General features: G+C 71.3%; 22 protein-coding genes (1 of these 22 only partly in view). 11 read left to right on the top strand and 11 right to left on the bottom strand.

Annotated features, from left to right (window positions below; genetic code table 11):
• On the top strand, window positions 1-166 hold the 3' portion of the coding sequence (locus tag B0I31_RS26195) for a hypothetical protein (protein ID WP_106618049.1). The gene continues 143 nt to the left of window position 1, outside the view; only the last 166 of its 309 coding nucleotides appear in the window; the start codon falls outside the window, past its left edge; its stop codon occupies window positions 164-166.
• 115 nt (window positions 167-281) lie between these two features.
• On the opposite strand, the gene B0I31_RS26190 is transcribed toward B0I31_RS26195, so the two are convergent.
• Window positions 282-575: a hypothetical protein gene (locus B0I31_RS26190; protein ID WP_106618048.1), complete on the bottom strand. Its 294-nt coding sequence runs from the start codon at window positions 573-575 to the stop codon at window positions 282-284.
• Window positions 576-994: 419 nt separating this feature from the next.
• Here B0I31_RS26190 and B0I31_RS26185 point away from each other — a divergent pair, with 419 nt between their 5' ends.
• The 3 genes from B0I31_RS26185 (at window position 995) to B0I31_RS26175 (ending at window position 4384) form a co-directional block, all read left to right on the top strand.
• Window positions 995-1255, top strand: a complete 261-nt coding sequence (locus B0I31_RS26185) for a hypothetical protein (RefSeq protein ID WP_146173949.1) — start codon at window positions 995-997, stop codon at window positions 1253-1255.
• A 150-nt stretch (window positions 1256-1405) separates the two neighbouring features.
• Window positions 1406-1864 (top strand): integrase core domain-containing protein, encoded by a 459-nt coding sequence (locus tag B0I31_RS26180; RefSeq protein WP_245950423.1) that lies wholly within the window; start codon window positions 1406-1408, stop codon window positions 1862-1864.
• 120 nt (window positions 1865-1984) lie between these two features.
• Complete coding sequence (locus B0I31_RS26175; protein ID WP_106618046.1) at window positions 1985-4384, top strand: tetratricopeptide repeat protein; 2400 nt, start codon at window positions 1985-1987, stop codon at window positions 4382-4384.
• 296 nt (window positions 4385-4680) lie between these two features.
• Here the strand turns inward: B0I31_RS26175 and B0I31_RS26165 are convergent, their stop codons facing one another.
• Complete coding sequence (locus tag B0I31_RS26165) at window positions 4681-5943, bottom strand: ATP-binding protein (protein ID WP_106618045.1); 1263 nt, start codon at window positions 5941-5943, stop codon at window positions 4681-4683.
• A gap of 332 nt (window positions 5944-6275) precedes the next feature.
• Between B0I31_RS26165 and B0I31_RS26160 the strand changes: the two genes are divergently transcribed.
• Entirely contained in the window at window positions 6276-7412 is a 1137-nt protein-coding gene (locus B0I31_RS26160) for an epoxide hydrolase family protein (RefSeq protein ID WP_106618044.1), read from the top strand.
• Between the two features lie 38 nt (window positions 7413-7450).
• Here the strand turns inward: B0I31_RS26160 and B0I31_RS26155 are convergent, their stop codons facing one another.
• The 4 genes from B0I31_RS26155 to B0I31_RS26140 form a co-directional block, all read right to left on the bottom strand.
• The gene (locus B0I31_RS26155; protein ID WP_106618043.1) at window positions 7451-8704 is read right to left on the bottom strand and encodes an MFS transporter; all 1254 of its coding nucleotides are present in this window, start codon (window positions 8702-8704) and stop codon (window positions 7451-7453) included.
• Complete coding sequence (locus tag B0I31_RS26150; RefSeq protein ID WP_106618241.1) at window positions 8701-28437, bottom strand: non-ribosomal peptide synthetase; 19737 nt, start codon at window positions 28435-28437, stop codon at window positions 8701-8703. The genes B0I31_RS26155 and B0I31_RS26150 overlap by 4 nt, the downstream gene beginning before the upstream one ends.
• Window positions 28438-28450: 13 nt before the next feature.
• Window positions 28451-42370, bottom strand: coding sequence for an amino acid adenylation domain-containing protein (locus B0I31_RS26145; protein ID WP_425444405.1), 13920 nt, complete (start codon window positions 42368-42370; stop codon window positions 28451-28453).
• A gap of 160 nt (window positions 42371-42530) precedes the next feature.
• On the bottom strand, window positions 42531-43871 hold the full coding sequence (locus B0I31_RS26140) for a serine hydrolase domain-containing protein (RefSeq protein WP_106618041.1): 1341 nt from the start codon (window positions 43869-43871) through the stop codon (window positions 42531-42533).
• A gap of 507 nt (window positions 43872-44378) precedes the next feature.
• Between B0I31_RS26140 and B0I31_RS26135 the strand changes: the two genes are divergently transcribed.
• Complete coding sequence (locus B0I31_RS26135) at window positions 44379-45215, top strand: universal stress protein (RefSeq protein WP_106618040.1); 837 nt, start codon at window positions 44379-44381, stop codon at window positions 45213-45215.
• 271 nt (window positions 45216-45486) lie between these two features.
• Here the strand turns inward: B0I31_RS26135 and B0I31_RS26130 are convergent, their stop codons facing one another.
• The 3 genes from B0I31_RS26130 to B0I31_RS26120 all read right to left on the bottom strand — a co-directional run bounded on the left by B0I31_RS26130 (window position 45487) and on the right by B0I31_RS26120 (window position 49594).
• Entirely contained in the window at window positions 45487-46815 is a 1329-nt protein-coding gene (locus B0I31_RS26130) for an amidohydrolase family protein (protein ID WP_106618039.1), read from the bottom strand.
• Between the two features lie 333 nt (window positions 46816-47148).
• Window positions 47149-48153: a TIGR02679 domain-containing protein gene (locus B0I31_RS26125; RefSeq protein WP_106618038.1), complete on the bottom strand. Its 1005-nt coding sequence runs from the start codon at window positions 48151-48153 to the stop codon at window positions 47149-47151.
• 280 nt (window positions 48154-48433) lie between these two features.
• Window positions 48434-49594: a S1 family peptidase gene (locus tag B0I31_RS26120; RefSeq protein ID WP_106618037.1), complete on the bottom strand. Its 1161-nt coding sequence runs from the start codon at window positions 49592-49594 to the stop codon at window positions 48434-48436.
• Between the two features lie 925 nt (window positions 49595-50519).
• Between B0I31_RS26120 and B0I31_RS26115 the strand changes: the two genes are divergently transcribed.
• Window positions 50520-52232 carry a choice-of-anchor P family protein gene (locus tag B0I31_RS26115; RefSeq protein WP_106618036.1) on the top strand — a complete coding sequence of 571 codons (1713 nt, stop codon included), beginning with the start codon at window positions 50520-50522 and terminating at the stop codon, window positions 52230-52232.
• Between the two features lie 126 nt (window positions 52233-52358).
• Here the strand turns inward: B0I31_RS26115 and B0I31_RS26110 are convergent, their stop codons facing one another.
• Window positions 52359-53093 carry an SDR family NAD(P)-dependent oxidoreductase gene (locus B0I31_RS26110; protein ID WP_106618035.1) on the bottom strand — a complete coding sequence of 245 codons (735 nt, stop codon included), beginning with the start codon at window positions 53091-53093 and terminating at the stop codon, window positions 52359-52361.
• A gap of 324 nt (window positions 53094-53417) precedes the next feature.
• Here B0I31_RS26110 and B0I31_RS26105 point away from each other — a divergent pair, with 324 nt between their 5' ends.
• The 4 genes from B0I31_RS26105 to B0I31_RS26095 all read left to right on the top strand — a co-directional run bounded on the left by B0I31_RS26105 (window position 53418) and on the right by B0I31_RS26095 (window position 55827).
• Entirely contained in the window at window positions 53418-53921 is a 504-nt protein-coding gene (locus B0I31_RS26105; protein WP_106618034.1) for a hypothetical protein, read from the top strand.
• 237 nt (window positions 53922-54158) lie between these two features.
• Window positions 54159-54506, top strand: a complete 348-nt coding sequence (locus tag B0I31_RS41995; protein WP_245950421.1) for a transposase family protein — start codon at window positions 54159-54161, stop codon at window positions 54504-54506.
• 27 nt (window positions 54507-54533) lie between these two features.
• Window positions 54534-54773, top strand: coding sequence for a hypothetical protein (locus tag B0I31_RS41990; protein ID WP_245950419.1), 240 nt, complete (start codon window positions 54534-54536; stop codon window positions 54771-54773).
• 91 nt (window positions 54774-54864) lie between these two features.
• Window positions 54865-55827, top strand: a complete 963-nt coding sequence (locus B0I31_RS26095) for a shikimate dehydrogenase (protein WP_106618033.1) — start codon at window positions 54865-54867, stop codon at window positions 55825-55827.
• On the opposite strand, the gene B0I31_RS26090 is transcribed toward B0I31_RS26095, so the two are convergent.
• Window positions 55742-57604, bottom strand: coding sequence for a sugar phosphate isomerase/epimerase and 4-hydroxyphenylpyruvate domain-containing protein (locus B0I31_RS26090; RefSeq protein ID WP_106618032.1), 1863 nt, complete (start codon window positions 57602-57604; stop codon window positions 55742-55744). The two genes, B0I31_RS26095 and B0I31_RS26090, sit on opposite strands and share 86 nt — an antisense overlap.
• Window positions 57605-57671 lie beyond the last annotated feature (67 nt).

Genomic DNA, 57671 nt, shown 5'->3' with positions numbered 1-57671 from the left:
AAACGACCAGATGGAGGCCGTCGAATCGCTCGGCTGGATACTGGACAAGATGTCCGCCTGCGAAAGCAACGTCGTTGGCGCGCTGGGCAAAAGCGAGCGTGTCGCCATCATATGCCTCTACCGACGGACACCTGCGGGATCCCAGAACTCTGGACCTGAGGGCTAGTCCGCAGAGACCGGGTGCTTGGCAAGCACAGGAGCTGTCAGGTGGCGCGCACGTTCCCAGCCTGTCAGAGCCAGGAATTCATCCACCATGGTGATTAGCGTGGACTTGCACCCGACTATGTTGGGTCCGCATCACTCTCAGTCTCTCCTTCTAGCAACTCACCTATATGTCGCCGGAAAGCTCGGTTTTGCGGCAACTCGTCCTTCCAGGTCTCCGAGAAGACGACGGCGACCTTGGCCTCCGACAGCGACATTACCCCTGCTGCGTCCAGGACCGCGATACAACCCGGCACGTCACAACCCATGTCACGCAGCCGGGTGAGTATCCCCTCCAGGTCATCACCGTTGCGGACCCAACGCGCGACCTCGTCCAGATCGACGTTGACTCCGAGAAAGTCCTCAAGCCTCACCTGCGTCCGCCTCCGATTCTATTGACATGAATATCGTAAGTGAGTCGCTGCGCGTTATCTCGGCGGTTGACACGAGTTCCTTCGAAAGTTACGTACTGCACGTTGCGCAGGGCTCCAGCCTCTGCGATGACCGCCTTCACCTTTCCAGCCAGGGCACTCAATCCCGACCTGGCTCCCCCTCTACCGAACACCGACAGGTCCCGAATGACCATTGTACGGACTCCCGCGAGTCGACCTTCACTTCGACGTTGCCAACCAGACCTCCGGAACGCGCCGCAAAACTACTCATGCCGAAATCAGCCCCACCGGAGGCGGCGAACCCTCGATGAGCGCATCCATTTCGGCAACACCGAAGATCACCTCGTCTTCCCGCAAACGGTGATATTTACTCAAGTCGCAGTCGGGGGACTGTAAAACGAGTGGCGTATCTCCTGATCAAGGATGCGCACGTGATGACCGAGATGATGTCCGGCGTGGAGAACCCCGAGGATGCCAAGGCCAAGGCCGCCCTCAAGGGCCTGGACGAGCAGTTGGTCGGCCGGACCCGCGCCGGTGGACTGAAGCTCCGCTCCAGGATCGAATACCCCACCGGACACGAACCGGTGAACGACATCGCCGGCAACCTCGGACCCTCTGCCAATACCCCTAAGCCACCGCGACCCGCGCCCGCCGTGCCCTGACCGTGCACGCCGTCGAGGGCGCCCCTCCCGCGCGCGTGCTGTCGCTGTCCGGCCCGCATGGCCTGGCCACCGACGCTCGCGTCCTGAGCATTACGGGCACAACCGCCGGCGCGGGTTCGTCCACGATCAACGGATCACCACAGTTCCGCCTTGTCGCCGAGCAACCTGCTCATGGACATCGGAGACCGGGCAGACGACTTCCGGTTCCTCGTCCGCGACCGGGCAGGCCAGTTCACCACTTCGTTCGACGCGGCCTTCTCCGGCGCCGGCATCCAGGTCGTGAAAAGCCCACCACGGTGTCCGCGAGCCAACGCCCACCACGGTGTCCGCGAGCCAACGCCCACGCCGAGAGCCAACGCCCACGCCGAGCGGTTCGTCGGGACCGTCAGACGCGAAGTCACCGACCGACTGCTCATCATCAACGAACACCACCTGCGGGTCGTGCTGGGCCGCTATGCGGCCCACTACAACCACCGTCGACCCCACCGAGCACTGCAACTCGCACCACCACGATCGGACCGGCCGATCGCAGAGCCGGGCTGTACCTCGATACGCAGCCAGCCGGTTCTCGGTGGCCTTATCAACGAGTACGAACCCACAGCCGCCTAACCGCAGATCAGACCACGTGGCCGACTATTGGCACCCCACAGGGTCTGCTGCAATAGTAGGCGACAGTGGCAGTCACGCAGCACGGCAGGATGTCACGTCCAGGGAGCGCCTGCTGGCAGGATGGACGACCGCAATATTGCGTTGCCATTGGGGCGGGTGTGGGGTCTGGTGTGTTTGATCGGCTGGCTCTTGTGGCTGTTCGTGGCGATGGTTGGGCGGTGGACAGTGAGCAGTGGCGGCGAGGGTGCAGTGCAACAAACTGTCCAGTCGGTTGAGGCCCACGAACAGGCAGCGGTGCTACAGGCTGGCGGGAATCTCACGATTCAGGGTGACGTGGTGGCTGGCGTACCCCGTATGCCGGCAATGGAGTCGATCTCTGCGTCTGCCGAGTTGAGCCGATTCCCTCGAGGGTCGGATCTGTTCATCGGTCGGTCGAACGAGTTGGATCGTCTGGACGCGGCTGTCCGGGGTTCAGGGCGGACGGTGGTGGTCGCGGTTCACGGGCTGGGCGGGGTAGGCAAAAGCACCCTTTCCGCTCGCTTCATCCATCTCCACGCCGACCGGTACACGATGGTGTGGTGGATCACCGCGGACTCCGCGTCCACGATCGACAGCGGTCTGGCCGACCTGGCCACAGCACTGGCACCACAGACGGCGAACCTGCTGTCGGAGCAGCGCACGGAGTTGGCCGTGCGATGGCTTGCCACTCACGCCGGGTGGCTGTTGGTGCTGGACAATCTCACCACGCCCGCCGACGCAGAGCAGCTGTTGGAGCGGGTACGGACCGGCACAATCGTGATTACCAGTCGCCAGGCCAGTGGATGGCGGGACGTCAAGGCGATCCATCTCGACGTTCTACCTCCCAGCGAGGCCGTAGAGCTGCTGGACCGCGTTGTGCGGACCGAGTGGCCAGACGCTGATCTATTCGACGCCGACCGGCTGTGCGAAGAGTTGGGCTGGCTGCCGCTGGCGGTCGAGCAGGCAGGCGCCTACCTCGCTCAGAGCCGCGTCACGCCCACCGCCTACCTGGACCTGCTTCGGCGATATCCGGCACGGATGTTCACCTCAACCGCAGAAGGCGGCGACGCCCAACGCACCATGGCCCGCGTCTGGCGCGTCACCCTCGACCGCCTCGCCGACACCCCTTCCGCCGGACGACTGCTACGCAGGCTTGCCTGGCACGCCCCCGAGGGCATCCCTCGCGGACTGATCATCACCACTGCCGGCGAACCAGAGCCTGACGTCCTCGAAGCGTTGGGCAGGCTAGCCGCCTACAACATGATCACCCTCGGAACCCACACCATCGCCGTGCACCGCTTGGTCCAAGCCGTCACTCGCACACCCGACCCGACCGACCACCACCGTCAGCCGGCGGACATCAACCACGCCCGCGACACCACCGCTGCCGTTCTCTCCCACGTCCTGTCCACGGTCGACCCGGATCAGCCTGGCGACTGGTTCATCATCCGCATGACTCTCCTTCACGCAGCGGTGCTGCTCAACCACACCCCTGCCCACAGCGATACCGAAACACTCTGCGACCTCGCGACACACCTCGGCCTCTATCTCAGGGGGCAGAGCGGCTTCAACGCCGCTATCGCACTGCTCACCCGCGCCTCTCACAGCCTCGAACGCCTCCACGGCCCTGACCACCCGGATACACTCACTTCCCGCAGCAATCTTGCCCGCGCCTATCACTCGGCAGGCGATCTGCAACGAGCGATCGCACTGTCTGAAGCCACGCTCGCTGATCGACAACGGGTGCTGGGACCCAATCACCGGTCCACACCGATGTCGCGCAACAATCTCGCCGGTGTCTACCTTTCGGCAGGTGACCTGGAACGAGCGATACCACTGTTGGAGGCGAGCCTGTCCGATGCCGAGCGAATCTTAGGACCCGACCACCCGGACACACTGAACGCCCGCAATAATCTCGCTGGCGCCTATCTCTCGGCAACTGATCTGGAACGAGCGACGTCGTTGTTCGAGGTAGCCCGAGCGGACTACGAACGAGCGCTGGGACCCGACAATCTGCTCACTTTTGCCGCCCGCAGTAGCCTGGCACGCGCATACGGGTCGGCAAGCCGTTGGGAGAGAGCGATTCCGCTGTACGAAGCCGCTTTGGTCGACTGTGAGCGGATATGGGGATCAGGTCATCTGCACACGCTGACCGCCCGCCACGCTCTCGCCAATGCCTACCTCTCGACAGGTTATCTGGAACGAGCGATACCACTGTACCAAACGTCCTCCGCTGACGCCGAGCGCCTACTGGGGCTTGACGATCTCAACACGTTGACGGCGCGCACCAACCTCGCCAGCGCTTACCGATCGGCAGGTGACTTGGAGAAGGCGATTCCGCTGTACGAGGCAACCCTGGCTCAGGCCAAACAGGTGCTAGGCCCTGACCACGCGTTGACGAGAGCGATTCGCATGAACGTGTCGAGCGCTGTGCCTGCCGACAACCCCATCCATGCGGAATGGGAGGGCGTAAGCAAGACAGGGCCCAGGGGTAGCCCTTGAGCTCCCCCGGTGGCCCGGCGGCTTTCCAGGCATGGTCCGATAGGGCCTGAAGGAGTCGTCCGTGGCACCACCGAAGAAGTACCCCGACGAGTTGAGGGCTCGCGCTGTCCGGTTGTACCGGGAGTCGGATTCCAAGCCGGTAATCCGGCGTCCACGGTTCTCCCCCGACGACCGGGCGTTCCTCACGGCACTGCTGCACCGACTTCCGGTCGATACGCTTCGTCGGCTCCGACTGCTGGTGCGTCCGGAGACAGTGCCTCGGTGGCACCAGGACTTCATGAAACGCCGCCACGCGCTCAGATCCCGTCCCAGGCGGCCTGGTCGTCCACGGACCGTCCACTCGATCCGGCTCCTGGTACTGCGCCTGGCACAGGAGAACCCAACATGGGGCTACCACGCCACCTGTCGACCGTGTCGGTGGTGATCAGGTGAACCTGTCTTAGCACGCGCAGCAGAGTTCGGACCCGGTCGGGCGACGCGGCGGCCAAGGCCGCAGCCGCGACGGTGTCGATGTCTACGCCTGGCGCCAGGGCGAGCATCCTCAGCAACTGCGCCGCGTCGGGGTCGCGGTCGCGCAGCCGGTAGTAGGACGCGTTGAAGACGGTGGCCAGCCGGGTCTCGCCGTGGGTAAACCCTGCCGTGCTCGTCCCGGCGAGCTGCTCGGCCAGGGTGCCGGAGGTGAGGTGGGGTTCGTCCGCGAGCAGACCGGCGACGATCAGCACTGCCAGTGGAAGCCCGCCGCATACCTCTGCCAGGCGTGTGGCTCCCGTCGGGTCGGTGGTGACACGGTCGTCGTCGCCGTCCTGTCGCCGTAGCGCCCGGTCCAGGACCGTGACCGCGTCACCGATGGGCAGGACGTCCAGCAGCAAGCGACGGGCGCCGGGCAGGGCGAGGGTGTCGCGAGTGGTGATCAGTGCCCGGTGGTCCCCGAGAGCGGGCAGCAGGCCGTGCAACTGGTCGACGGTGGAGGCGTTGTCCAGCACCAGCAGCACCGCCCGACCGGCCTCCGCCAGGTCGCGCAGCGTCTGGTCGTAGACGGCCGCCTGGTCGGCGGTCCGGTCGGGGACGTGGTCGGCTTCGACGCCGAGCTGGCGTAGCAGCGGAGAGAGCACCGCACCCGCGGTGACCATGCCTTCGCCGCTGTAGCCCTGCAGGTCGACCCAGAACACGCCACCCGGAAACCAGCCCCGCGCTGCCGCCCGCACCGCGCAGTGTCGGGCCAAGGCGGTCTTCCCGACTCCGCCCATCCCCGCGATCGCCGACACCACCACCGGCCCCGTCCCATCGGTGAGGTCACCGCTGTCGGGAGCCAGTGCGGTCAATATCCGCTCGGCCTCTGCGCCGCGCCCGGAGAACATCCCGCCTGCCTGGGCTGAGCCAGGGACGAGTCTGGTCACCACTGCGACCTGCGCCGCAGGATCAGGGCTTTCCCGGTGAAGGTGCTGATGGTGATTCAAGGTGACGTCGCCGTGCACCTCACGGGCCTGCACCACCGGCCCGGAGACCGAACCCGCCACGGTGTTCCGGACCGAGTCCGGACGTCCCTCCAGCTCCCCCATCCGGACCCCTCCTGCGTCCGATCCGATAGCTCATCGAACCACTCATACCGCCGTTGCCCGGACGTGACTCCCGCCCTCACCTGGACGCGCCGAGCGTCGATGCGGTCTGCGAATCAAGGAGTGGTCGGCAGCGGGAACGACCGAAGGTGACGCGGCCTCGATTCATCGAACCCACAACGACACGCGTCACCTCGACTCGTTGTACCAGTCGTAGCCGTTGACCGGCCAGGCAGCCGGCTTGATCCACGCTGCGAGGTCGGACCACACCAAGGCATCGACAACGCCCGACCACTACAACCACCGCCACAGCCGGCCACGAGAGGACGCTCCCTGTGATTCCGTTCCGCATCGAGATCCCGGACGACGAGCTGATCGACCTGCGAGCCCGGCTGTCGCGCACCCGGTGGCCGGACGCCGAGCCGGTGTCCGACTGGACGCAGGGCGTGCCGTTGGCGTACCTGGAGGAATTGTGCCACTACTGGGCCACCGAGTACGACTGGCGGGCCACCGAACGGCGACTCAACGCACTGCCCCAGTTCCGCACGGACATCGACGGCGTCGGCATCCACTTCCTGCACGTCCGCTCCCCGCACCGGTCGGCGGTGCCGCTCATCCTCACCCACGGCTGGCCCGGCTCGGTGCTGGAGTTCGAGAAGGTCGTCCCCCTGCTGACCGAGCCCGACGACCCGGACGACGCCTTCCACCTGGTGATCCCTTCACTTCCCGGCTACGGCTTCAGCGGACGCCCCACCGAACCCGGCTGGACGGTGCAACGGATCGCCGCCGCGTGGCGGGAGCTGATGGCGCGGCTCGGCTACCAGCGCTACGGCGCGCAGGGCAGTGACTGGGGCACCAGCGTCACCACCAGCATGGGGCAGCAGGACACCGGCGAACTGGTCGGCATCCACGTCATGCCGCCGATCGCCGCGCCGGACCCCGGCACCTTCGACGACCTGACCCCGGCGGAGGAGGCCGCGCTCGTCGACCTGCGTCGTGCCGCGGCCCAGGAATCCGGCTATGCCGAGCAGATGACGACGAAACCCCAGACGGTGGGTTACGCCCTCACCGACTCGCCGGCCGGCCTGTGCGCGTGGATCGTGGAGAAGTTCGCCTCCTGGACCGACAGCGGCGGGGTCCCGGAAACCGTCCTGACCCGCGACGCGATGCTGGACGACATCACCCTGTACTGGTTGACCCGCACCGCTGCTTCCTCGGCCCGGCTGTACTGGGAGAGCTTCCGCCAGGTCGGCGAGTGGTTCGCCAAGAGCACCGACGACACCGTCCCGGTACCCACCGGGTGCACCGTCTTCCCCAAAGAGGTACCACGCCCGTCGCGCCGCTGGGCGGCCAAGCGCTACACCGACATCCGCTACTGGAACGAACCGGACCGCGGCGGGCACTTCGGTGCGTGGGAGCAACCCGAACTGTTCGCCGAAGAGGTGCGCGACTTCTTCCGACTGGTGCGATGACGCAACCGTCCCGACCTCCGACCGGGCGGTGGGCGGGCTCACCGCCCGCCCTGATCGGTCGTCGTGCCTTGATCGGCGGGATCGTGCGCGGAGAACTGGCGCAGTGTCGGGTTGAAAGTCGCGAACAGGCTGAGAAGCGCGATCCCCGCCGCGCACGTGAGGATCGCCTGGTCGCCGGGGAGGACTTCGACGAGCAGGCCGCCCAGCGCCGGTCCGGCGATGGCGGCCGTGCCGAGGGCCACGCTCATGACGCTGCTCAACCTGCCGCGCAACTCGTCGGGGGTCAGCAGCAGCTGGTAGGTGGTGATGGTGGTGTTGGCGGTCGGCGCGACGAACGCCATGGCGGCGAACAAGGCGCCCATCAGGTAGCCGTTGTCGGCGAAGATCGCCGGCGGGATCAGGCAGGTGATCACCCAGAAGACCCCGACGACGGACACGTACGGCCTGACCAGCCGGTGCAGCCTCGGCGCGGCGAGGGCGCCCAGGATTCCCCCCGCGCCGAACATCGCGGCCATGACGCCGATCTGCCCGGTCGGGACACCCCGCTGCTGCGCCAGCGCGATCACGAGCAGGTAGAACGCCTGGAAGAACAGGTTGAGGCCGATGGCACACACCGCGATCACCCGGATCAGGGGTCGTCCCCCGATCCAGCGCAGGCCGTCCAGCACCTCGCGGTGGAGGTTGCCCTTCGGCACGGGCTCGCGCTGCCGCGCCGGCAGTCGGACGAAGAACAGCGCGACGAACGCCGCAACGTGCGCCGCGGCCTCCGCCGCGAACGGCAGCCAGCGGCGTGCCGCGAACAGGAAGCCTCCGAGCGCGGTGCCCAGCAGCTGTCCCAGGTAGCCGCGGGCCGAGTTCATCGCCACCGCGCCGGCCAACTGGTCGGCGGGCACGATCGCGGGCAGGCTCGCCTCCTCGGCTGGTTCGCACAGCGACCGGCAGACGCCGAGGACGACCACGACGGCGATGATGTAGGGCACGCTCGCGAAGCCCCACCACAGGGCCGGGACGACACTGCCCACCGCGAGAGCTTGTACCGCTTCGCAGATCAGCATCACCTTCTTGCGGTCCCACCGGTCGACCAGGGCTCCCGCGGGCAGCCCGGCGAGCAGTTGCGCCGCGGCGCCGGCGGACAGCACGAGCCCGGACAGCACGGGAGATCCGGTCAGCACCAGCACCAGCAGCGGGAACGCGATGGCGGACGCGCTGGAGCCCGCCTCCGACAGGGCCTGGCCGATCCACACGAGCCGGTAGTCGCGGTTGCGCGACAGCGGGACCGTCGAAGCGGTCACGACGAGTCCCGGCAGTCCTGCGCGATGAGCCGGAGGGCGTCGAGGAAATCACCCGCGACCCGCTCCACCGTGGACCGCTCGTGCCGGTCCGGCTGGTAGTCCCAGGAGAAGCGGAGTTGCCCGGCGGCGACACCTCCCGTGACCTCCAGCAGGTGCGAGCCCCGGTCTGCGGGATCGCCCTCCTGCCCGATGGATTCGCGCGCCGCCCGGTACAGGCCGCCGTCTGCCTGCCCGGTGGCGCTGTCCCACTGCCCGAGGTAGTTGAACACGACTTCCGGGCGGCCGCGCTCGGCGTCCAGCCGCGCCCGCGTCTGCGGTGAGCCGAGGTAGCGCAGCGCGCCGAACCCGAGGCCGTTGCCGGGGATCGTGCGCGACTGCCTGCGCACCGCCTTCACCAGATCGCGCCACGGGGGCTCGCCGTCTGGCACGGTGAGCGCGACGGGGTACATGGTGGTGAACCAGCCGACCGTGCGGGACAGGTCGACGCCGAGGATCTCCTCCCGGCCGTGGCCCTCCATGTCCAGCGATACGGTCCGCTGTCCGGTGAACCGGGACAACGCCCAGGCCAGCGCGGCCAGCAGGACGTCGTTGACCCTGGTGCGGTAGGCGGTCGGAGCGTCGTGCACCAACGCGTCGGTGTCCTCCGGGCTCAACACGACCTGGACCGTCCGCGGCGCGGTCCCCGGCCGCGGTTCGTCGTGGTCCACCGGCAGCGCCGCCCCTTCCAGCGCGGCGGTCCAGTGGTCCAGCTCGTGGTCGAGGCCGCCGTCTGCGACGTACCGGCTCAGGCGTCCCGCCCAGTCCTGGAACGAGGTGGTCTTCGCGCCCAGGTCGACGGCCTCACCGCGCACCGCCTGGCGGTACGCGCTGTCCAGGTCGTCCAGCAGGATGCGCCAGGACACTCCGTCGATCACCAGGTGGTGGGCGGCGAGGAACAGCAGAGGCGGCCGCCCGTCGCGGGACCGGAACAGCACGGCCTTGAACAGCAGCCCGCTGTCGAGGTCGAAGCCGGCCTGCACCTCGTCGGCGACCTTCTCCATCTCCGACTGCCGGTCCCGCTCGTCCCTCTGGGGCAGGTCGTGCCGGTCGAGCACGACGGTCCGGCCGACCGGCGCGTTCTCCTGGTGCCACCGGCCGTCGATCCGGTGGTACCGCATCCGCAGCGCGTCGTGGTGCACCGGCAACGCGCCCAGGGCCCGTTCCAGCGCGCCCTCGTCCAGGTCACCGGTCAGCTCCAGCAGCATGGACTGGTTGAAGTGGTGCGGCTTGGCGGTGTGCGTCTCGAAGAACCACTGCTGGATGGGCGTGAGCGGCACCGGGCCGACGACCGCGCCGGCGTCGACCGTTCCGACGTCCACCGACGTGACGACCGGGGCGAGGGTCTCGATCGTCTGGTGCAGGAAGATGTCCTTGGTGATCAGGCCGATCCCCGCCTTCCTCGCCCTGGAGACCACCTGGATGATGAGGATGGAGTCGCCGCCCAGCTCGAAGAAGTTGTCCCGCACGCCGATCCCGCCGACGCCGAGCACGTCCGTCCAGATCTCGGCGAGCGCGGTCTCCACCGGTGTGCGCGGTGGCACGTGGCGGGGCCGGTCGTCCTGGACCACCTCGGGGTCGGGCAGCGCCTCGCGGTCGAGCTTGCCGTTCACGGTGGTCGGCAGGGCCCGCAGGGCCACGAAGGCCGACGGCACCAGGTAGGCGGGCAGCACCCCGTTCAGCGACTCCCGCAGGGACTCGGCGCTCGGCGTTGCGCCGGGGGCCGGGACGAAGTAGCCGACCAGCCGGGTGCGCCCCTGCTCCCCGTCCTTGGCCACGACCGCGGCCTCGGCCACGTCCGGGTGGCGGCGCAGCGCCGACTCCACCTCGCCGGGTTCGACCCGGAAGCCGCGGATCTTGACCTGGTCGTCGGCGCGGCCCACGAACTCGACGGTCCCGTCGACCCGCCACCGCGCCACGTCGCCGGTGCGGTACATCCTTTCGCCGGAACCGGTGAACGGGTCGGGCAGGAACCGCTGCGCGGTCGGGCCCGGTCGGTTCAGGTAGCCGCGTGCGACGCCGGCGCCGGCGATGAACAACTCGCCGGCGACGCCGACCGGCACCGGCCGGAGGTCACCGTCCAGCACGTAGACCCGCGTGCCGTCCAACGGCCGGCCGATCGGCACCACGTCCGGCACGGCCGCCGCGTCCGACATCGCGAACGACGTCGCGAACGTGGTGGTCTCGGTGGGTCCGTAACCGTCCACCGCCGTCAGGCCCGGTGACGCTTCGAGGACCCGCCGGACGGCCGCGGCCGGGACGACGTCGCCGCCGGTCCACACCTCGCGCAGGCCCGCCAGGCAGCCGGGGTCCTCCTGGGCGATCGCCCGGAACAACCCCGCCGTCAGCCACAACGCCGTCACGCCGTGCTCGGCGATCACGCGTCGCAACACCTCGGCGTCCACATCGCCCGGTGGGGCGACGACCACACGGCCGCCGTTGAGGAGCGGCGCCCACAGCTCGTAGGTAGAGGCGTCGAACGCCTGCGCCGAGTGCACCAGCACCCGTTCGTGTGCGCCGCCGCGGAAACGCACGTCCGCGGCCAGTGCGACCACGTCCCGGTGACGCACCGCCACGCCCTTGGGCATCCCGGTCGACCCCGACGTGTACATGACGTACGCGAGGTTGTCCGGGTGTAGCGCCACGTCGGGACGGGTGTCAGGCTCGTCGGACAGCTCCGCGGCGTCCAGCACGAGCACGTGCCCGTCGTGGACGTCCGCGGCCGTGGCCTGCCACGCCCGGTCGGTCAGCACGACCCGTGCTCCGGTGTCGGCCAACAGCACCCGCAACCGCTCGGCGGGCGCCCTCGCGTCCAGCGGCACGTACGCGCCACCGGCCTTGACCACGGCCAGCTCGGCGACCACCAGGTCGACCGAGCGCTCCACCAGCAACGCCACCGGGTCCTCGACCCGCGTGCCGAGCCGGATGAGCCGGTGTGCGATCCGGTTGGCCCTGGCGTCCAGCTCGGCGTAGGTCAGCACCACCTCGCCGGCCACCGCCGCGGTCTCCCCCGGTGTCCGCTCCACCCACTCGGCGAACGCGTCCGCGATCGTGGCCGCCGGCGCCTCGCCGGTGTCGTTCCACTCCTGGAGCACCAACCGGCGCTCGGCCGGTCCCATCAGCGGCAACTCGCCCAGCAGCCGGTCCGGCGACGTCACCGCCGCCTCCAGCAGCACCCGCAGGTGTCCCGTCATCCGCTCCACCGTCGCCGCGTCGAACAGGTCGGCGCTGTACTCGACCGCGCCGTGCAGGGCGTCGTCGGCCTCCCGGAAGTGCAGGGTGAGGTCGAAGTTCGCGGCGGTGGTCGGCAGCTCCAGGCCCTCCACCCGCAGGCCGGGCAGGTCCGGCTCCCGGTCGACGTTGTTCTGCAAGACCACCATCGCCTGGAACAGCGGTGTGCGGCTGGTGTCCCGGACGGGCCGCAGTTCGTCCACCACGCGCTCGAACGGCACGTCCTGGTGCGCGAACGCGTCGAGCACGGTGGTGCGCACCTCGCCCAGGAAGCCGCGGAACGTGCCCGATCCGTCCACTGCGGAGCGCAGCACCAGGGTGTTCACGAAGAACCCGACCAGCGACTCGAGTTCCGGCCGGTCGCGGCCGGAGGTGGCGGTGCCCACCGCCACGTCCCGCTCGCCCGACCAGCGGGAGAGCAGCAGCTGGCAGGCGGTGACGAGAGCGGTGAACAACGTGCCGTCCTGCTGCCGGGCCAGTGCCTTCAACCGGTCGGCCACGTCCGCGGGCACCGTGAAGGCGTGCACCGCGCCGCGGTTCGTGCGGACCGCGGGCCTCGGCCGGTCGGTGGGCAGTTCCAGCGGTCGCACCCCGTCGAGCTGCTTGCGCCAGTACCCCAGTTGTTCCTCCAGCACGGTCCCGGTCACGCGGTCCCGCTGCCAGACGGCGAAGTCGGCGTACTGCACCGGCAGCTCCGGGAGGCCGGCGTCCGCACCGGTCAGCGCCGCCCGGTAGTACGCACTCAGGTCGCCGGTGAGCACGCCGTTGGACCAACCGTCGGTGATGATGTGGTGCATCATCAGCAGCAGCACGTGATCGTCGTCGGCGAGCCGCAGCACGCTCGGCCGCAGCAGCGGCCCGCGCCCCAGGTCGAACGGCCGCCGGCTCTCCTGCTCCAGGATGTCGGCCAGCTCCGGCTCGCCACCGGGCACGTCCCGCAGCGGCGCGCGCACCGCCTGCGGCGGGTGGACCACCTGCACGCCGTGGCCTTCGACGGTCTCGAAGGTGGTGCGCAGCGACTCGTGCCGGGCGACCAGCGCGGTGAGCGCCGCGTCGAGCGCGTCGAGGTCCAGTTCGCCGCGCAGCCTCAGGATCGACGGCGACAGGTAGTCGGTGCTGTCGGGTTCGAACTCGTCCAGGAACCACAACCGCTGCTGGGCGAACGACAGCGGCAGCGCGCCGGTCCGCGGTGCCACCGGGATGCCGGGGTCCTCCTCGCCGGTCCGCGACGAGACGACCCGCGCCAGACCCTCGACCGTCGGCGAGCTGAACACCGCCCGCGGGGAGACGGCCACGCCGAACTCGGCACGCAGCCGGGACACGACCCGGATGCTCAGGATCGAGTCGCCGCCCAGTTCGAAGAAGTTGTCGTCCACGCCCACCCGCGGCACGCCCAGCACCTCGGACCAGATCCGGCAGACCTGCTCCTCCGCCGGTGTGCGCGGGGCCCGGTGGACCGAGCCCGGCGCGGGCTGCCCGTCCGGCGCCGGCAGCGCGCGCCGGTCGACCTTGCCGTTGACGGTCGTGGGCAGCACGTCCAGCGCCACGAACGCCGAGGGGACCATGTAGTCGGGCAACCGGTCGGTCAACCACGACCGCAGCTCGACGGGGCTCGTCCCGCTCGGGGCCACGTAGGCGACGAGCCGGTCGCGGTCGTCGTCGCGCCGTGCGACCACGACCGCCTCGATCACCCGCGGGTGCCGCACGAGGGCGGCTTCGACCTCCCCCGGTTCGATCCGGAAACCGCGGATCTTCACCTGGTCGTCGGTGCGGCCCAGGTACTCCAGCGCACCGTCGGCCCGCCTGCGGACCCGGTCGCCGGTGCGGTACATCCGCGACCCCGCCGGAGCGCCGGACGCGACGGCGAACGGGTCGGCGACGAACCGCTCGGCGGTCAGACCGGGGCGGCCCCGGTAACCGCGCGCGACCTGGGCGCCGGCGATGTGCAGCTCGCCGGGCACACCCGGCGGCACCGGGTTGAGGTCTTCGTCCAGCACGTAGGCGCGGACGTTGCGCAGCGGCCACCCCACCGCCGGGGTGCCGGGCCGCACGCGGCACGACAGCGCGTCGACCGTGCACTCGGTCGGACCGTAGAAGTTGTGGACCGCGGTGCCCTGGACGTCGGCCAGGGTGTCCCAGAGCGATCCCGGCAACGCCTCGCCGCCGAGCGTGAGCACGCGCGGGCGGTGCCGCTCGCCGTCGAACAGCCCCGCCGACAGGACCTGGCGCGCGTACGACGGCGTGAGGTCGAGGAGGTCGACCCGGTGGTCGGCCACGTACTCCACCAAGGCCTGCGGGTCGAGGCGGGTGTCGTCGTCCAGCACGTGCAGCTCGTGACCGGCGGCCATCAGCACCGGCCCCTCCAACGACGTGTCGAAGGAGAGCACGGCGTTCAGCACGACCCGCATCCGCTCGCCCCCCGCGAACCCCTCGCGGTGGCTGTGCAGCAGGTTGACCAGGTTGCGGTGCTCGACCAGCACCCCCTTGGGCCGCCCGGTCGACCCGGACGTGTAGATCAGGTAGGCCGAGTTGTCCGGCCGCAGCGGCGTCGTCCGCTCGGCGTCGGTCAGGTCGCCGGCGCCGTGGCGGGCCACGTCCGGGATCTCGGTGAGCACCACCGCCGGCGCCGCGTCACCCATCAGGAACATGACCCGCTCCGGTGGCAGCGCCAGGTCGAGCGGCATGTACACCGCACCGGCCTTGAACACCGCCAGCATGGCCACGACCGCGTCCGCCGACCTCGGCAGGGCGAGCGCCACGACCCGCTCCGGGCCCGCGCCGAGCGACACGAGGTGCCGGGCCAGCCTGTTCGCCCGTGCGTTCACCTCGGCGTAGCTCAGGGCCTCGTCGCGGAACACCAGGGCGGTCGCGTCCGGTGTGCGCCTCGCCTGCGCCTCGAACACCTCCGGGAACGTCACGTCGGGCACGTCCAGAGCGGTCCGGTTCCACTCCACCAGTTCGAGGCGAGCGTCGTTCCCGGTCAGCAGCGGCAGCTCGCGCCCGTCTGCCACGCTCTCCAGCAGCGCGATCAGGTACGCCGCCATGCGCTCGACCGTCGCCCCGTCGAACAGCTTCCCGTCGTAGTCCAGCTCCAGCCGCAGCCGATCGGCGGTGTGCGCGGTCAGGGTCAGCGGGAAGTTCGTGCTGTCCAGGCCTTGGACGTCCAGGACGCGGACCTGCTGCGTGGCGTTCGCCAGCTCGTCGACCGGGTAGTTCTCGAACACCACGGCGCTGTCGAACAGGTTCGCGCCGGCCGGCAGGTCGCTCCACGCCTGGAGCTCGGCCAGCGACACGAAGTCGAACGAACGCGACTCGCTCTGCGCCTCCTGGAGGTCCCGCAGCCAGGACAGCACGTCCCGGCCGCGGTCGACGCGCACCCTGGTGGGCACGGTGTTGATGAACATGCCGACCATCGACTCCACGCCGGGCAGGTCCGCGGGCCGGCCGGACACCGTGGTGCCGAACACCACGTCCGTCTCACCGCTGTAGCGCGACAGCAGCCGCGCCCACATGCCCTGCACGATCGTGCTGACGGTGACACCGGCACGCCGGGCGACCCGGTTCAGCCGCGCCGACCGGTCGGCCGACAGCTCGACCGGGACGGACTCGCTCGACTCCGTCCGGTGCGCTTCGACGGGAGGGCGGTCGTAGGGCAGCGGTGTCGCCGCCTCCACACCGGCGAGCACTCCGCGCCAGTGCCGTTCGGCGCCCATCCGGTCCTGTTCGCCCAACCACCGCAGGTAGTCGCGGAACGGGCGGCGGGACACGGGTTCCGGCCGCCGTCCACCGACCTCGGCCGCGTACTGCCCGCACACCTCGGCGAGCACCTGGGCCAGGCTCCACCCGTCCAGCAGCACGTGGTGCGCGGTCCAGACGACCAGCACCTCGTCGTCCGCGGTCCGGGCGACGACCAGCCGCAGCAGCGGCGGACGGGTCAGGTCCAGGCCGGCCGCCAGGTCGTCGGCGAGCACCCGGTCCAGCGCGTCCGCGCGTTCCCGCTCGGACAGCCGCCGCCAGTCGAGGTGCCGCACGGGCAGCTCGACGAGGCGGTGCACGACCTGCACCGCCTCGTCGACGCCCTCCCACACCACGCTGCTGCGGAGCACCGGGGTCCGGTCGACCACGCGTTGGCACGCCGCGCCGAACGCGTCCGCGTCCGCCACGCCGGACAGCAGGAACCGCAGCTGGTCGAAGTACGCCGTGGAGTCGCGGTCGACCAGGCTGTGGAACAACATCCCGGCCTGCAACGGCGTCAACGGGTAGACGTCCTGCACCGACCGGCCGTCGCCGGCGATCCGGTCCACGGCCGCCTGGTCGAGGCGGGCCAGCGGGAAGTCCGACGGCGTGCGTCCGCCGGCGTCGGGCCGCGCGCAGTGCGCGACGATCTCGCGCAGCGAGCGGACCATGCCCTCGGCGAGGTCGCGCACCGTCGCCTCGTCGTGGACTTCGCCGGAGTACTCCCACGACAGGTGCAGCTCGCCGCCCTCCACCGCGCCGACGACGTCGATCAGGTAGGGGCGGGTGCTCTCCGGGGGCGCGTCCTGGCCGAGGGCGGGTCCGCGGCCTCGGATCAACCCCTTGCCATCGGTGCCCACGTCCCACTGCCCGTGGTAGTTGAAGCTGATGGGCGGCAACGCGGTGTCGCTCAACGCGTCGGTCGTGCCCAGGTAGCGCAGCGCCTCGTAACCGAGGCCGCGGCGCGGCACGGCGCGCAGTTGCTCCTTGACCGACTTGAGCAGGTCGCCCCAGTCGGCGTCGGCCGGAACGTCCAGGACGACGGGGAACTGCGAGGTGAACCAGCCGACCGTGCGGGACAGGTCGACGCCGCGCAGGACGTCCTCCCGGCCGTGGCCCTCCATCGTGACGCAGGCGCGTCCACGTCCGGTCCACCGCGTCAGCACGCGGCCCAGCGCGGCCAGCAGCACGTCGTTGGCCTGCGTCCGGTACACGTCCGGCACCCGGTGCAGCAGCGCGTCGGTGTCGTCCCGGCCGAGCCGGACCGTGACGGACCGGGTGGAGCCGACCGTGTTGGGGCCGTGGTCGTCCACCGGCAGGTCGAGGTCTTCGCTGTCGGTCAGAGCGCTCCAGAACGGGAGGTCGTCGTCCAGCCCTCCGTCGCGCACGTGCTCGGTCAGCAGATGTGCCCACTGCGTGAACGCCGTGCCGACCGGCTCCGGGTCCTCGCCGCGGTACGCCGCCTCCAGGTCGCCGAGCAGGATCCGCCAGGACACCCCGTCCACCACCAGGTGGTGCGCGGTGATGAACAGCCGCGGCAGGCCGGTTGCCCCGCCGGTGAACAGCACGACCCGCACCAGCGGGCCTTCGGCGATGTCCAGTGAGCCCCGCGCCTCGGTCGCCACCCGCTCCATCTCGTGGTGTCGCTCGCCGGCGGACAGGGCGGACAGGTCGTGGGTGCCGAAGACGTCGTGCGGTTCGGCCGACGCCACTTCCTGGCGGCCGTCGCGGAACCGCAGGCGCAGGCTGTCGTGGTGCACCACCACCGTGTCGACGGCTCGGGCCAGTGCCGTCACGTCGACGTCCTCGGCCAACTCCAGGAGCACGGACATGGTGAGGTCGTGCGGGCCGTCCGGGCGGGTGCCGAAGAACCACCGCTGGATCGGCGTGAGCGGCGCGGGCCCGGTGATCACCGGGCGGGCCGACTCGGCCGGCGCCCGCGTCCCCACGACGGTGGCCAGCTCGCCGACGGTCTGGTGGGTGAACACGTCCTTCGCGGAGATGTCGAGGCCGGCCTGCCGACACCGGGACACCACCTGGATGCTCACGATGGAGTCGCCGCCGAGCCCGAAGAAGTTGTCGTGCACCCCGACCCGCTCGACCCGCAGCACCTGCGACCAGACGCGGGCCAGATCGCGTTCGACGGGGTTGCGTGGCGGCACGTACGCGGACTCCGGTCGCCCGTCCGGTGCGGGCAGCGCCGCGCGGTCCAACTTCCCGTTGGCGCTCAACGGCAGTGCGTCGAGCGTCACGAACGCGGTGGGCACCATGTGCGCCGGCAGGACGCGTCCGAGCGACCCGCGCAGCTCCTCGGTGCTCGGCTCCTCCGCCACCGGGACGACGTACGCCACCAGCACCGCGTGGCCGCGGCCGTCGTCCCGGGCCACCACCGCGGCTTCGGCGACGTCCTGGCGCTGGAGGAGCACCGACTCGATCTCGCCCGGTTCGACGCGGAACCCGCGGACCTTGACCTGCTCGTCGATGCGGCCCAGGTACTCCATCGTGCCGTCCGACCGCCACCGCACCAGGTCTCCCGTGCGGTACATCCGCTCGCCCGGCTCGCCGAACGGGCACGCCACGAAGCTCGACGCGGTCAGTCCCGGCCGGTTCAGGTAACCCCTGGCCACACCGTCACCGGCGACGCACAGCTCACCGGGAACGCCCATGGGCACCAGACTCAATCCGCGGTCCACCACGTGCAGGCGGGTGTTCCAGGCCGGCCGGCCGATGGGCACCGGGCCCGGGGCCAACGGCTCGCCCGGCTCGATCCGGTGCTCCAGGCACCCGACGGTCGCCTCGGTCGGCCCGTACTCGTTGATCACGGTCGCGGTCGGGCTCGCCCGCCGCCACTCGTCCACGACCTCGCCCAGCAGCTGCTCACCACCGACGACCAGGTCACCGGTGGGCGACAGGTCGGCGGGCACGGTGCCCAGCAGCGGCAGGTGGCTCGGGGTTGCCTTGAGGAACGTGGCCCGCTCTCCCCCACCGGCGTCTTCGGCGAGTTCGCTCACCCGGATGCGGCCACCGGCCAGCAGCGGCCCGAACAGCGTGGTCACCGTCAGGTCGAACGTCACCGGCGAGTGCAGCACCGCCACCCCGCGCAGACCGGGGTAGACCTCGATCGCCCACGACAGGTAGTTCACCACCGACCGGTGCGAGACCACCACGCCCTTGGGGCGGCCGGTCGAGCCCGAGGTGTAGATGACGTAGGCGGGGTTGTCCGGCGACAACGGGCCTGTGCGGTCCACATCGGACGGATTGGTGACCGCGTGGTCCTCCGTGCCGCGCAACGAGTCCAGGCCGTCGAGCACGACGACCGGCGTGGCGTCCTCCAGCACCGCCGACACGCGTGCCGCCGGGTAGGCCGGGTCGACGGGCAGGTAGGCCGCGCCGGTCTTGAGCACCGCCAGCACCGCGACGACCAGCTCGACCGACCGGGGCAGCACCAGCGCCACCAGCCGCTCGGGGCCGGCGCCCAGCTCGATCAGCCGGTGCGCGAGCCGGTTGGCCCGCGCGTTCAGCTCCGCGTAGTCCAGCTCCGCGTCGCCGTCCGTGATCGCCACCCGTTCCGGTGTCCGGGCCGCCTGCGACTCGAACAGCTCGGGCAGGGTGGCCGCCGGCACGTCGACCACCGGTCCGATGCCGTTTGACAGCAGCCGCTGCCGCTCATCCTCCGACACCCACGGCAGCCGGGACAACGGCCCGTCTGCGTCCGCCGTGATGCCGTCCAGCAGCACGTGCAACCACCCGACCACGCGAGTGATGGTGACGGCGTCGAACAGGTCGCTGTTGTAGGTCACCACGCCGAGCAGGCCGCCGTCGTGCTCCTGGAACTGGATCAGCACGTCCACGCCGGCCGTCACCACCGGCGGCGTCAGCTCCTCGACCGCGAGGCCTGGCAGGTCCACCACCGGCTCGGGGTTGTTCTGCAGGATCACCATGGCCTGGAACAGCGGGGTGCGGCTGGTGTCCCGGACGGGCTGCAACTCGTCGACGACCCGCTCGAACGGCACGTCCTGGTGGGCGAGCGCGGTCAGGACGGTGTCCTTGACCTGCGTCAGCAGGTCGGTGAACCCGCGCTCGCGGTCCACTGTGGAGCGCAGGACCAGCGTGTTGACGAAGAAGCCCACCAGACCTTCGAGTTCGGCGCGCTCACGGCCGGAGGCGACCGTGCCCACGGCGATGTCGTCCTGCCCCGACCAGCGGGCGAACAGCACCTGGCACGCGGCCACGAGGGTCGTGAAGAGGGTGCTGTCGTGCCGCCGGGACAACGCCTTCAGCCGCACGGTCAACTCCTCCGGCAGGCGGAACTCCACCAGGGCGCCGTTGCTCGTGCGCACCGCGGGCCGGGGCCGGTCCGCGGGCAGCTCCAGCACGGGGACGCCGTCGAGCTGTCGACGCCAGTAGTCCAACCGCTCGTCCACGCCGGCGAGGTTGTCGCGCTGCCACACCGCGAAGTCGGCGTACTGCAACGACAGAGGTGGCAGGGTGTCGCCGCGGTAGAGCGCGCACAGCTCCTCGGTGAGCACGCCGGTCGACCAGCCATCGGTGACGATGTGGTGCAGGACCAGCACGAGCACGTGGTCCCGGTCGGCCGGCCGCAGCAGCCGCACCCTCATCAGCGGGCCCTCGCGCAGGTCGAACGGGCGCCGGCCCTCCTGGGCCAGGACATCGAGCAGCTCCGCCTCGGGCACGTCCTCGGCCCGCACCCGCACTTCGCTCGGCGGGTGCACGACCTGCACGCCCTGGCCGTCCACCGTGTCGAACGTCGTGCGCAGGGACTCGTGGCGTGCCACCAGGCCGGTGAGCGCGGCGTTCAACGCCTCCACGTCCAGCTCGCCGCGCAGCCGCAGGATCAGCGGGGACAGGTACTCGGTGCTGTCCGGGTCGAACTCGTGCAGGAACCACAACCGCTGTTGCGACAGGGACAGCGGCAGGCCGCCGTCCCGAGCCGCCACGAGGATGGGCGCCCGTCCCGGCTCCGCGCCCGTCGAACCCGGCTGCGCCGAGACCAGCGCGGTCAGGCCGGCCACGGTCGGCGCGGTGAACAGGGCACGCGGCGACAGCTCCACGCCGACCACGGCCCGCAGCCGCGACACCACCCGGATGCTCAGGATCGAGTCGCCGCCGAGTTCGAAGAAGTTGTCCTCGACGCCGATGTCCGGGACGCCGAGCACCTCGGTCCAGACCTCCGCCACCTGCCGCTCCCGGTCGGTGCGGGGCGCGACGTGGTCGGTGCGGGACGCGGTCCGGTCGGGGGCGGGGAGCGCGCGTCGGTCGACCTTGCCGTTGGGCGTCTGCGGCAGTGCGTCCAGTACGACGAACGCGGCGGGGACCATGTAGTCGGGCAACGTCCGGGCCAGCCACGACCGCAGGTCCGACACCTCGGGCGCGGCCGTCCCGGTCGGCACGAGGTAGGCGACCAGCCGCGTCGAGTCGCCCGCGCCGTCCTGCCGCGCGACCACGACGGCCTGGTCGACCCCGGCGTGGCGCACGAGCGCGGCCTCGACCTCGCCGGGCTCGATCCGGAACCCCCGGATCTTCACCTGGTCGTCGGTGCGCCCCAGGTACTCGACCCGGCCGTCCGCCCGCCACCGCGCTCGGTCCCCGGTCCGGTACATCCGCGAGCCCGGCGCGCCGAACGGGTCGGCGACGAACCGCTGCGCGGTCAGACCGGGCCTGCTCAGGTATCCGCGCGCCACCTGCGCGCCCGCCAGGTACAGCTCCCCCGCCACCCCGACCGGCACCGGCCGCAACGAACCGTCCAGCAGGTAGGCCCGCACGTCGCGCAGCGGCCGACCGATCGCCGGGTGACCGCCTTCCACCCGGCAGGACAGCGCGTCGACCGTGTTCTCGGTCGGGCCGTAGAAGTTGTAGCTCACCGTGTCCGGTGCCTCGGCCAGCCGCTGCCACAGCGACTCCGCGATCGCCTCGCCGCCCAGCATCAGCACGCGTGGCACGCGTTCACCGGTCAGCAGTCCGGCGTCCACGAGCTGGTGCGCGTACGACGGCGTGAGGTCGAGGAAGTCGATGCCGTGCCGGATCACGTAGTCGACGAACGCGGTCGGGTCGAGCCGCACGTCGTCGTCGATCAGGTGCAGTTCGTGCCCGTCCGCCATCAGCACGGGCCCCTCCAACGACGTGTCGAAGGAGAACACGGCCGACAGTCCGACCCGCAGGCGCCCGCCCCCGGCGGCGGCCACGAAGCCCTCGCGGTGGTTCAGCAGCAGGTTGACCAGGCTCCGGTGCTCCACCACGACGCCCTTGGGCCGGCCCGTGGAGCCGGAGGTGTAGATCACGTACGCGCAGTGGTCCGGCCGCAGTGGCGCGAGCCGGTCCGAGTCGGTCAGGTCATCCGGTGCCTGCCGGGCCACGGCGTCGCGCGTCTCCGGCGCGGCCATCACCGATTCGGTGACCACCAGCACCGGGGCGGCGTCGGCCAGCACGAACTCCAACCGGTCCGCCGGCGAGGCCGGATCGACCGGCAGGTACACCGCACCCGCCTTCCACACCGCCGTCATCGCCACCACCATGTCGACCGACCTGGGCAGCGCAAGGGCCACGACGCGCTCCGGTCCCGCGCCGGACGCCACGAGGTGACGGGCCAGCCGGTTGGCCCGCGCGTTCAGCTCCGCGAAGGTCAGGCGTTCGTCGCGGAACACCAACGCCGTCGCGTCCGGCGTCCGCCGCGCCTGCGCCTCGAACAGCTCCGCGAACGTCTCGTCGGGCGCGGCGGCGGCCGTGTCGTTCCACTCCACGACCACCCGGCGCCGCTCGTCGTCGGTCAGCCACGGCAGTTCGGCCAACGGCCGGTCGGCGTCGGTGGCGATCGCCTCCAGGAGCAGCCGCAGGCGGTCGACCACCGCCCGGGCGGTGTCCCGGTCGAACAGGTCCGGGTCGTAGGCCAGGTCGAGGTGCAGCCGGTCGTCCAGGTTGGCGCTCAGGGTGAGCGGGAGACTGGTGTTGTCGCGCGCCTCCAGCTCCGCCACCCGGATGCCGCCGACCTCGACGACGTCGTTCAGCGGGAAGTTCTCGAACACGACCACGCTGTCGAACAGGTTCCCGCCGCCCGGCAGGTCACTGCACGACCGCACGGCGGCCAGCGACACGAAGTCGAACCGCCGCGACTCGGTCTGGCCGGCCTGGAGGCCGCGCAGCCACGCGAGGGTGTTCTCGTCGTCGCGCACCAGCGCCCTGGTCGGCACCGTGTTGATGAACATGCCGACCATCGACTCGACCCCCGCCAACTCGGCGGGGCGTCCGGAGACGGTGGTGCCGAAGACGACGTCCTGCTCGCCGCTGTAGCGGGACAGCAGCAACGCCCAGGCCCCTTGCAGGACCGTGCTGACGGTCAGGCCGTTGCCGCGGGCGGCCCGCTTCAGCCGCTGCGACTCCTCGACCGACAGCACCAGCCGCACCGCGTCCGACGACTCGGTGGCGTGGGACTCGGTGGGTTGCCGGTCGTAGGGCAACGCGGTCGGCGCGGAGAAGCCCGCCAGCACCTCGCGCCAGTGCCGCTCGGCCTCCTGCCCGTCCTGCGCGTCCAACCAGCGCAGGTAGTCGCGGAACGGTCGACGGGACACCGGCTCGGGCGGTGTGCCGCCCACGATCGCCGCGTACCGCTCACAGATCTCGGCGAACACCTGGCTCAGGCTCCAGCCGTCCATCAGCACGTGGTGGAACGTCCAGGCGAACAGCACCTCGTCGTCGGAGAGCCGGGCGATGGCGATCCGCATCAGCGGCGCCTCGGTCAGGTCCAGGGCCTCCGAGCCGATCAGCTCCGCCTCGCGGTCGCGCTCCTCGGCGGACAGCGCGCGCCAGTCGTGCAAGGTCGTCGGCACGGTGACACCGCTGTGCACGACCTGCAACGGCTGCTCCACACCGTCCCACACCAGGGCTGCGCGCAACGACGGCGTGCGGTCCACGACCTGCCCGCAGGCCGCGGCGAGGGCGTGTTCGTCGCGGACCCCGGCCAGCTGCAGCCGGACGTGGTCGAAGTAGGCCGTGGAGGAGGTGTCCACCAGGCTGTGGAACAACATGCCCGCCTGCATCGGCGTGAGGGGGTGGATGTCCTCGACCGATCGGCCGGTGCCGACGAGGCGGTCCACGGTCGCCTGGTCCAGTCGGGCCAGGGGGAAGTCCGAGGGGGTGCGGCCGCCGGCGTCGGGGCGGGCGCAGTGCTCGACGATCTCCCGCAGGGCTGCCAGCACGTCCTCCGCCAGCCGCCGCACGACCACCTCGTCGTGCACCTGCTCGGAGTACAGCCAGGTCAGCTCCAGTTCACCGGCCGCCACCACGCCGACCACGTCCAGCAGGTGGGCACGGGCGTTGCCGGGCGCGGACTCCCGGCCCACCGGGCCACAGCTCGCCCGGTACAGCCCGTCGTCCGCGTCCGACGTTACGTCCCACTGCCCGTGGTAGTTGAAGCTGACGCGCGGCAACGGATCCTCGCGCAGCACGGCGGCGGGCGAGTCCGGCGCGCTCAGGTAGCGCAGCGCACCGTAGCCGGCGCCGCGCCGCGGGATCGCGCGGACCTGCTCCTTCACCGACTTCAGCACCGCACCCCACTCCTCGGCGGGCACGTGCAGCGCGAACGGGAACTGGCTGGTGAACCAGCCGACGGTGCGGGACACGTCGAGGTCGTCGGGGACGTCCTCGCGGCCGTGCCCCTCCAGGGTGATCAGCACGCGGTCACGGCCGGTCCACGCGGTGAGCGCGCGGCCCAGCGCGCTCAGCAGCACGTCGTTGACCTGCGTGCGGTAGACCCCCGGCACCTGGTGCAGCAACGCGTCGGTCTCCCGGCGCGGCAGCCGGACGGTCACCGCGCGGACCGATTCGGCCGCGTTGTCGCCGTCGTGGTCGACCGGCAGGTCGGCCGGCGCGGAGCGGGCGACGCCGGTCCAGTAGCCCAGGTCCTCGTCCAGCTCGCCGGCGCGGACGCGTTCGACCAGCCGGTGCGCCCAGCGCGTGAACCCGGTGTCCACCGGGTCGAGCGCGACCGGTTCGCCCGTCAGTACCTGGTGGTAGGCCACGTCGAGGTCGCCGAGCAGGATGCGCCAGGAGACGCCGTCTGTCACGAGGTGGTGGATGGTGATGAACAGGCGTGGGCGCCGGCCGCCGCCCAGGTGGAACAGCAGGGCGCGGACCAGCGGTCCGCGTTCGATGTCCAGTCCCGACTGGGCGGCCGACGCCTCGGCCTCCATCGCCTCCCGCTGCGCTCGATCGTCCAAAGTGGACAGACCGACGACCTTCAGCACGCCCTTGCGCGACGTGGGCAGCACTTCCTGCGTCCACTGGTCCCCCACGGTGGAGAACCGCGTCCGCAGCGCCTCGTGGTGCGCGACGACCGCGTCGAGGGCGGTGTCCAGCGCCCGCTCGTCCAGGTCGGGGGTCAGCTCCACGAACGTGGACTGGGTGAAGTGGTGCGGGTCCGCCGGGCGGGTGTCGAAGAACCACTCCTGGATGGGGGTCAACGGCGCGGGGCCGGTGAGCGGCGCTTCCACCGCGTCCTCGCGGGTGGGCTGCACGTCGGAGGCCAGCTCGGCGATCGTGGGGTGCAGGAAGACGTCCTTGGACGTCAGCCGCAGGCCGGCCTGGCGCGCCCGGGCGACCACCTGGATGCTGAGGATGGAGTCGCCGCCGAGCTCGAAGAAGTCGTCCTCGACGCCGACCCGTTCCACGCCCAGGACCCCGGCCCACACGCGGGCCAGCTCCTGTTCGACCGGCGTGCTGGGCGCGACGTGGCGGGACGCCGCGTCGGGCCGGCCCCGGGGGGCGGGCAGCGCGCGGCGGTCGACCTTGCCGTTGGGGGTCAGCGGCACCTCGTCCAGCGCGACGAAGAGCGCGGGCACCATGTAGTCCGGGAGGTCGCGCTTGAGCCAGGCCCGCAGCTCGGGGTCGTCCGGTACGTCGGCGCCCGACGGCACCACGTAGGAGATCAGGCGGTTGCGGCCGGCGTCGTCGGGCTGTGCGACGGTGACCGCCTCGGCGACCCCCTCGTGCCGCATCAGGACGGCGTCGATCTCGCCGGTCTCGATCCGGAACCCCCGGACCTTCACCTGGTGGTCGGCCCGGCCCACGTACTCCAGCGTTCCGTCTGCCCGGCGGCGGACCAGGTCACCGGTGCGGTACATGCGGGTGCCGGGCGGAAGACCGGACGCGGCGGCGAACGGGTCGGCCACGAACCGGGACGCGGTCAGGCCGGGGCGGTTCAGGTACCCGCGCGCCAACCCGGCGCCCGCCACGTACAGCTCGCCGGTCACCCTCGGCGGCACCAGGTCCAGCGCGCCGTCGAGCACGTAGGTCCGCAGGTCCGGGATGGGCACCCCGATCACGCTGCCGGTGGCCGCCGCGGCGCTCTCGCGGTCGAGCGGGTGGTGGGTGACGTGCACCGTGGTCTCGGTGATCCCGTACATGTTGACCAGCGCGGTGTCGTCGTGCCGGGAGTACCAGTCGGCGAGCCGGGCGGGGTCGAGCGCCTCACCGCCGAAGATGACGAACCGGAGGTCGGGCAGCTCCGTCGGACGTTCCCGGTCGGCGGCGGCGAGCTGGTGGAACGCCGACGGCGTCTGGTTGAGCACGGTGACGCGCTGCTCGGCGAGCAGGGCCAGGAAGTCCTCGGGCGACCGGGAGACGTCGTGCGGCACCACGACCAGCCGGCCGCCGTGCAGCAGCGCGCCCCACATCTCCCACACCGAGAAGTCGAACGCGTAGGAGTGGAAGACCGTCCACACGTCCCGCTCGTCGAAGCCGAACCACTGCCGGGTCGCCGAGCACAGGCGCACCACGTTGGCGTGCGGGATCACCACGCCCTTGGGCCTGCCGGTCGACCCGGAGGTGTAGATGACGTACGCGGGGTTGTCCGGCGACAGCCCGGCCGCGCGGTCCGCATCGGACGGGTTCGTGTCGGGGCAGCCCTCGGTGCCGCCCAGCGACTCCACGCCGTCGAGCACCACGACCGGTGCGGCGTCCTCCAGCATCGCGGCCACCCGCGCGGGCGGGTACGCCGGATCGATCGGCAGGTACCCCGCGCCGGTCTTGAGCACCGCCAGGACCGCCACCACCATGTCGATCGAACGGGGCAGCACCAGCGCCACCAGTCGCTCCGGCCCCGCGCCTCGCGCGATCAACCGGTGCGCGAGCCGGTTGGCCCGCGCGTTCAGCTCCGCGTAGTCCAGCTCCACCCCGTCGCACGTCACGGCGATCCGCTCGGGCACCCGGTCCGCCTGTGCCTCGAACAGCTCGGGCAGGGTGGCCACCGGCAGGCCGGTGGTGGAACCGTTCCAGTCGGTCAGCAGCCGCCGCCGCTCCTCCTCCGACACCCACGGCAGCCGGGACAACGGACGGTCCGGGTCGGCGGCGATCCCGGAGAGCAGCAGCACCAGGTGCGCGGTGAAGCTCTCGATCGTCGCGGCGTCGAAGAGGTCGGTGTTGTACTCCAGTGATCCGGTCAACGCGCCGTCGCGCTCTTCGAACTCGACGGTGATGTCGAAGTTCGCCGACCGCCGGGACAGACCCATCCGCTCGACGCGGAGGCCGGTGAACTCCGGCGCCTCGCCCTGAGCGGTCTGGAGCAGCACCATGACGTCGAACAACGGGTTGCGGCTGACGTCGCGTCCCGTGCGGATCACGTCGACCAAGCGCTCCAACGGCGCCTCGTCGTGGGCGAAAGCCTCCTGCACCGTCCGCTTCGCCTCGTCGAGGAAGTCACCGAACGTCCGTTCCAGGTCCACGGAGGACCGGAGCACGACGGTGTTGACGAAGAAGCCGACCAACCGGTCCAGCTCGGGTCTGCTGCGGCCGGTGGTGACCGTGCCGACGGCGACGTCCTCCTGGCCCGAGTAGCGGGCCAGCAGCACCTGGCAGGCCGCCACCAGCACGGTGAGCAGGATCGTGCCGTGCGCGCGGGCGAGGTCGCGCAGGTCGGCGGCGACCTCCGCGGGGACCTCGAACGGGTGCACCGCGCCGGCGGACGTCCGCACCGGCGGGCGCGGGCGGTCGGTCGGCAGTTCGAGCGGCGCGACCCCCGTCAGCCGCTGCTTCCAGTAGTCCAGGTGCGCGCCCAGCGCGTCGTCGGACAGCCGGTCGCGCTGCCAGGCGGCGAAGTCGGCGTACTGCACCGGGAGCGGCGGCAGCGACACCTCCTCGCCTACCAGCGCCGCGCGGTACAGCACGGCCAGTTCCTCGGTCAGCACGCCCATGGACCAGCCGTCGGTGACGATGTGGTGCGCGGTGAGGAGCAGCACGTGCTCGTCCTCGGCGACACGCACGACGAGCGCCCTCAGCAGCGGTCCGCGCCGCAGGTCGAAGGGCTGCGAGTACTCGTCGGCCAGCACCACGTCCAAGTCGTCCGTCCGCGCCAGGTCGAGCACCGGCACGGCCAGGTCGAACGCGGGGTGCACGACCTGCACACCGGTGCCGTCGACCTCGTCGAACGTGGTGCGCAGCGACTCGTGGCGGGCGACCAGCCCGTGCAGCGCACCGGTCAGGGCCGGCACGTCGAGGCGTCCGGTCAGGCGCAGCGCCAGGGCGCTGTTGTACCCCGACCCGCCGGGCTGGAACTCGTCGAGGAACCACAGGCGCTGCTGGGGGAAGGACAGCGGCAGCGGCCGGTCGCGCCCCACGGCTCCGATGGTGTCGACCTTCTGCACCTGGCCCGCCAGCCGGCGGCGCATCAGGTCCCTCAGGTGCGGCGGCAGTGCGGAGATGCGCTCTTCCATCGATGACGACATGGTCTTCTTCTCCTCAGACGTGCGTGCCGGCGTCGTCACCGAAGGCGACTCGTTCCAGTTCGATCAGGACCTTCTCCTCGACCACCCGCGCCAGCGCGGAAACCGTGCGACTGGTCAGCACGTCGTGCGGGGTCAGCGGCACGTCGAACGCCGCCCGGCCGCGCGAGGTGACCAGCAGGCTGCGCATGGAGTCGCCGCCGAGGGCGAAGAAGTCGTCCTCGACGCCCACCCGGTCCGCGCCGAGCGCTTCCACCCAGATCGCGGCGAGCACCCGCTCGGTGTCGGTCCGGGGCGCCACGTACGCCGTCGCGGGCAACGCGTCCACCGGCGCGGGCAGTGCCCTCCGGTCCACCTTCCCGTTGGACTTCAACGGCAACCGGTCCAGCACCACGAACGCCGACGGGACCATGTAGTCGGGCAGGGACCGCGCCGCGAAGGCCGCCACCTCCTCGGCGTCGGGCGCCCGCGCCCCGCCGGCGGGCACGACGTAGGCCACGAGCCGCTTGGAGCCGGGGACGTCCTCCCTCGCCATCACCACCAGCCCGCCGACGTCGGGGTGGCGGCCCAGCACCGCTTCGACCTCGCCGAGCTCGATCCGGAAGCCGCGCAGCTTGACCTGGTCGTCGGTGCGACCGGCGAACTCCAGCACGCCACCGGGCAGCCACCGCACGACGTCCCCGGTGCGGTACATCCGCTCCCCCGGCTCTCCGAAGGGGTCGGCCAGGAACCGCTCGGCGGTCAGGCCGGGCCGGTCGAGGTAGCCGCGGGCCAGCCCCGCGCCGGCGAGGTGGAGTTCACCCGGCACGCCGACCGGCACCGGGCGCAACCGGTCGTCGAGGACGTAGGCACGCATGTTGTCCAGCGGTGCGCCGATGGGCACCACGTCGGGCACCTCGCCGAGGCCGGACATCGGGTGGCAGGTGGCGAAGGCCGTCGTCTCGGTCGGTCCATAGACGTCCACCACCACTAGGCCGGGACACGTCTCCATCACACGGCGGATCGCCGACGCGGGTACGACCTCGCCGCCGGTCCACACCTCGGCGAGCCCGGCCAGGCAGTCGGGCGAGTCCTGGGCGATGACCCGGAACAGCCCGGCGGTCAGGAACACGACGTCGACGCCGTGCTCGCCGATCAGCCGCCGCACCAGGTCGGCGTCGAGGTCGGTCGGGGGCGCGAGCACCACCCGGCCGCCGCGCAGCAGCGGCACCCACAGCTCGTAGGTCGAGGCGTCGAACGCCAACGGCGAGTGCACGAGCACGTTGCGGTGCGCGTCGAAGCGTCGGTCGAACGCGAACGCCACCACGTCCCGGTGCCGCACGGCCACACCCTTGGGCGCACCGGTGGACCCGGAGGTGAACTCGACGTAGGCCAGGTTGTCCGGGTGCAGGGCGACCACCGGCCGGTCGTCGCGCCCCCCGTGCGCGTCCACCAGCACGACGTGCCCGGCGTGGACCTCGCTCGCGGTGCCCCGCCACCTCTCGTCGGTGAGCAGCACCGTCGTGCGCGCCTGGTCGAGCATCAGCCGCATCCGCTCAGCAGGCGCCCGGACGTCCAGCGGCAGGTACGCACCCCCCGCCTTGGTCACCGCCAGCACCGCGACGACCAGGTCGGCGGATCGTTCCAGGAGCACGCCGACGCAGTGCTCCGGGCGGACCCCCAGGTCGACCAGCCGGTGCGCCAACCGGTTGGCCCGCACCTCCAGCTCGGCGTAGGTCAGCGACACCCCGTCCGCCACCACGGCGGTGGCGTCGGGTGCCCGGTCGGCCTGCTCGGCGAACAGGCTCGCCACCGTGCCCTCGGGCACCGGGTGGCGGGTGGCGTTGTGCTCCACCACCAGGCGCAGCAGCTCGGCCTCGCCCACGACCTCGACGTCGCCGAGGCGGCGGTCCGGGCCGGCGGCCAGTCCGTCCAGCGCTCGGGCCAGGCGATCCGCCATCCGCTCGACCGTCGCCGCGTCGAACAGCGCCGGGTCGTAGCCCAGGGCGATGGACAGCCGTTCGCCCGGCCGGACACCGACGCTGAGCGGGTAGTTCGTGGTCTCGACGGCATGCAGGTCGCGCATCGCCAGGCCGTGGGCCGACGCCGCCTCGTCGTTGACCGGGTAGTTCTCGAACACCAGGATGCTGTCGAACAGGCTGACCCCGCTCGGCACCTCGCTCCAGCCCTGCAGCTCGCCGAGGGGGACGAAGTCGAACCGCCTGGCGTCCGCCTGCGCCGACTGGAGCTGACGCAGCCACGCCGCCACGGGCTGGTCGTCGGCGACGTCCACCCGGACCGGCACGGTGTTGATGAAGATCCCCGTGATCGCCTCCGCGCCCGGCAGGTCGGCCGGTCGGCCGGACACCGTGGAGCCGAAGCACACGTCGTGCCGGCCGCTGCACCGGGCGAGCGTCAACGCCCAGCCGCCCTGCACGACGGCGTTCAGCGTCAAGCCGTTGCGCTGGGCGAACTCTCGCAGCCGCGCAGTGTCCACATCGGACAGCTCGGTGATCACCCACTCGGTCGAACGGGTGGTGTGGGAGCGGTCCGCCGGCCGGTCGAGGGGCAGCGGGGTCGGCGTCGTGAACCCGTCGAGCACCCGGCGCCAGTGGCCCTCGGCCTCGCGCGGGTCCTGCTCGGCGAGCCACTTCAGGTAGTCGCCGAAGGGGCGTCGCCCGGTGGGCTCGGGACGGCGGCCGCCGGCGAGCGCGGCGTGGCAGGCGAAGACGTCGGACAGCACCTGGAAGACGCTCCAGCCGTCCAGCAGCACGTGGTGGAACGTCCACACCACCTGGACCTCGGTGTCGGACAGGCGGGCCGACACCAGCCGCAGCAGCGGCGCCTCGGTCAGGTCGACGCCGTCTGCCCGGTCGCGGTCGAGCAGGTCCCGCAGCTCCCGGTCGCGGGCGTCGGGCGACAGCCCGGTCCAGTCGAGCTCGCGGATCGGCACGGCCACGTCGCGGCACACCACCTGCAACGGCTCGTCGACGCCCTCCCAGACCACCCGGCTGCGCAGCACCGACGTCCGCTCGACCACCTCGCGCCAAGCCCTGGCCAACACGGTCGAGTCGGTGACGCCCTCCAGCACGAAAGCCAGCTGCTCGAAGTAGAGCCGCTGGTCGCCCTCGGACAGGCTGTGGAACAGCATCCCGGCCTGCATCGGGGTCAGCGGGTAGACGTCCTCCACGCCACGCCCGTCACCGACGAGACGGTCCACCGCACCCTGGTCCAACCCCGCCAACGGGAAGTCCGACGGCGTCCGCCCACCCGCGCCGGGTGCGGCGCAGTGCGCCACCACCTCGCTCAGCGCATCCGCCAACTCCTCGGCCAGCCGCCGCACGGTGGCCTCATCGTGCACCTGCTCGCTGTAGTACCAGGTGAATTGCAGGCGGTTGCCCTCGACCGCGCCCACCACGTCCAGCAGGTGTGGCCGGGGCATGTCCGGTGCGGCGTCCGAACGCAGACCGCCGACCACCCGGAACGCGGTCCCGTGGGAGGACGCGGACCAGTCGAACCGCCCGAGGTAGTTGAAGCTCACCTTCGGGTCCGGCCGCTCATCCAGCGTCCGGGTCAGGTGGCGCACCGCGCCGTACCCGATTCCTCGCCGGGGCACGGCCCGGAGGAGTTCCTTGGTCGACTTCAGCGCAGTGCCCCAATCACCGGGCTCGGGCACGTCCAGGGCGACCGGGAACACCGTGGTGAACCAGCCGACCGTGCGCGACAGGTCGACGCCGGGCAGGACTTCCTCCTCGCGGCCGTGCCCCTCCAGCTCGACCAGCACCCGGTCCCGACCGGTCCACCGGCCGAGGACCCGGGCCAGCGCGGCGAGCAGCACGTCGTCGACCCGCGTCCGGTAGACCCCCGGCACGTCCTGCAACAACGCCCGCGTGCGCGGCTCGTCCAACCCGGCCGTGACGGTCCGCACGGTGTCGACGGTGTTGACGCCCTGCCGGTCGACGGGCACGGTCGGGTCGACGCCGGCCGCCACCGCGTTCCAGTGGTCGACCTCGTCGGCGAAGCCGCCGGCCGCGGTGTGGTCGGCCAGCCGGTGCGCCCAGTCCCGGATCGACGTGGTCCGGTCCGGCAACCGGGCCGGCTCGCCGTCGAGGGCCTGCCGGTACGCGGTGTCGAGGTCCTCCAGCAGAATCCGCCAGGACACCCCGTCCACGACCAGGTGGTGCACGGCGAGGAACAACGTCCACCCGGCCGGACCGAGGTCGACCAGCACGGCCTTGACCAGCGGTCCGTGACCGAGGTCGAAGCCGCGGCGGACGGCACCGACGATCGCGTCGAGCTGCCGCTCGCGGTCGCTCGCGCCGGACAGGTCGCGCACCTCCAGCACGTCGACCGGCTCGACCGGCGGGATGTGCTGCCGCCACCCGCTTTCGGTGCGCTCGAAGCGCGTGCGCAGCGCGTCGTGGTGGGCCAACAGGGCGTCCAAGGCCCGTCGCAGCGCCTCGTGGTCCGGTTCGCCGGTGAACTCCAGCAGCACGGACTGGTCGAAGTGCTCCGGCCGAGCCGGTCCGGGGTCGAGGAACCAGTGCTGGATCGGCGTCAACGGGACCTCGCCGCTGACCGGTCCCTGCGGCACCGTGTCGGGCACGCCGTCCACCGGCGCGGCGGCGGCCAACGCGGCCACGGTGGGATGCGCGAAGAGGTCCCCGGGCATCAGCCCGAGACCGGCCTGCCGGGCCCGCGAGACCACCTGGATGCTGATGATCGAGTCGCCGCCCAGCTCGAAGAAGTCGTCCTGGATGCCGACCCGGTCGACCCCGAGCACCTGCGCCCAGATCGACACCAGCGTGCGCTCGACCGCGGTGCGCGGTGCGACGTAGGAGGTGCCGGTGGTGCCCCAGTCCGGCTCGGGCAGTGCGTGGCGGTCGACCTTCCCGTTGCGGTTGAGCGGCAGCCGGTCCAACGCCACCAGCGCCGAGGGCACCATGTAGTCCGGCAGCACGTGCCCGAGGGAACCCCGCAGCACGGTGTGCGAGGGCTCGTCGCCGGCGGGCACGAAGTAGGCCACCAGCCGTTTGCGCCCGTCGTGCTCGCGGAGCACGACGACGGCCTCCGACACGTCGTCGTGGCGCAGCAGGGCGGTTTCCACCTCGCCGAGCTCGATCCGGAAGCCGCGGATCTTCACCTGGTCGTCGGCGCGCCCGACGAAGTCCACCTCGCCCGCCGCGGTCCACCGGACCAGGTCGCCGGTGCGGTACATCCGCTCCCCCGCCCGGCCGAACGGGTCCGGCACGAAGCGCTGGGCGGTCAGGCCCGGCCGGCCCAGGTAGCCGCGGGCCACGCCCGCACCGGCGATGAACAGCTCGCCCGCGACGCCGACCGGCACCGGCCGCAGATCGTCGTCCAGCACGTAGACCCGCATGTTGTCCAGCGGCCGACCGATCGGCACCACGTCGGGCACCTCGTCCACCGCGTCCACGGTCCGCTGGGTGGCGAAGGTCGTGGTCTCGGTGGGCCCGTAACCGTCGGCGACCACCAGGCCGGGGCAGGCGGCGAGCACGCGGCGCACCGCCGCCGCGGGAACGACCTCGCCGCCGGTCCAGACCTCGCGCAAACCGGCCAGGCAGCCCGGCGCGTCCTGCGCCACCAACCGGAACAACCCGGCGGTCAGCCACAACCCGGTCACGCCGTGCTCGGTCACCACGCGCCGCAGCACCTCGCCGTCGAGGTCCCCCGGTGGGGCGACGACGACCTGCCCGCCGTTGAGCAGCGGCACCCACAGCTCGTACGTGGTGGCGTCGAAGGCCGGTGCCGAGTGCAGCAGCACCCGGTCGTGCCCGCCGCCCCGGAACCGCCGGTCGGAGGCCAACGCCACAACGTCCCGGTGGCGCACCGCGACACCCTTCGGCTTGCCGGTCGAGCCGGAGGTGTACATGACGTAGGCGAGGTTCTCCGGGTGCCACCGCACCTCGGGCCGCTCACCCGGCTCGTCCTCCAGCGGCACGTCCACAGGCACCGTGTGCCCACTGTGGATGGTGCGGGCGGTGTCCTGCCACGTAGCGTCGGTGAGCAGCACGGACACTCCGGCCTCGGCCAGCACCGTCCGCATCCGTTCGGCGGGCGACCTCGTGTCGAGCGGCACGTACGCGCCACCGGCCTTCACCACGGCCAGCTCCGCGACGACCAGCTCCACCGACCGCCGCACCAGCACCGCCACGCGATCCTCGACCCGGACACCGAGCCGGATCAACCGGTGCGCGAGCCGGTTCGCCCTGGTGTCCAGCTCGGCGTAGTCGAGCCGCACGCCGTCCGCGACCAACGCGGTGGCGTGCGGCGACCGGTCGACCTGCCGGTGGAACAGGTCGGGCAGCGCGCCTGCGGGCAGGTCGTGGTCGGTGTCGTTCCACGCCACCAGCACCTGGTGCCGTTCGGCGGCATCCAGCAGCGACAACTCCGAGACCGGCCGGTCCGGGGTGTCCGGGATCTGCTCCAGGAGCACCCGCAGGTGCCGGGACAGCCGCTGGACTGTCCGCTCGTCGAACAGGGTCGGGTCGTAGTCGACCGCGATGGACAGCGACGGGCCGGGCGTCGCCATGACGGTGAGCGGGTAGTTGGTCGGCTCGTGCGCCCGCACGTCGTGCATCCGCAGCCCGTGCGAGGCAGGCGCGTCGGCGTCGAACGGGTAGTTCTCGAACACCAGGATGCTGTCGAACAGGGCACCCCGGCCCGGCAGGTCGCTCCAGCCCCGCACCCGGGTCAGCGGGACGTGGTCGAAGCGGCGGGTCTCGGCCTGCTCGCGCTGGATCCGGCGCAGCCACGACAGCACGTCGACGTCGTGCGGCACGGTGATCCGGGTGGGCACGGTGTTGATGAACATGCCCACCATCGACTCGACACCGGCCAGGTCGGCGGGCCGGCCCGAGACGGTGGCGCCGAAGACGACGTCCCGCTCACCGCTGTAACGGGACAGGAGCAGTGCCCACACGCCTTGCAGGACCGTGTTCACGGTCAGCCCGTTGCGCCGGCTGAAGTCGCGCAGCCGGTCGGTCAGCGCAGCCGTCAGCATGACGCCGACCGTCGCGCCCGACTCGGCCCGGTGCGCCTCGACCGGCTGCCGGTCGAACGGCAGCGCGGTCGGCGAGTCGAACCCGGCGAGCACCCGCCGCCAGTACCGCTCGGCCTCCGTCTGGTCCTGGTGGTCGAGCCAGCTCAGGTAGTCCCGGAACGGACGGCGCGCGGGAAGCGTGATCGGCCGACCCCGGGTGATCGTGGCGTAGTGCTCGCACACCTCGGTGAAGACCCGGGCCGCGCTCCAGCCGTCCAGCAGCACGTGGTGGAACGTCCACACCACCAACACTTCGCCGTCACCGAGCGCAGCGACGGCCAGCCTGGTCAACGGGGCGGCACCGAGGTCGAGGCCCACGGCGCGGTCGTGTTCCAGGAATTCCCGCAGCGCCTCCAGCCGGTCGGTCCCGGGCAGCGCGGTCCAGTCGAGGTGCAGCACCGGCAGGGTGACGTCCCGGCGCACCACCTGGAGCGGTTCGGGCAGGCCTTCCCAGACGATTTCGGCGCGCAGCACGGGGGTGCGGTCCACGACCCGCTGCCACGCCGCGGCCAACGCCCGCGGATCGGCCACACCGGACAGCCGGAACCGCACCTGGTTGAAGTAGGCCCCGGACGTGGACGTGCCGACGAGGTGGTGGAACACCATCCCGGCCTGCATCGGGGTCAGCGGGTAGACGTCCTCCACGCCACGCCCGTCACCGACGAGACGGTCCACCGCACCCTGGTCCAACCCCGCCAACGGGAAGTCAGACGGCGTCCGCCCACCCACACCGGGTGCGGCGCAGTGCGCCACCACCTCCCGCAACGCGCCAGCCATCGCTTCGGCCAACCACCGCACAGTGCCCTCGTCGTGCACCCGGTCGCTGTAGTGCCAGCTCAGTTCGAGGCAGCCGTGTTCCACCGCGCCCACCACGTCCAACAGGTGTGGCCGGGGCGCGTCGGCGGCGGTGTCCAGCTCCAGACCGCCACGCATGGCGTGGAACAGCTCACCGCCGGCGGTCGACCAGTCCAGCCGGCCGAGGTAGTTGAAGCTGATCCGAGGGCTGGGTGCACCGGACAGGGCGGTCGCGCGCAACGCGCCGTGCCCGAGCCCCCGGCGCGGCACCGCGCGCAGCTGCTCCTTGACCGCCTTGAGCACGTCGCCCCAGTGGCTGCCCGGGATGTCCAGTGCGACGGGGAACATCGAGGTGAACCAGCCGACCGTGCGGGAGAGGTCCACGTCGTCCAGCAGCTCTTCGCGGCCGTGCCCCTCCAGGTCGACCAGCACGCGGTCGCGGCCGGTCCACGTGCCGAGAACCCGTCCCAGCGCGCTCAGCAGCACGTCGTTGACCTGTGTCCGGTACACGCCGGGCACGTCCTGCAACAGCGCCCTGGTGACGTCCTGGTCGAGCCTCAAGGTCAGCACACGGGTCGAGCCCGCGGTGGCGGTGCCCTGGTGGTCGACCGGCAACGACGGGTCCGCCTCGGTCGTCGTCGTCCAGTGGTCGAGTTCGTCGTCGAAGCCGCCCGCCTCGGTGAAGGCGGTGAACCGTCGTGCCCAGTCGCGGAACGACGTCGTCTTCGCGCCGAGCCGGACCGCCTCGCCGCGCGTCGCCTGGCCGTAGGCGGTGGCCAGGTCTTCCAGCAGGATTCGCCACGAGACGCCGTCCACGACGAGGTGGTGCACGGCGAGGAACAGCAACGGTCGCCGCCTGTCACCCAGGTCCAACAGCACCGCCTTGAGCAGTGGACCGGTGGCGAGGTCGATGTTCGCGTGCGTGCGGGCCTTGAACGCCTCGACCGCCGTGTCCTGGGCCTCCGGCTCCACCGCGGACAGGTCGTGGCGTTCCAGCACCTCCGGTGACTCGACCGGTGCGTTGTGCTGCCGCCACCCGTCCTCGGTTCGCGTGAAGCGCATCCGCAGGGCGTCGTGGTGCTCCAGCAGCGCCCGCAGCGCCCGCCGGAGCGCCTGTTCGTCGGGCTGTCCGGCCAGTTCGGCGAGCACCGACTGGTTGAAGTGCTCCGGCCGCACGGTGTTCGTGTCGAACAGCCAGCGCTGGATCGGGGTGAGCGGCACGTCGCCGGTCACCTCGCCCTGTTCGGCGGTGACCGCTCCGGGCTCGACCACGGCCGCGACGAGGCCGGCCACCGTCGGGTGCCGGAACAGGTCGCCAGGGGTGAGGGCCAGCCCGGCCGCGCGCGCCCGCGACACCACCTGGATGCCGAGGATGGAGTCGCCGCCGAGCTCGAAGAAGTCGTCCTGGGCGCCGACCCGCTCCACGTTCAGCAGTTCCGCCCAGATCCGGGCGAGCTCCGCCTCCGCGCCCGCGGCCGGCGGCACGTAGCCGCCGGTCACGCCGGCGCCCCAGTCGGGTGCGGGCAGGGCACGCCGGTCGACCTTGCCGTTCGCGTCCAGCGGCAGCGCCTCCACGGTGACGAACGCCGAGGGCACGAGGTAGTCCGGCAGCGTGCGGACGAGGAACTCGCGCAGCGACGCCGCGTCGAGCGACTCGGACACCGGTGTCACGTAGGTGACGAGGCGTTTGCGGCCGGTGTCGTCCGGCCGCACGACGGTGACCGCCTGGGCGACGCCGCCGTGCCGCGTCAGCGCGGTGTCGACCTCGCCCGGTTCGATCCGGAAGCCGCGGATCTTGACCTGGTCGTCGGTGCGGCCGACGAACCCGACCGTGCCGTCCGGTCGCCACCTCGCCACGTCCCCGGTGCGGTACATCCGCTCACCCACCCGACCGAACGGGTCCGGCAGGAACCGCTGCGCGGTCAGGCCGGGCCGGCCCAGGTAGCCGCGGGCCACGCCCGCGCCGGCGATGAACAGCTCACCGGCCACCCCGACCGGCGTCGGGGCCAGTTCCTCGTCGAGCACGTAGACGCGCATGCCGTCGAGCGGTCGGCCGATCGGCACCACGTCCGGGACGTCGTGGACGTCCGACATCGGGTACGAGGCCGCGAACGTCGTGGTCTCGGTGGGGCCGTACCCGTCCACCACGGTCAGCCCCGGACAGGCTTCGAGCACGCGCCGCACGGCGGCCGGCGGGACCACGTCACCGCCGGTCCACACCTCGCGCACACCGGCGAAGCACGCCGGGTCGTCCTGGGCGAACGCCCGGAACAACCCCGCGGTCAGCCACAACGCGGTCACGCCGTGCTCGCCGATCGTGCGGCGCAGCACGTCGACGTCGAGGTCACCGGGTGGGGCCACGACGACCTGACCACCGTTGAGCAACGGCACCCACAGCTCGTACGTGGTGGCGTCGAAGGCGGGCGGCGAGTGCAGCAGCACCCGGTCGTGCGCGCCGCCGCGGAACCGCCGGTCACGGGCGAGCGCGGCGACGTCGCGGTGCCGCACCGCCACGCCCTTGGGCACCCCGGTCGAGCCGGAGGTGTGCATGACGTAGGCGAGGTTGTCCGGGTGGGTCGTGACACCGGCGTCGGTGGCCGGTTCGTCGGCCAGGTCCACTGCGTCCACCCGCACGACGTGTCCGCTGCGGACACCGGTGGCGGTGTCCAGCCACACCCGGTCGGTGAGCAGGACCCGCGCACCGGCCTCGGCCAGCAGCACGCGCAACCGCTCGGCCGGCGATCTGGTGTCCAGCGGCACGTACGCCCCACCCGCCTTCAACACGGCCAGCTCGGCGACGACGAGGTCGACCGAGCGGCCCACCAGCAGGCCGACCGGGTCCTCGACGCGCACGCCGAGCCCGAGCAGCCGGTGTGCCAGCCGGTTGGCGCGGGCGTCCAGCTCGGCGTAGGTCAGCGCCGTCCCGGCGGCGATCACCGCGGTGGCGTCCGGCGTGCGCCGCACCTGCTCCGCGAACAGGTCGGGGACCGTCGCCGCCGGCTCGTGACCGGTGTCGTTCCAGACCTCCAGCACTTGCCGCCGTTCGGCCGGACCGAGCAGCGACAGCTCGGCGAGGGGCCGGTCCGGGTCGGTCGCGATCGCGTCGAGCAGCACCCGCAGGTGGCCCGTCATCCGCTCGATCGTGCTCGCGTCGAACAGGTCGGTGTTGTACTCGACCGAGACGTCCAGCGAGTCGTCCTTCGGCCAGAACTCCACCAGCAGCTCGAAGCGTGCGGCGGGCCTGGGCAGGTGGTGCTCGGTGATCAGCAGCCCGTCGACCCGCGTCGGCCGCACCACCTCCTGCTGCAGCAGGACCAGCGCCTGCACCAGGGGTGTCCGGCTCGGGTCGCGCTCGGGTCGCAGCTCCTCGACCAGCCGGTCGAACGGCACCTGGTCGTGGGCGAACGCGTCGAGCATCGTCTCCCGCACCGCGCCCAGGAACCCGCCGAACGTCTGCGAGCGGTCCACCGTCGACCGGATCACCACGGTGTTGACGAAGAAGCCGACCAGGTTCTCCAGTTCGGTCCGGTCGCGGCCGGACGTGGCGGTGCCCACGGCCACGTCACGGCGGCCGGCGTAGGTGGACAGCAGCACCTGGACGGCGGCGGTGAGGGTCATGAACAGGGTGGCGCCGTTGCGCTGCCCCACCGTCGCCAGGCGGTCGACCAGTGCCGCGGGCAACGCCTCGCGGTGCACCGATCCGGAGGTGGTGCGCACGGCCGGTCGGGGCCGGTCGGTCGGCACGTCGAGGGCGTCGAGGCCGGCGAGTTCGCGCCGCCAGTGGTCCAGGTGCTCGTCCAGGGCCGGGTCGGCCAGCCGTGCGCGTTGCCACACCGCGAAGTCCGGGTACTGGATCGGGAGTTCCGGCAGCGCGGCCGGGGCTCTTCGCAGCGCGGTCCGGTACAGCTCGACCAGCTCGTCCACCAGCACCCTGACCGACCACCCGTCGGTGACGATGTGGTGCTGGTCGAGCAGCAGCAGGTGGTCGTCGTCGGCGAGCCGCACGAGCACCGCCCTGGCCAGCGGACCACGTCGCAGGTCGAAGGGCTCGGTCAGCTCCGCGACCAGCACCTCGTCCAAGGCGGTGTCCGGGCCGGCGGTCAGGTCGACCACCCGCAACGGCAGCTCACCCCGTGCCGCCACCACCTGCACGCCTTGGCCGTCGACCGTGTCGAAGGTCGTCCGCAGCGCCTCGTGCCGGTCGACCAGCCCGTCGAGCGCGGTCCGCAGGGCGTCGGGGTCGAGTGCCCCGGACAACCGCAGCCCGACACCGGTGTTGTACTCGGAGCTGCCGGGGTTCAGCTCGTCCAGGAACCACAGCCGTTGCTGCGCGGGCGACAACGGCAGCTCCCGATCGCGGGGAGCGCGCGGGATCGGAGCAGTCGCGCCGGTGGGCAGCCGGTCCGCCAGCAGCTCGGCCAGACCCGCGACGGTCCCCGCTTCGAACACCGCCCGCGAGGACAGGTCGACGCCGAACGCCGTGCGGACGCGGGAGGTCACCCGGATCGCCTGGATGGAGTCGCCGCCCAGGTGCAGGAAGTCGTCCTCGACGCCGGGTTCCTCCCCCAGCACGTCCGCCCAGATCGCCGCGACCGCCTTCTCCGCCTCGGTGCGCGGCGCCGTGCGCCCCGCGGACGCGCCGCGGCCGGGAGCGGGCAGGGCGCGTCGGTCGAGCTTCCCGTTCGCGTTCAACGGCAGGCGGTCCAGGGTGACAAAAGCCGATGGCACCATGTAGTCGGGCAACGACCGCACGGCGAGCGCCCGCAACTCGCCGGCGTGCAGCGGCGTGCCGTCGGTGGGCACGACGTACGCGACGAGGCGTTTGACGCCGGGTCGGTCCTCGCGTGCCACCACGGCGACCTGCGCGGTGCGCGGGTGCCCGCCCAACACGGCCTCGATCTCGCCGACCTCGACCCGGAAGCCGCGGATCTTCACCTGGTCGTCGGCCCGGCCGATGAACTCGAAGACGCCGTCGGGACGGCGCCGCACGAGGTCGCCGGTGCGGTACATGCGCTCGCCCGGCCCGGCGAACGGGTCGGCGAGGAACCACTGGGCGGTCAGCCCCGGCTGGTTGAGGTAGCCGCGGGCCAGTCCCGCACCCGCCACGAACAGCTCACCCGGTTCACCGGCCGGCACGGGTCTGAGGTCGTCGTCCAGCACGTAGACCCGCTTGTCGTCCAGCGGTCGCCCGACCGGCACCACGTCGGGGACCTCGCGGGCGTTCGACATCGCGTGCGCCGTGGCCATCACCGTGACCTCGGTCGGGCCGTAGGCGTCCACCACCACCAGACCGGGGCAAGCTTCCAGCACCCGCCGGACGGCACCCGCGGGAACCACGTCACCGCCGGTCCACACCTCGCGCGCACCGGCGAGGCACGCCGGGTCGTCCTGGGCGACCATGCGGAACAGTCCCGCGGTCAGGAACACGCCGGTGATCCCGTGCTCGGCGATCATCCGCCGCAGCACGTGCCCGTCCACGTCACCGGGTGGGACGATGACCACCCGGCCACCGCGCAACAGCGGCACCCACAGCTCGTAGGTCGAGGCGTCGAACGCCAACGGGGCGTGCAGCAGGACGCGATCGTGACCACCGCCGGCGAACCGCCCGTCCGAGGCGAACGCGACCACGTCGCGGTTCCGCACCGCCACGCCCTTCGGCACCCCCGTCGAACCCGACGTGTGCATCACGTACGCGAGCGTGTCGGGGTGCGGGCCGACCAGGTCACCCGTCTGCTCCGCCACCGGTGGGTCATCGGCCTCCACCACGACCACGTGCCCCCGGTGCAGCGCGGTCGCCGCGGCCTCCCGGTCGCGGTCGGTCAGCAGGACCGGCACGTCCGCCGCCGCCAGCACCGGCCGCAGGCGATCGGCCGGTGCGCGAAGGTCGAGCGGCAGGTACGCCCCGCCCGCCTTCACCACAGCCAGCAGGGCGACCACCATCTCGACCGAGCGCTCCATCAACACCCCGACTGGCCGCTCCACCCGCACACCGAGCCCGGTCAGCCGGCGGGCCAGGCGGGTGGCGCGGTCGTCGAGCTCGGCGTAGCTCAACGCCAGGTCGTCGGCGACCACCGCGGTGGCCCGCGGCGTTCGCCGCACCCACTCGGCGAACAGACCGGGAACGGTGGTGATCATCGGGTCCCCGGCGGGCCGTGGCGGTGCGTGATGGGGCGACATGAGCGGTCCACTCTATTCGGGCGCGGCGGAACCCACCGCGAAATGATCGTGACGATTGGGCGGGCCGGGCACGGCCCCGATCTCAGGCGGCTTCTCGCGCGCGTCGCCGCTTGGCCGCCACCCGGCCGCCGATCTGGATACGGTCCACCCGACCGTCGCGGGCGTTGCGCAGAAAACGGCCGGCATAGCCCTGTTCGCCGGTGGTGACGTCCGTGACCGAGAAGACCAGGCCCTCGTAGAGCGTCAAAGTGGCCGCGGAATCACCGTCGACGACCAGTGAGACGTGATCGCCGCGAATGACGGCCGAGTACACGGTGTCACCGTTGACGTATTCACCGACGCAGTCACGCGGTGGCGCTGTTCGGCGTTCCGCGCCGGTCAGCGCGTGGTGTGCGCCGATGTGCAGCCCGGTGGGCCGCAGCTCCGCGCAGAGGTCCCGCCACATCGCCGAGCCGCTGCCCGAGTTCGTGGTGAGCGCGATCACCGTGCCCCCGGTCGGATCGACGCGGAGGTAGCACGACGTGCCATCGGCCATGCCGTCGTGACCGAGCCAGGTGGTGGCTCCGCCGCGGAACAACGCGAGCCCGAGCGCCCACCCGTCGGCCAGGCCGAACGGGTCCGCGCTGGGGACGGGGCGGCGCATCTCGGCCAATTCCGCCTGGCCCACCGGGCCTGCCGCCGTTCCGCCGTGCTCGGGGCGCAGGTGCATCCGGCCGAGCGCGACCAGGTCCGAGGCGCTCAAGGCCAGTGCACCCGCCGGCGCCTCCGCCGGTTCGAGCGTCTGCTCGACCGTGCGGACCAGGCCGCGTGCCCGGTTCACCGCGTGGCCGGTCGCCACGGACGGCGCGGATGGCGAGCGGTCCGGCGCCACGATGGAGGCGGCGGTGATCCCCATCGGCTTGAGCACGATCGCTCGCATGGCCTCCCACCAGGTCATCCCGGTCAGCGCTTCGACCAGGTGCCCGGCGAGGACGTAACCGAGGTTGGAGTACGAGAAGCCGACGCCCGGCCGCTGGAGGGTGTCCAGGAAGCAGCCGCCGAGCGGGAAGTGGTCTGCCTCCGCGGGCCCGGCGTAGTCGGCGGCGAGGCCCCCGGTGTGGCTGAGCAGGTGGCGCGTGGTGAGCAGGTCGACGAGGTCACCCGAGATCCGGTGCATCTCCGGCAGGTACTCGGCGACAGGCGCGTCGAGGTCCAGGTCGCCGTCTGAGACGAGGGCCATGAGCAGGGTCGTGGTGAAGGTCTTCGTGATCGAGCCGACGGGCACCTTGGTCGAACCGCTCATGGGTTCCCCGGTCCCGTGCTCCCGTTCGCCTAGCTCGAACGTCCGCAGCTCGCCCTGGCGCAGGACGGCCAGTTGGGCACCGGTGACGTCGTTGCCCCGCGCTGCTCTCTCGAATCTGTCGGACAGGTCATCTGAAGACATGTTTCCTCACTGGTGGCGATCACTGATGGACATCACTCATCTCGGCCCCCATAACTTGACCACTCCCCTCGATTCGAAACATGTTCACGTTTTTCGCCCGGTCCCTCGTATTCACCTCGACCGCTCGAATGTCGACTCGGCGCAGGTCAGCTCGAATCGCCTGGCTCATGTTTGCCCCCGCACCCCGTACGCGCGACCGCCAAATGGGTGGCACGTCGCCGATCGTGACGATAAATAGATGGTCGAGGTAAAGAAACTACCCAAACAGCCTGGCAACCCCTACAGATTCACTCGAACGCCATGTTTGAGCCATACCCTTCGCAATCGTGCGAGACGATCTCCGCAATTATGTGCGAACAACTCCGACCACCCGTTCGCAAACAATTGTCGCGTTCCGCACACGGGAGCTCACGCGACCGATACAGTTCCGACCGGTCGGGACCACTTCCCCGCGCCGGCGCGTGCCGAACGTGCCGGCCGACCGCCAGGCGGGTCTGGAGGCACTGGATGACCGCACGACTCGGCGCTGCCGCCCCGGTGGTGTCCGGGGTGTCGTTCAGCGCGGCGTCGTTGGCCGGGGCGCGCTGGGCCGCACGCCACGCCCTCCAGCGGGGCCGCGGCCTCCGGTTGGTGCACGCGTGCCGGGACCTCGGCGAGGTGGACGACGCCCGAGGGCGCCTGGACGAACTGGCCGGGCGATTGCAGGAGGCGTCACCGCTCTTGGACGTCTCGGCACGCGTGGTCGTCGCCTCCGCCGAACACGCTCTGATCGCCGAGTCCCACACCGCCGGCATGATCGTCATGGGCGGACCCGCCCCGGACGCCACCAGCGTGCTCGCCTCCACCGTGAGCGCGCGGTCCCGGTGCCCGGTCACCGCCGCCCCGGCCGGCGTCGGGTCGGGACACCCCGACAAGTCCACCCTCCCCGTGGCGGTCGGCATCAGCGGCGACGCCCTGGCCGAGCCCACGCTGCGCGCCGCGTTCCTCCTCGCCGCGGCCCTGAACACCGGCCTGCGGGTGGTGTGCTGCACGCTGGACGACGACTCCGCCGCGCCGGTCGCCGTCCCGGACATCGCCCAAGCCGCCCTGTCCGCCACTCGGGCCTGCGCGGTCCACCACCCCTCCGTGCCGGTGGACGTGCGGATGGCCAGGTCACGCCCCACCACCGGCCTGGCCCGCCACGCCGTGCTCGCCTCGATGCTGGTGATCGGCTCCAGCCCGACCGCCACGGACACCTCTACCAGCCACCGGCTGCTGCGCCGCGGAACGGGCCCGGTCGTGCTGGTGGGACCGCGGATCGTCCCCCAGTCGACGAGCGACCACCCTCTTCTCCCGGCGAAGTGACGCCGGCCACGAACGCGAACACCTGTGCCGCCCGAAACGTCATCGCCGCCGGCGCAACGAGAGCTTCAGCGTGTCGAGAGCACGTCCGGACGATCGCGTCCCTGTGGGGTGTCAGGACTCTGCGCTGGGATGCTGAGCTGCGGCGACCGAGCAGTTCGTCGGGGCCGTCAGACGCGAAGTCGCCGGCCGACTGTGTCCGCGCCGCGGCCCACCTCGCGGCTGCGCCGGTAGCGGCGCCCGTTGGGGCGAACTCACCGGCCCTGAGGGTTCGTCAGGGAATCATCTTCGTCCGCATGCTTTCCTCCAGGCGCGCGGCGAGGCGTTCGAGCCTGCCCAGGTCGACGTCGAGCAGCACACCCGCCCGCTTGACCGGGCGGCCTCGCACCCACACCGAGTCGACGTTCGAGGTGTCCACCTGGGTGACGACCGTCGCGATCGGATCGTGGTTGGGCATCGCGTTCACGCGGTCGGTCCGGATCAGCACGAGGTCGGCGTCCATCCCCGGTCGCAGCATGCCGACCCGGCCGACCCGGCCGAGGGCGTCGGCGCCGTTGGTGGTGGCGAAGCGCAGCACGTCGGAGGCGGTGACGGTCGGCTCGAACGGCTCCGCCGGGTCGTCGGGGTAGGCGCTGATCCTGGCCTGGGCCAGGCTGATCCGCATCTGGGAGAACATGTCGCCGGGTGCGCTGGCGACGATGTCCGCGCTGAGCGACGGCGCGAGGCCGGCGGCGACGAGCCGGGCGGTCGGCGGATGGCCGTGGCCCATCACCATCTCGGAGTGGGCGGCGACCGAGACGTGCCCGCCGGTGTCCGCGATCCGCCTGAACTCGTCGTCCGTGCAGTTCGTGCAGTGCACGTAGGTCGTGTCGGGCCCCATCAGGCCCGTCTCGGCCAGCACGGTGATGTCCCGGGAAGGGACCCCCGGAACGCGCATCCCGGTGTGCACGTTGAGGCGAGCACCGAGGTCGCGGCCCAGGCGCCAGTCCGAGACCAGCACCTCCGGCGGGTTGGACACCGGTCCCCGCAGCCCGAGCCCGAGCGTGACGAGCTGGTCGCTGCCGCCGAAGTACTGTTCGGCCACCCGCCGCGCGTCCTCGGGGTGCGGGGTGGTGCTGTGGAACAGGTGCTCCGCGCCTGCCGGCCACCCATAGGCGTAGACGGCTCGGATGCCGCTCTCCAGCAGCGCGTTGATGCCGGCGTCGGCGTGGTCGGGGGTGTTGATGACGTTGGCCCAGTCGACCACTCCGGTGATGCCGGCGTCGAGCAGTTGGTAGCAGCCCAGCAACGTCGCGGTGTAGACCTCCTCGGCCGTGACCGACGAGGCCATGCCCACCAGGATCCGCCGGAAGTAGTCACCGAGGGAGCAATCGGCCAACTGCCCACGGATCGCGGTCTGCCACAGGTGGCGGTGGCTGTCGACGAACCCCGGCAGGACGATGCACCGGCCGGCGTCCACGACCTCGACGTCGGGCGCGACCTCAACGCGTGCGGCCACCTCGCGAATCCGGCCGTCCACCACGTGGACGTCGGCTTCGGGGAGGACACCGGTGCCGGGGTCCATGGTGATGACACATCCACCGCGAATGACGAAGTCCCGCATCCCAGGCTCCTGTTCCCCACGTGATGGAAACTCTGCGGCAGGTCCGACGACGAGTCGACCACGTCGCGCAGCGCGGATCAACTAAACGAGGGGTCGTCGTGGTTCGGCGGCTCGCCCGGGTGCTTCGGGTGCAGTGGTCGAGCCCCACCAAGGCATCGCCAACGCCGACCACTGCGCACGCTGCCACCAGCCGTCACCGATCAAGCAGCGATCACCCGACTCGACATCCACGTACGACAACGACCGGGCGGCATCCTCGGCGAGTACCGCCACGCCGCCTGAACTGCACGGACGACATTCTCGGCAGGTGGCGGGACGTGAAGCGGTTCGCCGTCAGAGGAGTGACGGCAGCACGTGCTCCTCGGTGACCATCAGGCCCGTGCTGGTCATGGTCTTGGCCAGGTCGGGATCCCAGGCGGCCTCCGCAGGGCCGTCGTTCAACGTCGGCAGTTCGACGCCGCGGGCGATCAGGGTGGTGACGGCCTCGCGGTAGTCGTTCGCCGACATGCGCCACGCCGTGCCGCCTGTCCAGGCGAGGATGTCGTTGGTCGCGCGGACGCCGTCCGGTGTGAAGTCGTTGTGGCAGCGGACCGCCTTGCCGACGAGGTGGTGCTTGGCCTGAGTGGTGAGGCCGTTCGGGAGCACCATCAACGGGCCGGGCATGCCGGATTCGAGCAGGCGTGGGCTGCGGACAACGGTGATCTCCCGGGTCTCGAGGGTGTCGTTCAGCGTCAGGTAGCCCTGGGATGTCAGCACCGGGTCGCTGTAGGCGTCCTTGAGGATTCCAGCCTGCTCCCAGGTCGTGCCCATGAGTTCGAGCGCCTTGCCCACGATCCGGGCGAGCGGCCGTCCGTCGTCGAGGTCGTTGCCGGCCAGGGCGAACCGGGTCGTCGTCGGCCCGAGCTTGCCGAGTACCCAGGCCGCCTGGTTGGCGAGCATCGGCAACGCCGGTTGTGGGATCTTGCCGTACCGGCGCACGTGCGCGATCCACGGTGCGGCCCACGGTTCGTGCAGCAGGTCGTGCTGACGCAGTGCGAACTTCAGCACGGCGTCCGCTGTCGAGGCCTCTTCGGCCGTGGACATGCCGATCGGCCTGCCGTGCAACGCTTCCAGCACCTCGGTCAGCGTGCTGCCGTGCGCACGGACGTGCTCGTCCAGGCGCGCCAGGGAGATCTGCCGGCGGGCCGGGTGCGCGACCGGCTTGCGCAACAGTTCGGCGAGCGCCGCGGCGGTCTTCTCGTCCTCGACGCGAATGCCGAACGCAGACCGGCCGCCACCCTCCAGGGTCTCGCGGGCCAGCCGCCACAGCTCGGCAAGTTCAGGTTGGTCCAAGTGCACCGTCCGAGCCTAGTTTCGCGATCCGGAGCACGCACACGCCAGCCCTGAACACCCTTCGTAACACTGCCCCGCTGGGGCAGTCCGCAGAGCCAGGCCGGCCCTTTCGCAAAGCGCCATCATCACGGCGCACGGGTCGGATCGGTCCTGTCGAACCGAAACGGACGAGCGGTCGACACCGACCGCGGCCGCGAACGCACCCGCGACAACCGGGTCGACCCGACCGGCTTCGGGCAGAGGGCGGAGGCCGGTCGGGTCGTCGGTCAGGGAGACGTGTCGGCGATCAGGTCAGGATCAGCGACAGGCCGTAGGCGGACAGGATCGGGTTGACCTCCTGGTAGTACGTGGTCCCACCGGTCGAGCAGTTGCCCGAGCCGCCCGAGGTCACGCCCTGGGCCTGGTTCGAGCTGAGCCACGAGCCGCCGGAGTCACCGGGCTGGGCGCAGACGTTCGTGCGGGTGAGGTTGTAGACGACGCCCTGGGGGTAGTTCACGGTCTGGTTGCGGGCCTGGATGTAGTTGCACCACATGCCGGTGGTCGAGCCCGAGCGGCACACGCCGGAGCCCACCGGGACCTGCGCGGAACCGCGCACGTAGTACCAATAGCCGTTGTAGCCCTCCATGTAGCCCCACAGGTTCACGCCCGCGACGGTCTGCACCCACGCGTAGTCGTAGTAGGGGAACGTGGAGCCGGCGAAGTAGCCGTAGAGCGCGCCGTACTGGTCGGTGGCCTGGGAGCCGGGGGTGCCGCAGTGGCCCGCGGTCACGAATCCGCCGTACACGGCGAAGCCGATGGAGCACCGGCCCGCGTTGTTGATCCAGTACGGCCAGCCGCCGACGACATCGGCGTAGGGCACTGGCGAGTGGTCCTCCTGCACGACGCGCACGGCGTGGTGCAGGGCCTTGGCCTCGTCGACGAACCCGGTCACGGCGGCGTCGACCTTGTGCCGGTTGACGGTGACGACGACCGTGTTGGTCTGCACGTCGACGTACCAGCCGTTCACTCCGGCGGGCGCGGCCTTGCCGGCCTTCCGGTCGAGGGCTGTCTTGGTGGCGTCGAGCTGGGCGTAGGTGTGCGCGACGGGCACGACGGTCACGTCGAGACCGGTCTTGTCGGCAGCGGCGTCACCGGCTACCGCGACGGCGAGCTTGCCGGTCGCGGGGTCGAACCAGCTGCCCGCGTAGGCGGCGCCGTAGAGCTTGCGGGCGACGACCTCGGCCCCACGGGCCCTTTCCTCTTGGGCCAGGCGTGTTTGCACGCCCTCGGCGGTGAGGCCGAAGTCGCGCTTCATCGCCTCGGCCATACCGAGGGAGACGCGCGGTGCGGAGGTGGGAGACGTGGTCGCCACACCGCTGGGCGCGGCGACCGCGGGCAGGGACGGAATGGCGAGACCGATCGCGAGGACGACCGCGCCGGCTAATCGGACGGTACGTGGAGAAGTCACTTGGGCAGCCCTTTCAGGAGAGGGTGCGGGGAGGCGCCGGTCGGTCGCCTGAGATGTGCGAGCGGAGCTCGGGAACCGACCGGCAACGCCGTTTATGAACCCGGCGGATTCAGGACGATACTTTCTCGGCCCGACACGCCCATACCGCCGAGTCGGTGGCGTTTGATGATTCCTTCGGCAGGTCAAAGGCGCGTGGAATCATCCAGGCGTGTCGCGCATGTTACCGAAACAGTGAATTCGGCATTCCGTAGTGACACGACTCGACGCGTCGGGCAACTCCGGACTGGAGTGCGCTGCACCACTGGGCGCTTCTGGTGTACGTTCGCGCTCGGAGTGACACATCCCCGTCCTCGCAGCGGTCTTCGCGGGTCACCACGTCCTGCCCATCAGGGGTCCAAGCCGTCACGGGGTGTGCTGGACGCACCACGCCGCCTGCGCTTGGCGCTGGTCCCGCAGTCCTCCGGTGAGCATTCCGACGCACCGACTGACAAGTCGATGAGGTAGCTCCTGCGACCGCTGCCAAAAGCCGCAATGAGCGGGTTCACCGGTGACTCCACCCACGTCGTAGAGCTGCCCGACCTCGGCCACCTGGCGGAGCCTTGCCGATATCGAGGCTCATCACGAACTCGGGTATCGGCGCTTACACCTTCGCCCGACCCCGTCCCGGTTCCCTCCGCGAGGGTGAAGGCGTACCGGATGCCTCGGACAGAGGCGCTATTCGAGGTGACCGGGTATGTCCGCATTTTGAGGCCCGGCAGGTGATGTGGTGTTCGTTTGGGTGGGTGAGGTGCTGCAGGGTCCGTGGTGATCGAGTGGTGTGCGTGAGCCAAGTGGGTGCGGCCTTTCGTCCGGCGCTAATGCGCCTTCCTGTGGTGGACGAAGGAACCGGTGTTCCACCTTTCGCACCGGACAAGGGAGTTCATCGGTGATCACGTCTTCGCCCGGTCGGCACAGGGGTAGAGCCCTGCCGGCGCTCATCGCAGCACTGACGGTCGTACCGCTCGCGCTCGCCGTCACCTCCGCGCAACCGGCCTCTGCGGCGCCGGGCGTCCCCCAGGCGCCGGTCGTGGTGTTCGCCGAGGGCTTCGAGAACGGCCAGGGCGACACACCCGTCCTGCTCACGGACTACACCGGCGCGCCACCGGTCGCACAGACCTACTCCGCCGATCCGGCGTGGCTGACCGCCTGCAACGGTTGGCTGGCCTCGCCGCAGCAGCCGGCCGTGCCACCGCCGGCCAGCGGGTGCAGCGCGGGCAACTGGCAGGCGGTCCGGGACATGGCCGGGATCCTGGGTCAGTGGGCGGGCGGCGACCCGGCCACCAACCACGCCGTCACCGCTTACACCGCCGCGAACCCCGGAGCGGGCAAGGTGCAGCTGCGCACCGAGCAGCCCATCCCGCTGCCCGAACCCGACCGGTTCCTCACCTTCTCGGTGGACGCGGCCGAGCAGAACTGCTTCGCCAACCACGCGCTGTTCGAGTTCTACCTACTCGACGGCGCTACCGCCGTGCCCACGTTCACCACTGCGATCGAGCCCTGCGCCAACCCCTCGAGCGTCATCGACGGCACCGCCGTGGGCACCTACACCAGCGACCGGCCGGTGCTGTTCGGCGGCTCGTCAGTGGGAGTGCAGCTGGTCAACGCCCAGGGCAGCGGGGTCGGCAACGACGCCGCGTTCGACAACGTCCGCGTCCTGGACGTCACCCCGCAGCTGGACGTGGGCTACAGCCCGCCACCGGTGCAGATGGGGCAGACCGCCACCCTGACCTTCACCGTCACCAACACCGCTGAGCTGGCGGTCAAGAACGGCTGGTCGTTCACCGCGAACCTGCCGGCGGGACTGACCGCCACCGCCCAGCCCACCACGGACTGCACCGACGCCACCGCATCCACCGCCGCCGGCACGGTGACCGCCACCGGCGCCCTGGCCACCGGCCAGGTCTCGTGCACCGTCGCCGTCACGGTCACCGCCGCCCGCCCCGGCACCTACACCACCTGCGCCACCGACGTGACCGCGCGGGTCGGCCTCAACGCGCCGGGGTGCGCCTCGGTGCGGTTCATCGCGCCGGTGCTGGTGTTCGACGCCCACGCGCACGGCGGCAAGCTGACCGCTCCGCTGGTCGGCGTGGGACCGCTCGCCCCGTCGGACCTCACCTGCACGCCCCAACCGGGTTTGGACCAGGACCAGGCGCTCGGCGCCACCCTGCCGGGGGTCGGCTCGCTGGGCGTCATCGACACCGAGGCCCACGGCACCGTCGGAGGTGACGGCCAGCGCACCGCCACCGCGTGGGCCCGCACCGCGAAGGTCTCGTTGCTGGGCGGCCTGATCACCGCCGACGAGATCCGCGCCAAGGCTGCCGCCGCGGAGGACCTCGACGGCGCGGTCACCACCGCCGGCGAGGTCGAGCTGGTCAACCTGCGGATCAACGGCACTCCCGTGGTTGATCCTGCGGTAGACCTGACCATCACCATCCCGCTCGTGGCCACCGTCGTGGTCAACGAACAGCGGCCACTGGCAGGCGGCACCGGCATCACCGTCAACGCCCTGCACGTCCGCCTGCTCAACGGCGTCGACCTCGTGGTCAGCCACGCGCGAGTCGCCCTGACCCGCCCCGGCACCCCCTGTCCGATCGGCTGACCCCCGGGGTGGTGCGGGTGGGTCCCTCACCTGCACCACCCCGGCAGCCAGGGAAACCGCGTCGGCATCGAGCAGGGTTTCGCGCTGCCAGTGTCGGACCGCCCACAACCTCCCAGGGCAGTACAGCTAGACGATGGTGTACCCGCCGTCTGCCAGCAGGAGCGCGCCCGTGACGTAGCTGGACCGCGGCGAGGCGAGGAAGAGGATCACCTCGGCGATCTCCCTCGGCTCGCTCATGCGCCGCAGTGCCGTGGTGGTGGTGGCGTTGTCGTGGACCGCGTCCCCGAACAGGTTCATCACGGTCTCGGTCGTCACCCCGCCCGGCGCGACGGAGTTGACCCGCACGCCGCTCATGCCGAACTCGACAGCCCAGTTGCGGGTCAGGGACTCGAGGGCGGCTTTGGTCGCGCCGTAGGCGGCGGCGTTGTGGACCGGTGACACGGCGGCCACCGTCGAGACGTTGACGATCGCGCCCGCGCCCTTGGCGACCATGGCGGGCGCCAGCGCCGCGGTGAGGTGGAACGGAGCGAGGACGTTCACCGCGAGTAACTCCTCGAAGCCCTCACGGGTCTGGTCGACGGTCGACGCGAACGGATAGATGCCCGCGTTGTTCACCAGCACGTCCACCTCACCCGCCGCCGAGGCGAGCTCCCGCACGCCCTCCGCGGTGGACAGGTCGGCCCGGACGAACCGCGCGGTCCCGCCGTCCGCCTCGATCTCGGCGACGACGTCCGCGCCGCGCGCGGCGTCCCGGCCGTGGACGATCACGCTCGCGCCCTCGCGGGCGAACAACTTCGCGGTCTCGTGGCCGATCCCGGCGGTGGCGCCGGTGACGAGCGCGACCTGGTTGCGCAGTTCCACGGGTGTGCTCCCTCGCAGTTCGACAAAAGGCGGAGAAACGTATGCCGACCCGAACCCCGTTCGCAAGCCCCGGCAACGGATCAGCGCGGCGACCGCCCTGACCTCCCCCGTTCGCCGGCACGGTCCGGGACGGCTCGCCCCCGCACGAGAACCTGACGGGTGAGGTTCCTGACCGGGCCGTCCCCTCGACGTCGCACCGGCCTGGCCATGGCGGTAGCCGTGCCACGACGTCGCTCCGGGAGGGATCGCTCTGCGGGAAATGCGCAGAGGGCAGCCTGTCGTGCCGGTACGGTGCGCATGTCCGGAATACCTGGAGGGGTTCGGTTGATCGGTGATCGGGCGCGGTTCGGGGTCCTGGTGGGGCCGGCCGAGGTCGAGCACGCACAGCTGCGTTCTGTCAAGATCTACCTCGGCGGCGAGGACCTCACGTTCCGGGACGACCAGGTGTACGTGCCGAATTTCCTGCTCCGGGTGGGTTTGACGCTGCGTGCGCTGGACGATTGGCCCGATCTGGCGCCGCACGCGGCGATGCTCGGCACCGACCCGCGGGCGCTGCACGAGCGCTTGGTCGCCGAGAGCGAGCACGACCCGGTCCTGGCGTCGTGGGACGAGCGGCTGTCGTTCCTGGAGTGGGGTGAGATCACGTTCCCGTTCCACTCGTTCCTGTTCCGATTCGGTGACCAAATGTGGCTGACCGCCCGGCACGTCGAAGGCGAGCTGCAGGTGGCGGAGGTCGAGCCGGCCGAGCTGCGGGACATCGTCGAACGGGCGCACCGGGTGGTCGCCGACGACTACGCGGGCTATCGGAAGCGTGCCGGGCTGGACTGAGCCATCCGCACACCAGCGCCGCCTCCGCAGCGCCCCCCGACACGCAACTCAGTGCTCTGCCGTCAAATCCGCCTCGGTAGCAGCGTCAACCTGGCCCGATCCCGCTCGGACGGCACCAGCGAAGCAGAGATCCGCGACGTCGCACAGGTGGACGCCTGTGGGGTGTCCGAACTCTGCATTGGGGTGCTGAGCTGCGACGATCGCGCACGCTGGACCACCAGGGCATGATCGTGGGGTGTGGCGTTACGACTGCTGTACCTGATCTTCGTCCGACTCGATGACTGGCTGGTGCCGGCTGGGGCTACCGCCGGATCCAGGGCGAACTGCTCAAGCTCGGCCACCGGTATCCGCGTCAACGGTTCGCCGTGTGCTCAAGCGCCTGCGGATACCACCCGCGCCCACCGCGACACCGACACCTCCTGGCCACAGGTCCTCCGCATGCAGGCCGCGAGCCTTATGACCTGCGACCTCTTCCACGTCGACTGCGCCGTCACCCTCAAGCGGATCTACGTGTTCTTCGTGATGGACGTCGCCACCCGCTACATCCACATCCTCGGCGTCACCACCAACCCCAACGGGGCATGAACCACCCAACAAGCCCGCAACCTGCTCATGGACCTCGGAGACCGGGCAGACCACCTCCGGTTCCTCATCCGCGATCGAGCCGGTCAGTTCACCGCCTCGTTCGACGCGGCCTTCTCCGCCACCGGCATCCAGGTCGTGCAGATGCCACCACGGTGCCCACGCGCCAACGCCTACGCCGAACGGTTCGCCAAGACCGTCCGACGCAAAGCCACCGACCGGCTGCTCATCATCAACGAACACCACCTACAGATGACGTGCGCGTTGTGACTGCGAGCGCATGCCTCGTCTTTCGCGAGGGGGACGAATGGAGTACAAGTAACTATCTAGTACGTTCATTATCGCGGACGGGGTGGCGGCTGTGGCGGGAGTATGCGACGAGGACCGTTTCCTGATCGGCCTGGTCGGGTCGGGTATCGGGACGTCGTTGAGCCCCGCGCTGCACGAACGCGAGGCCGACGAGTCCGGGCTGCGCTGCCTGTACCGCACGCTCGACCTGATCGTCCTCGGTCTGCCGGCGGCGGCCGTCGGCGACCTCCTGGCCGCCGCGAGGCTGACCGGCTACGACGGCCTCAACATCACCCATCCGTGCAAGCAGGTCGTGCTCCGCCACCTCGACGGGCTGTCCCCCGAAGCCGCCGCGCTGCGAGCGGTCAACACGGTGGTCTTCACAGACGGCAAGGCCATCGGCCACAACACCGACCTCGCCGGCTTCGCCCGGAACCTCCGGCTGGGCCTTCCCGACGCCCCGCTCGACCAGGTGGTCCTCCTCGGCGCGGGCGGCGCCGGGGCCGCGGCCGCCCACGGGCTGTTGGAAGCGGGCGCGGGCGCCGTTCACGTCTTCGACGCCGACCGCCACCGCGGTGACGTGCTCGTCGGCTCCCTGCGCGACCGCTTCGGCCCGGACCGCGCCCTGGCCGGACGCCTTGACGACGACCACGTCACGCTGGCCCGCGTGCTGCACGACGCGGACGGCCTGGTCAACGCCACACCCGTTGGGATGACCGCGTACCCGGGACTGCCGCTGCCCGCGCACCTGATCACGTCGCGGCTCTGGGTGGCCGACGTGGTCTACCGGCCGCTGGCCACCGAACTGCTCCGGACGGCACGCGCGCGGGGCTGTCGGGTGCTCGACGGTGGCAGCATGGTCGTGTTCCAAGCTGCGGAGGCGTTCCGGCTCTTCACCGGCCGCGAGCCCGACGCGGACCGGATGATGCGCCACTTCGACGCGCTCGTGCTCAGCGCGGGCGGGGATCGGGTCGGTCGGCGGCTTCCCGGGTCAACCGGAACTGGCGATGTGCGGCCATCCGCACCGGCGAGTTGACCGCGCCGTAGCCCTGGTACCCGCCGATGCGCTGGACGACCTCGAAGAACAGGTGCGATCCCAGCATGTGCGTGTAGAAGTGGAGGAACTCACCGTGCTCGTCCTGGTCGTAGAGCACTGAGCACTCGCGCAACGAGGCGAGTCGCCCGAGCGGCAAGGCGAAGCGCGCGTCGAGGTCGTCGTAGTAGTTGTCGGGGATGTCGAGCAGGGGCGCGCCGAGCGCACGCATCGCCCGAGCGCTGGCCACCACGTCCTCGGACGTGAAAGCGATGTGCTGCGGGTCGGGCACGGCGGGCGCCCAGTCGCCGCGCCGCAGCGCCGCCACGTTCAGCGCGATGCGGATCCGCCGGTCGCGATCGGTCGCCGAACGGCTGCGGATCAGGCCGAACGGTGCGGCGAACTCGGTCTCGGGCTCCGGGCGCAGGCCGAGCGCGGCCCGGTAGAACAGGGCGGTGCGGTCGAAGTCGTCGAACGGCTCGGTGAGCGAGACGTGGTCGATCCCGGTGATGCCGCAGGTGTGCACCGCCGAGGGCTCCGCCGCCGTGAAGTCCGCCGTCCAGTCGCTTCCCGGGCGGCAGAAGACGAGCGTGACGCCGTCTGGCGCGGTGACCGCCGGGTCCGCACCACCACCGGAGTCAGTCGGGGCGAGCAGCCGTTCCGCACGCCGCGCGGCGACCGCCGGGTCCGGGGTCTCCACACCCAGCGCGCCGATCCGCACGCCACCGAAACCGGTCGTCCGGACCACGATCCGGGCATCCCCCTGCTGCCACAACCGGGCCGAGCTCGACTCGTCCTGTCCCATGTGGACGAAGCCGAGACCGGCGAGCACCGGCGTGGGGTCGGGAGCGCCGGAACCGGCGGTGGTCAGCTCGCAGAACGCGTACCCGGTCGGTTGTGGCGCGGCGGGCAGGTCGGCGACGCCCATCCGGTCACGGACGCGCACCGGACCCGTGGTGGCGATGTCCTCGCGGAGGAGCAGCAGCGAGCGCATGGCGTCGACCGCGGTCCGGGCGGGGTCGGCCTGCCGGAAGACGTCGTTGAACACCTCCAGCGACACCGGGCCGTCGTAGCCGGTGGCCACCACGGTGCCGGTGAAGGCGGTCAGGTCGAACGCACCCTGACCGGGGAAGAGCCGGTGGTGCCTGCTCCACTGCAGCACGTCCATCCTCAACCGGGGCGCGTCCGCCAGTTGCAGGAAGAAGATCCGCGAGCCGGGGATCACCCGGATCCCGGCGATGTCGCTGCCGCGGGAGAGCACGTGGAAGCTGTCCAGGCACAGCCCCAGCGCGGGGTGGTCACCACGCCTGACGATCCGCCACGAGTGCTCGTAGGTGTTCACGAAGCGCCCCCACGCGAGCGCCTCGTACGCGATCCGGATGCCCCGGTCGGCCGCCCGGCACGCCAGCGCGTGCAGCTGCTCGGCGGCGAGGTCGTCGTCGTCGACGGCGTCCGGCGAGACCGAGGAGCACACCAGCACGGTGTCCACCCCGAGCTGCTCCATCACGTCGAACTTGCGCTCGGCCCGGCGCAGGTTCGCCGCGAGCACGTCCGGCGGCACCGCCTCGAAGTCGCGGAACGGCTGGTACAGGTCGATGGACAGCCCCAGGTCCGCGCAGCGGGCACGGACCTCCCGCAGCGACCAGGGCGAGACGACCAGGTCGTGCTCGAAGATCTCGACGCCGTCGAAGCCGGCCGCGCCCGCGGCGGCCAGCTTGTCCTCGAGCGTGCCGGACAAGCACACCGTCGCGATGTCCAGGTGGAGTTCCGGGCCGTCCATCGTCGCCTCCGCAGTGTCGCGGACGTAATGAACGTACCAGATAGTTACTTAGCGGTGCGTTGGGACG

The sequence above is a fragment of the Saccharothrix carnea genome, assembly GCF_003014735.1.
Classification (GTDB): domain Bacteria; phylum Actinomycetota; class Actinomycetes; order Mycobacteriales; family Pseudonocardiaceae; genus Actinosynnema; species Actinosynnema carneum.
The sequence above is the reverse complement of the archived record's forward strand: the minus strand, read 5'-3'. Positions and strand labels throughout refer to the sequence as shown.

Bases quoted from the DNA above. Each gene is read 5' to 3' on its own strand.
- B0I31_RS26090 (WP_106618032.1), bottom strand. From the start codon at position 57,604: ATGGACGGCCCGGAACTCCACCTGGACATCGCGACGGTGTGCTTGTCC.
- B0I31_RS26165 (WP_106618045.1), bottom strand. From the start codon at position 5,943: ATGGGGGAGCTGGAGGGACGTCCGGACTCGGTCCGGAACACCGTGGCG.
- B0I31_RS26135 (WP_106618040.1), top strand. From the start codon at position 44,379: ATGACCGCACGACTCGGCGCTGCCGCCCCGGTGGTGTCCGGGGTGTCG.
- B0I31_RS26130 (WP_106618039.1), bottom strand. From the start codon at position 46,815: ATGCGGGACTTCGTCATTCGCGGTGGATGTGTCATCACCATGGACCCC.
- B0I31_RS41990 (WP_245950419.1), top strand. From the start codon at position 54,534: ATGGACCTCGGAGACCGGGCAGACCACCTCCGGTTCCTCATCCGCGAT.
- B0I31_RS26175 (WP_106618046.1), top strand. From the start codon at position 1,985: ATGGACGACCGCAATATTGCGTTGCCATTGGGGCGGGTGTGGGGTCTG.
- B0I31_RS26150 (WP_106618241.1), bottom strand. From the start codon at position 28,437: ATGTCGTCATCGATGGAAGAGCGCATCTCCGCACTGCCGCCGCACCTG.
- B0I31_RS26140 (WP_106618041.1), bottom strand. From the start codon at position 43,871: ATGTCTTCAGATGACCTGTCCGACAGATTCGAGAGAGCAGCGCGGGGC.